This window comes from Frankia sp. CcI156 (genome assembly GCF_001983015.1).
In the GTDB taxonomy this organism is placed as follows: Bacteria; Actinomycetota; Actinomycetes; order Frankiales; family Frankiaceae; genus Frankia; species Frankia casuarinae.
The window spans coordinates 1-49,468 of sequence record NZ_MOMD01000052.1 but is presented as its reverse complement, the minus strand read 5'-3'; the positions used below and the strand labels follow the sequence as shown (position 1 = coordinate 49,468).

Genomic DNA, 49,468 nt, shown 5'->3' with positions numbered 1-49,468 from the left:
TTGATTATACCAGCGTGGCCGGTATAACCGTTGCGGTCCGTGCCGGATTCCCCTGTCGCCTGAAGGCGACAGTCCCCTCCGGAGGTCATTGATGGTTGCTCAGACTACCTACTCGCTGCGTCACGCCTGCCTGTCCGGCTGGCTGGCGGCGGGTGTCCCGCCGWCGCGGGTCGCTCAGTGGGCGGGCCACACGGTTCAGATGCTGCTGACGATCTACGCCCAGTGCATCGACGGGGACGAGGAGATTTGCCGGGCCCGTATCGCGGCTGCCCTGTCGGCCGACAGCGCATGATCCTTCGGGCACGTCTCAGACACAGACCGCCGCCGGTCACCGCCGCTGATCGCACGTCTTGAAAGGATGCGAAAATGCCCTCCCACCAGCGGAGACACGCCCTCACCAGCAATAAGTTTGCTATCCCAAAAAATCCTCGATCGCTTTATGCATTTCCCAGACCAGGATCTCAGYGGGAGCCGAGGCGCTGACCCGCTGACCGCCGGTTGCGGTGAACCGGACCGCGTCCCCGGCGCGCAGCACACCCGTCCCCTCCAGCGTCACCTCGCCCTGCGTCACGAACAGGTGCAGGTAGGRAGCCTCGGGAAGCGTGACGTCCCGACCAGGGCTGAGCCGGGCGGCGCACAGGGCCGCGAACCGGTTTCTGATCGTGATCGCGCTCTGCCCGCGGTGCCTGGCCATCCCGGACGCTACCGGTACCAGGCCGCCGCGTAGCAGCTCGTCGTCGATCTCCAGCTGCTCGTAGCCGGGGTCGATGCCCCGACGGTCCGGCGCGACCCACATCTGGACGAAATGCACCGGCTCGTCATGCGGCTCCCCGCCGCCGTCGAGACGCCAGGAGTCGTTCTTCTCCGAGTGCAGGATCCCGCGACCGGCGCTCATCCGCTGCGCGAGTCCCGGGTAGATGACGCCGGAGTGGCCGGTGGAGTCCTGGTGCACGAGCGATCCGCGCAGGACCCAGGTGACGATCTCCATGTCCCGGTGCGGATGGGTCTCGAACCCGGTCCCGGCAGCGACCGTGTCGTCGTTGTTCACCAGCAGCAGACCGTGGTGGGTGTTTGACGGATCGTAGTGATGGCCGAACGAGAAGGAGTGGTGGGAGTCGAGCCAGCCGACGTGCGTCGCCGCTCTGTCGTCCGCCCGGCGAATGTCGATCCGGGGCTGTGGGCGCAGGCCCGCGGAGGAGGGTGCGGCGGAAGACGGGCCCGCGGTAGAAAGGGTGGCGGCCGGTGGGACCGCGGCCGGTGGGGTGGACGACCCAGGGGAGGACGGCGTGGCGCTCATGGTGAACCCTCCTTCACGGTAGGCAGGACAATGCCTGCGCAGTCCAGCGTCGTCGGGGCCACGGACATTCCACGGCCCGCGTCCCGCCCAGGCAGATGACCCGCCGGCTAGAGCAACGGAATCACATAAATAGGCATATAATCTGTCGATTTTGGTGGCCGGATGGTGCGACCATGCGTTCCACGCTGCGGCGGATACCGCTGTCAGATCTTGCTAGCATGTTGCGCATGTCGCGCACGATCACGCTCCGGCTCTCGGACGAGGCCTACGAGGCGGTCAAGCGGTACGCCGAGGCCGAGCACACCTCGATGAACGCCTGGGTCGAGGGCGTGCTTGACGCCGAGGACATGCGTCGGCGCTGCGCCGCGCACGGGGCCTGGGTGCGGGCCGACCCGGCGGTGGCCGGCGCGGCCCTCGCCTTCGGGGAGGCCAACCAGCGGGCTCTCGCGGTGTCGGGGCTGCCCAATCTCGCCGACGCCGCCGGGTGAGGCCACCGCGGCGCGGTGAGATCTGGACCGCGGGCATCGGGCCGGCGCCGCAGGCGGTGCTGATCCTCAGCTCCACGGTCTACAACGAGATCGCCGACGAGCCGACCGTGCTGGTCGCCCTGGTCGTGGAGCACGCCACCGACGAGGGGTTCTGCGTCGACCTGGGGGAGGGGCAGTGGGCCGTGATGGGCCTGGTCACGTTCGTGGCCAAGGCCGCCCTGGGTGAATGCCTGCGCCGGGTCGACGCCCAGACGCTCACCACCGCCAACACCATGTTGTTCAAGATCTTGGCCACGCCCGAACGTTGACCTTACGGCAACGGCCCGAACTGGTCGAAGGCGAAAGCAGCGGTGGGGCAAGCGGCGGGTCACTTCCTCGATGCGCTCCAGCCCGGCGTCGGCGTCCGGCTTGGATGTCGGCCGACGTCATCGCCGCCGCGATCAATCCGTTCACGGCTACCATCCCCCAGGCGGAGGCGCAGTCTCCTYCCGGATGATTGCCTTCAGCGTCGCGTGGACGGCGGATGGATCGGTGAGGCGTGCGGCTAGCGTCTCGATCGCGAGTTCGAGGGGAATCGCCGCGGAGAACTTGAGCCCATCGGCAGCCTCGACATCGATGGCCGGAAGAGCGTCAACGAGGTCGTCACGTCGAACATCGAGCATTGTCCGTAGCGCGGCGGAGTTGACGTGCGGGCGAAGCCGCAGCCTGAGATCGCCGACCGGCGCGTCAGCGTCAACCAGCTCGCCGAGCCCCGAGGCGAGGGCCGAATTGGCCGCGAACCCGGCAAATGTCCACCAGATCGGCCGCTTCTCGGGGTCGCGGGTGAGGTAGGTGCGTTCGCCCGGCTCGTCACTGACACTGACACTGACAAAGGAATGCTGCGCGCGGAGCTTGTCCAACGCGTCGGCGGCCCGCCGGGATATCTCGATGCCGGCCGTTTGCCCGGCGAGGACGTCGAGGTGAGCCTGGGCGAGCGGATAGGACATGACCCGGGCCCCGCCGTTCCACCGGGACCAGCCTGGGTAGCGGCTCGGTTCRACCTGGACTCGTCTTCTCCGCCAGTCGACATGATTCACCTTCCAGGCACGACCGCCGAGAAGAACCACCCGCGGTCCGTGCTCCGGTCGAGCCGCGAGCGCGATCGGTGGCRGCTGGCCGAGCAGGCTACGTCCCCACCAGACCTGCACCATCGATTCGCCGGCGAAGGTTGACGTGAGGTCGAGGAAGTAGCGTCGCCCGTATTCCTTCTCCGCCCGCGGGCCGATCGATACCAGCCCGTCGGTGTGCACGACAAACCCGGAGCTGGCCAGATGCGCCAGTACGTCGACCGCGCCCGGAGTCCGGGCAAGCCCGCCGAGCCACTGCCAGACGTCGCGGTCGACGAGGCGGCCTTCCTGCAGGGCCAGTCCGAGGATCTGCTGGGCGACGATGTGACGGGGAAGCACGGGCGGGACGACCGGCTCGACGTATCCGCGTTGCCACAGCAGCGTGATAGCCGCCGCGAGCCACAGAGAGTTCTGCGACGTTGCCAGGAACAGCGTGTTGCGTCGGGTCCCGGGGCGCCGCCCGGTCCGCCCGAGGCGTTGCAGGAAGGAGATCACCGTGGCGGGGGCGCCGATCTGGATGACGCGGTCCAGGTCACCGACGTCGATCCCCAGCTCCAAGGTGGAAGTGGCGACGATGACGCAGTTGGTGGATGTCGCGAAGGCGGCCTCGGCCTGCCGCCGGTCATCCCGTGACAGGGACGAGTGGGATACATACGTCCGTACCCCGAGGTCACGCAGCGCAACCGTCAACTCCTCGACCTGGCTGCGGGAATCGCAGAAGACCAGCCTCTTCATCCCCTGATGAAGGCGGGCGACCACGAGGGCGGCGTTACGCAGGGAGCCCACGTAGTCGATCCCGACCTCCGTGGTGGCTGTCGCGTCCGTGGTGGCCGTCACGTCCGTGGTGGCCGTCACGTCCGTGGTGGCCGTCACGTCACTCGGCCGGACGACCGCGCGCGGCCGGGCGGATCCGTCCGCGAGCCAGTCGAGCAGTACGTCCGGGTTCCCGACAGTTGCGGACAAACCAATCCGCTGTACCGGCCGGTTGGCGAGCCCGCGTAACCGGGCCAACACCCCCAGCAGATGCCAACCGCGGTCGTCACCGGCGAAGGCGTGGACCTCGTCGACGACAACCGTCCGCAGGCCGGCGAAGAGCCATCGATGATCGACGCGCGCGGAGACGAGCATCGCCTCGATCGACTCCGGGGTGGTCAGCAGAAGATCCGGCGGATCCACGGCCAGCCGCCCGCGCACCGAGTCGGCGACATCTCCATGCCAGACGGCGGCCCGCCGGCCGAGCCATTCGCACATCGCGGCCAGCCGCGGTTCGAGGTTGTTCAGCAACGCCCGCAGCGGACACACATACAGCACCGACAGCCCGCRCCATTTCTCCCCGGCCATCCGGGACAGCAGGGGCAGCGCCACCGCCTCGGTTTTCCCACCGGCGGTCGGTGCCAGCAGCAGCACGTCATGCCCGTCGAGGACCGGACGTATCGCCGCCTCCTGCAACGGGCGCAGGGCAGGCCACCGCAGACTGTTGACGACGTGATACTGGACGGCCGGGTCGAGGGCGGCGAAGCCCGGGGCCCCGGAAGCCCCCGGGGCCCCGGAAGCCCCCGAGGCCCCGGAAGCCCCGGAAGCCCCCGAGGCCCCGGACGTCCGGGAGATCACAGCGGTAGGTCGATGTCGTCGACCGATGCCGCCGGGGGCGGTTGTGGCGGGCTGGGCATCGCCGCACGTTCGGTGTCGGTGAGCTCGGTGGCGGACAGCCGCGGGACGTACGCACGCCGGGGATCGAAGGCGGGATGCTGGTCGACGCGGTCGAGCACATCGACGAGTTTCTTCACGAAGATGCGGGGCGCGACGCCTACTCGCCCGCCGAACTGCCCGACCACGGCCTGCGCGAACTCGGCCAGGTAGCCTTCGTCCACTGCCGTGGCGAACCGCTCCGGATCACCATGGCCGGAGCTGTACAGCTCCCGGATCCGGCCGCCGAGCTCCAGCAGGGAATCCCGGTTGAACCCGGGCAGTCGCAGCTGCACCGCCCGAGGGTTATCGAAAGCTTGATCCGGGAGGAAGTCGACGTGGAGCCGCTGCGCGAGCGGGGCGAGCCGTTGCGCTCCCTGCGGTCCGTCGAAGAACGCGGGAGTGCCGGTGATGACGAGCATCAGCCCGGGGAATCGCCCAGCGTCCACGTCGTCGATGAGCTGGCGCAGCGCGTTGAGCGCCTTGTCACGCATGTCGCCCCGGACCCGCTGCAGCGTCTCGACCTCGTCGAGGACGACCACGAGACCGGCATGGCCGCTGTCGGTGAGCACCGCGAGCAGCCCCTGCAGGAAGCCGAGCGCTCCGTCGTGATCGAGGTCGCCCCGGACACCGCCGGCCCGTTTCACCGCCGCCGCCACGTGCGGTTGCCCGCCCAGCCAAGCGATCAGTCCCTCCGCGGCCGCGGTTTCGCCGGCCGCGGTCGCCCGCCGGTACGCCCGTAGGGCGGCTGAGAAGGACGGCGCGACCCGCCCGACGGCGGCCAGCCGCTGTTCCAGCAACTCGTCGACCCGGCGCGCCAGCTCATTCTCGACGACCTCGCCGCCGGCGAGAACGTCCTCCTCCAGCGCGAAGAACCAGGAATCGACGATGGGACGCAGCGCGCTCGGCGCGAATTCGGCGGTCGCGAGCCGTTCGGCGAGCCGGCGGTAGACCGTTTCGAGCCGGTGCAGCGGGGTCTCGTTCTCGGAGATCGCGATCTCGGCGGTGGCGAACCCCCGGGCCTTGGCCCGCTCGGCGAGCCAGCGGGTGAAGAACGTCTTTCCCGCGCCGTACTCGCCGCGGATCGCCCGGAACGTCGCCTGTCCGCCGGCGAGCCGGTCGAGATCCTCCTCGATCGCCGTGGTGAAGCGGTCAAGACCGACCGCGAGCACATCCAGGCCCTGCCGCGGCACGGTTCCGCGCCGAAGCGCGTCGATCACCTCCCGTCGGCGTTGTTCGGAGATGGTCACGTCAGACCGGCCTGCGTCGCCAGCAACGCGGCGTTCAGCCGCACGGTGTCACCATCGATCCGCAGCACCTCGTAGCCGTCGATGTTCAGCACCCGCTGCGCCGCGGCGAGGTGGCTGGCGATCCGCGCGTCCGGCACGTCGAGCGCGCGGGCGACCGTGGCCCGCGTGGCGGCGCCGCCACGGGCGTCGAGCGCCCGCAGGAGCAGCCCGAGCCGGTCCGCGGGCATGGCCCCGCGACGCATCCGGGCGAGCCGAGCCCGCATCACCTCGGTATCGAGCACGCGATCCACCCACGGTTGCGGCGTCACCTCGGACTCGTCGAACAGACCGAGGTCCGGCTGTGCGGCCGAGCCGGCACGTCCGGCCCGCGTGGTGCCCGTGGCCGGCGTGGTGCCCGTGGCCGGCGTGGTGCCCGTGGCCATCGGCTCCACCCACCAGGGAGGCGCGGCATGGTGCAAGGGAGTCCAACCGGGCAGGTCGAGGTCGACCCGACGCAGCAGCGCCAACGGGATCACGATCTCCTGGGCACTGGCGCCGCCGTGGTAGCCGTTGCGCAGGGCCGTATAACGTAGCCGTTCGTTCCAGGCGGCGACGATCCGGCCGCCGCCCAGCAGCACCCGCGGGCCGATGAGCGTGACCTCGTCCTCGTCGGGCGGGCGCGCCGAGGATCGCCACCGCGCGCCGCCGCTGTCGTCGGAAACCAGCCGGGAGCCGCGTTCATGGACGTGGCCGTGGTCGCTGACCAGCAGGACGGCCCGGCCCGATCCGTCCGCGGTGGCCAGCAGGTCGAGCAGYCGATCGACCGAGCCGGCGGTCCAGGGGGTGCGCCCACCCTTGTCCAGGGTGTCGTCGACGGTGTTCACAACGATGCCGACCACGGGGGCGTCGCCCCTGATCGCGTCCGCGACGCGCGGCTCAAGCACCTCGCCGRCACCGGCCGCGGCGAGGTCGCCCTTGTGGAACAGCGGCCAGCCCCGCTCGGCGAAGGATGCCTTCTCCTGGCTTTGCGTGCCGTCCACGAGCCGCCCGCACAGCAGGCTCGTCCGCGAGGTCCGGGTGACCGACGGCAGGGTGGCCAGCACCGGTCGGGCCGGGGTGAGGGTGTGTTCTACCCAGCCCCGGGTCGACAGGTCGGCGAGCAGCTCCCGCGCCACCCCGGTGGACATCCCGTCCAGTACGAGCAGCAGCAGCCGGCATCGGCCGGCCAGCGGCACCACGATCTGGTCGAGCACGTCCTCCACCGGCAGCAGCTCGCCCAGCGTCGACCCGGTGCGGGTGTGGTCGGCGAGCAGATTCGCGAACCGCCGTTCGTGTTCGCGGCGACGGGCGTCGACCGTCGTGCACAGTGTCCGGTAGGCGGCGGCGACCACCTGATCGACGTCGCCCTCCCACACCCGCGCCCGGGCCAGGTCGACCCATGCGTCCTGGTCCTGCTGCCGACGGGACGCCTCGGCAAGGCTCGGCGCCGGTGGTCGGGCGGACGCGGCCTCCTGGGCCAGCCAGCGCAGCAGCCGAACGGCCATCTCGGCGCGACTCACCCGCTCGGCATGGTCGGCGGCCAGCGCGTGCGCGTTCAGCCGCGCCACCTCATGTTCGACCGGCCCCAGATCCTCGGCGCGTGGCCGCCGCTTGCGCAGCACCGCGGCGACCTGCGAGCCAATGTGCCGCAGGCGCTGGGTGAGACCGGATTCGAGGACGGCGCTGGGATAAGACAGCTCAGCGGCGCCCTGCCCGGCCAGGATCTCCTCGGCGCGTCGCAGGATTCCGCCAGCCACGGCCCGCCCCTCCTGGCCGAGCAGCCGCTGAACCAGCCCTTCAGCCGCGCGTCCCCATTCCGCGGCGACGGACGGGGCGAGAGCRCCGTCGACCACCCGCGTCTCCAGCATGGTGCGCGGCACCTGCGCCGTGTCCCGGACCTCGGGATGGCTGAGAGCCGCGAGCACCAGTCCGACGGCGACGGCGTCGGGACCGTAGGGCCCGGCGAAGCACCGGAGAACGGCGRCCACCACGTCGCCTCGACCGCCGCGGCCGGCAAGCCATCCGCTCATGCCGGTACGCACCGCCGGGTCCAACGCGCGCCACCGCGCGAGGTGTTCGGCGTCGAGGCTCCATCGCAGCAGGCCCGCGAGGTCGAGGTCGAGCGGGGTGAGCCCGGCCTGGGTCTCGGCGAGTGTGGCCAATGCCGTGGCCCGGTCCAGGTAGCCGTTGCGCGCGGCGGGATACCCGTCCGGCGGGGGGGTGGCGAGCAGCGCGTTCACCGCCCACTGCTCGTCGACGAGGGCCGGATCGATGCCGTGTGCCCGAAACAGGCTGGTGAGCTGCTGCCAGCGATCAAGCGGCAGGATCTTCTGACCGGCGAGCCGGGCAGTGATGCTCGTCCCCAGCTCGCCGGTTTCGTACTCGGTGAGCAGGACGAGTACCTCCCCGGCAGGAAGATCGTCGACCTGTTGCAGCTCGTCGCGGATCGCGAGGGTGGACACGCATGGCCGGACCACCACGCCGCGGCCACCGGGCAGTTCCAGGCGTTCGTCGTGCGGCCACACCGGCGCCGCGGCCAGGGCGACGACGCGTGCCTTCTCGTCTCGGCGGAGCACCTCGGCCACCTTCGCCCGGACCAGGACCGGCGCGGCTACCACGGTCACCGCACGGCCTGCCAGGTGACTTTGATCCGCCAGCCCTGGGCGGTGAGCGCCGCGAGCGTGGACGTGAACTCGGCAACCGAGTCCTGATCGACCTCGCGGGCGCCGCTGGTTGCCACGCCGCCCGGTGCCGCCACGCCCGGTGCCGCCACGCYCGGCGGGTTGATGGTGCCGGTTCTGCTCGCTGGGCGGGAGACCCGTCGGCTCCATTCCAGCAGCAACCCGCGAGYCTTCCTGTCCGCCTTGGTGAGCGCCGGCTGGAGGTGCTGGACGTACTCGTTGGCCGCCCAGACCGCGGCGAGCTCGGTCACCAACGCGGCTGCCTCCGCGCCCCGCGGATGCTCGGGTCCCCAGTCGGCCACGGTGGTGAAGATGTTCCAGTCCACCTCCCGGATGGCCGCGTCGAGATCGGCGGCGGTGGTCAGGCTCCGACCGGTGTGCAGCGGGACCGCGGGGAGGTCGAAGGCGGCGAGCCGCTCGACCAGGGCCAGATTGTCGGTGATGGTCGCCAGGTCCGCACAGAGACGCAGCGCGCCCTGGGCGATCCGGACTCGTTCCGTCGCCGGGTCGGTGCCGTCCCGGAGCACGGTCGGTCCTCGGCGGATGAGGGCCGCGTGCAGCGCGCGAACCTTCGGAAGCCGGTCCGCGACGGCTGATCGTACCCGAGTGGCCAGCAAGGCGACGTTGCGCGCGGTACACAGTTCGGTGATGTCAGTGATCAGGAAGAGGGCGTGCGCCCGGCCGCGGGCCTCCTCCCAGGTGTCCCGATCGGGTAGCGGCTCGGCGACAACGCGCGCGTCCGCGGGCAGCGGGCGCGGGATGCTCACGTCGAGCGGCCGGCCGTGGAGGATGCCGCGGTTGGTCTGCTCGGCGAAGACCAGCACAACAAGGTCCGCGATCTCCTGGGGCAGACCCATCCGCTTCGGCTCGTCCAGCCAGGCACGCAGGTCTCCGACCGTGACCGGCCGGCCCGCCGCCTCGGCCTCGATGATCTTTCGGCCGAGGTGCCGTTCCCAGTGGTGGCCGAGGACGAAGTACTGGTCGCTCTGCTCGCCGAGCCCCAGCGGGTTGGCCACCTTCCGCATGACGGGCCGCTCGCTGGATTCGACCATGATCCGGTGCTCGGGATGTTCGATGGCCCGGCGCACCTGGGCGTGCACTTTTGCCAGGTCACCCRGGCGCACCTCGCCGTCGAAGTGGGGGTGGGCCGGGAACTCCCAGCTCAGTGCCTGGTCGAGCAGGTTTTCGAAGGCGGGGCGCAGGGCGGCACCGGCGGGGACCCGGGGCGTGAATCCCGGTTCGAGGCTGACGAACATGTCGATCCCGCCGTGCGCGGGATCGACGACCGTCTCGTCCGGGGTGACGAGGCCATAGGCTTGCAGCAGCGCGTTCGTCAGTTGGCTGCGCAGCTGGTCGAGCTGCGCGGTCAACTGYTGGTGGGCGATAGCCCGGTCATTGTCGGACAGGTGCCCGGCGAGTTGGTCGAAGCTCGGCCCGACGGCGTATTCCAGCCGCAGGTAGCGGCCCAGGCTCCATTGGGTGTGTGCGGTGAAGTGCCGCGGGACCCAGCAGAGGGTGCGCGCTGGGAGCGCGTCCCGCAGCCGCGAGACCCGGTCGAGGGCCTCGGCCGGGGAGTGGTCGTCCGGATCGAAGGGGACGTCGAGGGCGAGCCGCCAGCCGTTGTGGGTGGGCGTGAACATGCTGTCGCCCACGTCACCGGGGTCGCGAAGATAGCCGTAGATGAGCTCGACGTTGCGTTTGGTGCCGCGCCAGGTGGCGGTGACGATCGTCGCGCGGTCGATACCCTCCGGTTTCGTGGCGCCGAGCGCGTCGAACAGCAGCGTTCGCACGGTCAGCCGGCGGTCGCCGGGCGAGTCGGCCCCCTTGGCGTTCTCCAGAATGCCCTCGATGTCGACGCCTTCGAGCCGCACCGACAGGAGCGGGCTTGCGTCGTCCCCGCTGACCTGCACCGCGCCGAGCCGGGCCGCCCATTTGCGGACGACCTGGGTGACCGCGCCCGTCTCCTGACCCGGCACCATCGACCGGATGTACCCGTGGTTGAGGGCCACGATCCGGCGGGCGGTGAGATCCCGCATCGACGGGACCTCGGGGAGCAGGGCGGCGAGCACCAGGGTCTTGGCGATCCGGTCGTCCATGTACACGGCGTGTTTCGGGGCCACCCCGGTGACGGTTTCCTCGGTCAGCCCGTGGCTTTCCAGGATGAGCCGACGGATCTCGCCGTAGACCTTCTGCGCGTTGCGCCACAGCCCGCCGAGCTCGCCGCTGATCGGCGACGCATCCGTGATGAGCGCGTCGAACAGGTCGGAGACGGGGACGAGCTGGCCGAGCTGCAGGGTGTCCCGCTGGTCAACGAGTAGCTGCTGCATGACCCGCAGCGCGGTCCGCTCCCGCTGGAGGAACCCGGACAGCGCGACGAGCGTCTCGACGAATGCCGGGCTGAACGGATAGGTCAGCCGGAACGCGGCCCGGTCGGCGTGGGCGGTCATCAGCGCGGCCCGGATGTCCGCTCGGACCCGGTCCATCGCGGCGAACGAGGTGTCGATCTGTGCCCGGGTGGCATCGCTGCGCGGCCGCAGGACCCGCTTCGACATGATGAGCGGCAGGTTGTTGTCGGAGAGCTTGATCGAGCCGAACCGACCCTCCCACCACTTGAGACTGTCGGCGAAGGCAAGATGTTCGGTGCCGGGCAGGTTGGTGCCGACGAGCTCGCGCAGGTCCCGCTGGCGGGCGACGAAACTGATGATCGGCACCGGTCGGTCGGCGTTGGCCGCCTCGACGAGCTTGGCGACCTTGGGAGCCTCGTTCGCCACCCAGGCGTGATCGGCCATCCTGGTGGCGAACCACAGGATGAGCTCGTCGAGGAAGAGGATCAGCCCGTCGTAGCCGAGGCCGGCGGCATGCTGGCTGATCGCGGCCAGGCCGTCGTCGATGTTGACGTAGCCGGTGGCGGCGCCCCGGGCGAGCTCGGCGAACCCGACCAGCGCCTTCTCCAGGGTGCCGACCAGGTCGCGGCGCTCCTGCGCGGCGGGAGCGGCGGTCAGTGCCTGCTCGAACCGGTCGGCGTCCCAGGCCCCGTGGTTCAACGTGCCCCAGCGCGGGTCGGCAGCCGAGCTCCGGTCGCCGCCGCCGAGCAGGCCGAAGAACGCCTGGTCGCCGAGTTGGCCGCGCAACGCCACCGCGGTGTCGAGCAGCGGCTTGTCGATGAGGACGGCGGGCAGCGGCGCGTCCGGGTGCAGCGCGCGGACGTGCGCCAGGTAGCCGCCGAGGACCGCCTCCTCCAGCGACGTCTTGCCGACGAGGTGATACGGCACGACGAGGAACTGCTTGCCGATGACGTCACCGTCGAATGCGGTGATGACAGGGGCGAGCTCGCCGATCGCCCGGGCCCCGGGGTGGTTCCGCGCCAGCGCGCCGAGCACAGCCATGAAGTGGCTCTTGCCGGACCCGAACGAGCCGTCGAGGTAGGCGGCCTTGCTACTGCCGTCGGTGAGCGCGCTCTTGATCAGACCCAGCGCCTCCCCGAACCGGATGGCCAGCTCGGGGGTGACGACATACTCGCGCAGGGTGCGATCGATCTGGGTCACGCCGCGGGACAGGTCGAGGACGAAGTCCCCCGGGTACACGGCCTCGGGGATGTCGAGGAGTTCCGAGATCAGGGTCATGACCGGGCCGCCTTCGCCGGAGTCGTGGCGGGCTTATTCGCCGGCTTCTTCACCGGCTTCTTCACCGTGGTTCTCGTCTTCCTGGCCGCGGGGAGCCAGCCGGTGAGATCGTCACGGGTCAGCCCGAGCTGGCGCACCTGCTCGTCGAGGAAGCCGGTGTAGGCGTCCGCGGGCCGAATACCGAACTCCGGGTCCAGTTCCGAATGCCATTGCGCGACCCACGGCAGGAGTTCCAGCAGCCCGGCGAGCAACGGCTTGGTTTTCTCGGCGTCCCAGGCGTCGACCTCGCGCCGATCGGCGATATAGGTGGCCAGCGCCTGCGCCTGCTGGAGATGATCCCAGCCGGCCCAGCCCAGCAGCAGGGTCCCGTCCCGGGAAGCATCCGGGTACGAGATGAACCGCTCCTTGGGCACGTCCAGCTTCCCGCGGCTGCGCCAGTAGGACGTCTCGCGGAAGTCGGTCTGTTTGTACTTCGGCGGCACCTTGATGTCGATGATTTTACGCGGTGGGGCCGGTGGCAGCGGCTCGTCGGACTCCTTACGCCGCTCCTCCTCGGCCCGGATCCGCTCGTCCTCGGCATCCTGCTCCCGCTGGAGATCCCAGGTGCGTTCCCACTGCGCCCGGACCCGCAGCCCCATGTCGGTGTACCGCCAGGCGGCGAGGAACGGTACATGCTCGTCGCGCACGAGATCGGCGACCACGTCACCAAGAGCGGTGTCGCGGGCGTAGAGCCTGGCGACGGCGGTGAACTCGGCGTCGGTCCGCAGCTCGTCGGCGAGCTGGGCGACGGTGCGCGGGGTCGGTTCCGGTCGGTGCCACAGTTCGCGGGCCTCCAGCCGGTCGAGCAGCCAGTCGCGCAACGCCTCGGCCTCCATCTCCGCCCACGGCCGGCTCGCCCAGCGCCGCTTGCATTCCGGCCGCTCGATGAGGTGAAGGTACGGATCATCGTCGATCTTCGCCAGCCGCCGCTCGACGAGGGCCCGGTAGTCCTGCGGCCAGTGCGCGGGCAGCTGGATGATCGGCGTCGAGCGGTGCCGGGTGAACCATTCCGTCTCGGTCTCGCCGGCATCGTGCTGCCGCGCCAGCACGATCTCGAACGCCCGTTCGCCAAGCGCCAGCGGCGGCTTCGTCACACTCGAACCGATCAACCCGTCCGCGTCGTCGCCGAGCAGCCCGTAGAGACCGTAGACCTCCCAGTCCAGCTCCTCCTGCGCCGAGATCATCTCCGCCCGGATCCGCTCCCACTCCGCCCGCGCGTGCACGAGTGCCTCCCGGGTCGGAACAGCGTCCCTGGCCACCGCGGCCGGCGCGACCCGCTGGAGCTCCTGAGCCAACCCGTCCAGCCGCGTCGCCAACACCAGTGGCGCCCCGTCCGGCAGCGGAAACTCCTTCAGCTTGGTCCCGGTGAACTCGTAGCGGTTCTCCCATGCCTCGTCCTGGATACCGCGTCCGATCCCACTCCCGGACTTCGGCTGGCTCACCTGCTTGAGCCAGAAGCACGCCGCCGACGAGTTCAGCACCCCGACCAGCCGCAGATGTTTCTCCTCCGTGGCTCCCTCGGGCAGCTTGAGAACGGTTGCGGTACGATTGAATATCTTGCCGCCTCGGTCGAGTGTGAAGTGGTTGTGGGTCGAGACGAACGGAAAGGCGATCGCCAGCGGGGTGTGCAGTCGGTTTGCATATATTTCTAAATATGCATAMCATGGTCGATCGTTTTCGGCAAGACTTCTACCGAATATTGTGCGAGCAGACAGGATTGTTCGGTTTGGCCAGAGGAGATTTTGTACAACTTCCTGATCTTTTAAAAGGGGGATTCCTTTGGTTATGTCGGCATACGGATTAATTGCAATGGGAGGTTGTTCGATCGTGTAGTCACGTACTAGCTCGCCGAAAACATGGKGGACCATGTTGTCCTGAAACCTGGTCACCGCCGGAGAACTATGGGCAAGTATCCAAGCGTCATCTTCGCCGAGCTGGACGGTGCGTCCGATGTCAACTCCGAGATTATGTAGACGCGCGCTGGTTGTGTCTATCTGAGCTTGCAACTGAGCCGCTCCACCGCCAGCGAGTGACCAGGGATGCCTCGCAAGATCTATCCGCTTGATTCCGAGGGTGCTGATATACGCATCCGTGTGGTCAGCATTCGCGAAGTTCTCTACTATTCGTGTCCACACGAGGCCTTTGGCCGGGTCGGCCGGTGCGCTGGGCTCGCCCCTGACACCGAGTGCTGCCCGGACCTGTGCGCCGATGGGGCGGCGGTGGCGGCCGAAGATGAGGACGGTCGGGGTTCCGTGGCCGGGGATGTAGGCGCCGCTGGTGTCGACGAGCAGGGTGAGGTCGACGCTCGGGAAGAACTCCTCGATGAGTTTCTTGCCGAACTCGCGCTTCATGAAGGAGTTCGCGGTGATCTGGCCGGTGAAGCCGCCGTTGACCGCGAGTCGGAAGAACCGCTGCGCGAACGGCACGCTGAGCGCGTACTGGCGATGGCATGCGCTCCAGCGCACCCGATAGGCGTTGCTGGGGGCCCGGTCCTTGACCGTGATGTACGGCGGGTTGCCGACAACCGCGTGGTAGCGGGCTTCCAGGATCTCCTTCAGCTCGCGAGCGTCCTCGTACTCGTAGGTGAACTCACCCTCACCGGTGGAACCCGTCAGGGCGTGGGTGGCGACGCCGTCGAGTTCGTCCTGCTGATCCTCGGTGCCCCACAGCAGGGAGTCACCGATGGCGATGCGGATGCGCCAGACGGGGGCGTCGACGAGCCGGGTGATCCCGCAGACGRCCAGTGCGGCGATGACGAGGCGGAACCGGGCGATCGCCGCCGCGAACGGGTTGATGTCGACACCGTGGACCTGGCCGAGTACGCGCTCCACGTGGACCTTGACGTCAATCCCATGTTCCTGCTTCTGCCACCGGTCGAGCAGGAGGTCGAAGGCGCCGAGCAGGAAGTGCCCGGAGCCGCAGGCCGGGTCGATCATCCGAACCTCGGCGAGGCCGAACTCGTCGATCGCCGGGGCAAGGGTCCGGCCGAGGATGAACTCCTCGACGAACTCGGGGGTCTGGAGCAGCGCGTAGTCCTTACGTGCCTGTTCGGAAAGATCCTGGTACAGATCGCCGAGGAAGCGGGTGGAGGACGCCGGATCGGAGAAGTCGTGGACGAGAGCGCCGGTTTCCGGGTCGATCCRCCGCCAGAACTCCAGCAGGCCGGTCGCCGCGTCCGGTGAGATGTCCACCAGGTGCAGCGGGTTGTGCCGGTTGACCAGATCCCGGGTTGCGTCGTACGCCTCCAGCCGGGCGACCGCCGCCCGCAGGTAKTCCAGGTCGGAGTCATTCTTGTGGTCCTCCGCCTGGAAGTAGAAAGTCTGCCATTCCCGGGCCTCGGCCACCCCGTCGACCCGTTCCCTGGCCTCGCCTGTCTCGTCGGCCTCCTGCTCGGGGCGGACCGGGCCGRCCAGCATCGGACGTCCCAGCAGCGTGTTGTCCTCGCAGAATCGGGTGAACACGCAGGCCAGCACCCAACCGACCGCCACCTGGGTGAGCTGCTGGTCGAGCCACGTCTCGTAGCCGACGCCGGTGCGACAGCCGGTCTTCGCCTCCTGGTACCGCTTGTGCAGCCGATCGTCGACGTCCCGGTCCGACCGGGCCCGCGCGCGCAGGTCCGCCTCCAGGCCGCGGACCTGCCGCTGGAGATCGGCCAACAGGCGTCTCGCCTCGATCACGCTGCTCCTCCCTCAGCGCCGTCGGCGAGCCGAGACTCGTGCCGGACAATCCACTCCTCGGACAGCGCCAGGCCCTGGTTGCCGAACTGGGGCACGGGAGCGCCACCATCCAACAACGGTTGTTTGTCCACGTCGGCCCAGGGTACGAGCAGCCACACCGTACGCACCGGTGATGTCTCGGTCGCCATCCGCACCGATGCGCGCAGCTCATCCAGTACCACCAGCGCCGGATCGTACCGGGCGACCACCCCCGCATTCGTGATCAGCACCGCCGGCCCCGCGGCCTCGATCGAGGCCCGCACACCGGCGAGCCCGGCCTGCGCGACCCTTGAGAGGTTGGCCCAGTCGCGCGACGATCGGTCGGCGGCGTCGGCCGCCAGGACGATCGACCACTGCACCCGGTGCTGGGCGCAGAACTCCCGCATCCCCGCGAGCAGGGCTTGTTCCGCGTCGACAACGGTGACATCCTGCGCGGCCAGGCAGCGTTCGGCCCGGGCGAGTCGCCGCGGCGGCACCGACAGCACCAGCCAGCCGCCGTCCACCAGCGAACGGGTGAGCCGGTCATCCGCGGCCAGCACCTCGTCGGAGACCCGGCGCCATCCCATTGTCGTCCAGGCGGCGCCCGCGCCGGTGCTCCAGCGCGGCCTGGTTCCACGGGAGGTGACCAGGGAGGTGAGCCCGGTCACCTCGATGCGGCGGGTCACGTACCGCTTTTTCTCGTCGTCCCAGCACAGCGGCACCCCGGCCGCGTCGAGCAGGGCGTCCAGCTCGGGACGGCCGGGCAGCGCGCCCGCGTGCGGGAACCGCACGATGATCCGCTCGGCCACCTGCTCGGGGGTCAGCTCCGTGCGGCCGTACAGCGCCCCGGCGGCCAGCCGCAGCGCCCGTCCCGCGTCGAGGCCTCGCGGGTAGACCTCCAGGCGCGGCGTCACCGCGGCGTTCTCGGAGGCGATCATGGCGACGTCGAGGAGCCGTTCGGGGAAGATCAGGGAGGGGTCGGTGTCGCCGGGGGCGCGGACGGCGCGCAACGTCTCGATGACCCGAGCCGGAGCCGGCAGCGGGTCCGCGCCGGCGAGGTCGTCGGCCGCGCCGCCGAGCCGGGAGGCCCAGTCCAACCGATCGGCGGTGGAGGGCCCGTCCCCGGCGCGCGCGGGGCCGGCTGCGACGAGGATGCCGTTGGGCTCTCGGCTGTACACCAGCCGTGGATCGCCACCCATCTCGGAACCGCCGGAGGCGTCGTGGGTGGTGTCGTGGGTGGTGTCGTCGCGGGGGGAGTCGTCGGCCAGCTCGGCATCGATCGCCGCGCGTACGACGGCCTCGGCGAGCCGGGAGCGCAGCGGTTCCTCCACCGTGCTGCCCTGAAAGTCGAGCAGGGCCGCCGCGCAGTGCCGGGCGGAGGCGACCCCACCGACCGACTCGACGACCTTGACGATGGTGTCCCGCAACTCTCGCATCCCGTCGAGGGCCAGCCAATGCCGCTCGAACCTGGCTACCGCCTGCCGGACGGTACGTTGCTCGCGGTCAAGGGCCTTGGCCGCGTCGCGCACGCTCGTCCATGCGTTGCCGCCCTGCTCGCCGAGGCCGAGCAGGGCTTCGGCGACGGCCCGGTCGGTCGCGCGGGGGATGAGCCCGGCGGCGACGCGGTCGAGGAGCGTCGGCTCGGTGGGCCGCTCGGCCGGGGAGGAGGTGACCTGGCCGGCCAGCCGGTCCAGGTCCGCACGCAACTGCTGGCGGGTCTTCGTACCGATGCCGGGCAGCCAGACGACCTGGGCGGGCGACAGGTCGAGCGCGCCGCCCACCGTATCGATCGACAGCCGTTCGAACACCGACAGCACCGGGCGGGACAGACCGGCGGCGCCGATGGGCGTGTCCCGGCTGATGCGCGCGGAGGGCGGCTGCGGGACCACGCTGGCCGGTTCGGCCAGGATCGCGTTCCAGGCGCGGCGCATGTCCTCCGCKGTGTCGAAGCGCTGTCTGACGTCCCGGTGCAGCGCTCGGCGGAAGAACTCGGTGAGACCGGTCGCGTACGACCGGTCGAACAGCTCGGGTTCGATCGCCACGTCGGCGTCGACGAAACTCGGATGCCCGCCATGGGTTCCGTACTCGGGCCGGCGTGCGGTCGCCATCTCGTAGAGCGTCACCGCCGCGGCGTATCGCTCGGCAGCCTGATCCCATCGGCGGCGCTCGCCGCGGCCGAGGAACGGGTCGAGGTACGGGCGGGTGCCGGCTTCGATGGCCTCCAACGGCTCCTTCGCCAGGGAGAAGTCGAACAGGACGAGCTGCCGCTTCTTGCCCCTGCCGCCACGTTCGGCGACGCCGAGGTTGTCCGGCTTGATGTCGCGATGCGCCAGCCCGGCCCRCTGTAGGTGCTGGACGATCTCCAGCAGGTCGTCGCCCCACCCCTGGAGCCATTCCGGTTGTAGTCGGCCTCGCTCGCGCAGCTCCTGGGCGAGGGTGCGTTCCCCGGCTGAAGTGATCAACAGGGCCCGGCGTGGGCCGACGTCGATCACGCCGTCGCTCAGCAGCTGCACGACACCGGGATGCTCGCTGAGGGTGCGCAGCGTCTCGGCCTCGGCGACCAACCGCGGATCCCTGTCTCGGTCCAACGACACCTTGAGAACCGCGCGCCCGCCGTCCCGCTCGACGAGCAGAGCGAGCGCCGTCGAGCCGCGGCCCAGCCGGCCGAGGACCGAAAATCCGCCCTCCAGTTCGGCGCCGGCCTCGGCCTCCAGGGGATCAACGACAACCGGTGCCTCCTCCGCGATGGCGGCCAGCCGTTCCCGAACCAGGTCGAGATCGAGCAGGAACGCGGCCATGTCCCGGGTGCGTTGCTCCGGGTCGGCCTCGGTCGCCCGGGCGACGAGCTCGTTGAGCTCCTCGGAGACGGCATCAACCTGTTCGGCGAGTAACRGTCGGTTGTGTTCGGACAGACGTCGGCTGAGCTCCCCGGATGAGGCCGCGGGGGGTTTCCCGGTGAAGATCCGGTAGGCGATGGCGCCGACCCCGAAGACGTCGAGGGTGACCCCCTTCGCCGTGCCCCAGCTCCACTCGGGTGCGAAGTAGGCCGCGGCGGCGTCGTCGGCCAGTTCGACGTAGCCCCCCGTCGACGTGGCCGGGCCGGTGGTGCTCGGTATCCCTGACGTCGATTCGGAGCCGCGGGAGGCCGTCTGCCAGTCCGTGATCTGGAGGGCGAAGCGGTCGGACCGGCGCCGAACCCAGACGCATCGCGGGCTCAGGCCCCGGTGCGTCAGCACCCGCCGGTGGGCGTACGCCATGGTCTCGGCAAGGACGCGCAGCAGTGCCAACCGATCGTCGAAGGACAGCTCGCGTTCGTGTTCTTGGAGGAAATGGTCCAGCCGGATCAGCTCGGGATCGTGGGGAAAGACGAGCGCGGGGCCCAGATCGTGCTCGACGAAGTCGATCGGCGCCGCGATCCCCGGATAGTCGATGCCGCGTAGTGCGAGGTACTCCCGCTCGGCGGCCCGCACGAGCTGGTCACGCTGGTGCACCGACTCCACACCACTGGCCAGATAGATCCGCACCCGCCGCGGCCGGTCGTCGGGAAACCGCTGGTTGCGGGCGAGGAAGTCCTGCCAGCCGACGCCCTCCTGGAAGGCGGGCAGCTCCAGGCGAAGGCTGCCGACGGTCCGCGCCCGCTGGGACGGGCGGATTCCGGCCTGGTCGACGGCCCGGGCCAGGGCATTACTGAGCTCGCCGTCCACCCGGCCGGGCTGCCGCGCGAAGTCCAGGAAACTCGGCAGCTGGGTCTGGTCATGCCGTCCGAAGACGTGCGCCCGGCCTTCTGGGACAAGGCGGATCTCCAGCCGCGCGTCGCTCAGGAATACCGCGCCCTCCACCCATGGCACCCGTCGGCCCCGCATCGCCGGCCGGGAAACCAGCAGCGACTTCAGTTTGCGGGCCTTGCGGTTTGCTCCGATGACGGGGTTGTCGACCGGGGCGCGGTGGCTCTGACGCCAGGTGCCCGCGTCTCCCACGAGGACACMGGACCAGGACTTGATCTCCAGCACGACGATGCCCGCCGGCAGGACGAGAAGCAGGTCGACCTCGTTGACGGAACCGTCGGACCCGAGAAACTCGGCGTTCGCCCAAGCCCGGTAGGGATCCCCGGTTGGTAGCTGCGCCTTGAGATAGGACAGGGCCGCACGCTCCCAGGCGTACTCGGACGGTGTGCACTGCGTCCAGCGCTCATCGTCCAATGGGCCCTCCCCCGATGCGCGGCCGGGCCCGGAACCGGACCGGCACAGTCCAAAGATCTTGAATCGTATCTCTGTGGCTGCAGGTGCTTGCAACCAGTGCTGTGGGTAGGCCGTCCCGCGATGGGCTCCAGCGGTGTCGGGGCTGCCCAATCTCGCCGACGCCGCCGGGTGAGGCCACCGCGGCGCGGTGAGATCTGGACCGGCGGGCATCGGGGGCCAGCCGGGCAGCGGCTGGTCCTTTCCTACCGGGCTTCTGCCGGGGCGCGTTCCACCGGCGGCCGATCAGGCCCCGGAACCGGTGCTGATCCGTTCCCGGTACCGGCTCGCCCGGTAGACGCCGAGGATGCGGTGGTCGGCGTAGAAGGACAGCTCCTCGAAGGCGCGGGCGACGGCCGGCTCCTCCGGGCTGCCCTCGATGTCGGCGAGGAACTGGGTGGCGACGAAGCCCCCGCCCACCATGTAGCTTTCCAGGCGGGTCATGTTGACCCCGTTCGTGGCAAAGCCGCCGAGGGCCTTGTAGAGCGCGGCGGGCCGATTGTGCACCTTGAAGAAGAACGTCGTGACGATCGGGCCGACACCGGCGGCCGCGCGCAGGTTCTCGCCGGACAGAATGAGGAACCGCGTCGTGTTGTGCTCCGCGTCCTCGAGATCGGCCTGGAGGATCTGCAGCCCGTACGCCTCGGCGGCGAGCCGGGAGGCGATCGCGGCCCTGGCCGGATCGCCAGCCTCGGCGATCTCCCGGGCGGCCCCGGCGGTGTCGGCGTGGGCGACCGCCGTCAGACCCAGCGTGCGCAGCGCCTCCCGGCACTGGGCCAGCGCCTGGGGATGGCTGTGCACCGTCTTCACCTCGTCGAGGGTCACCCCGGGCAGGCCGAGCAGCTGGTGACGGATCGGCAGGAAGTACTCGCCGATGATGTGCACCCCGGGGCGGGGGAGYAGATGGTGGATGTCGGCGACCCGACCCGCGGTGGAGTTCTCCACCGGGATCATCGCCAGGTCCACCTCACCCTCCTCCAGCGCGGAGAAGCACTCGTCGAAGGTCTGGTAAGGGACCGCGTCGTAGTCCGGATAGACGTCCCGGCAGGCGATGTGGGAGTTGGCTCCCCGCTCGCCCTGGAACGCGATCCTCTGTCGGGCGGTCATCCATGTCCTCGAATCCGCTGGATCGGGTACCGGCTGGGTCCGTGCCGGCTGGGTCCGTGCCGGTGTTGACTCCTCGACCGTACAGTCCCCGGGCGAGGAGTCCCCCCGCGCCCGAGGAGCGGGCTCAACCGCCGGCGGCGAGCGCGCGCGGCAGTGTCCGTGGCTCCGTCTCGGGCGGGAGCAGGCGGATGCCGGCGTGCAGCAGCACGACGCCGCGGCGGCCGACAAGCACCGGATCGAGCAGGATCTCGGCGATGGCCGGCAGTTCCTCCCCGAGCCGGGCGACGCGGTGCAGCAGGTCGGCCAGGGCGTCGGTGTCGGCGGCGGGCGCCCCGGAGCCGCCGAGCAGCAGCACACTGCCGCGGATCTCCTGGATGAGCTCGGCCGCGTCCCGGTCGGTCAGCGGCAGCGTGCGGGAGAGCGGGTCGACGAGCAGGTCCGCGACGACCCCGCCCAGGCGCAGTGAGAGCAGCGGACCGACGATGGGATCCTGCCGCAGCCGCACCACGGTCGACACCCCGGCCGGGGCCATCGGCTGCACGAGCATGTCGCCCGGCCCGACGGCGGCGCGGATGGCCTGCCAGGCCTGCGTGAGCCCGGCCGCATCGTCGACTCCGAGCTGGACGGCGCCGACGTCGAGCCGGCTGCGGAACCGTTCGTCGGCGATCTTCAGCGCCACCGGCCACCCGAACGCCTCCGCCGCGGCGAGGGCCTCGGCCTGGTCGCCGACCCGCCGGCTCGGCCAGGCGCGCAGGCCGACCCCGGCCAGCAGGGTCGCGACGGCGGCATCGGGCAGCCACGCCCCGTCCTTCGGGTAGCGCTCGGCCTCGGCGCGGGCGCGGTCCAGGTCGATGCCGGCCAGCACGGGGACGCTGCCCTGGTCCCGGGCCCGCCAGGCGGCATGGTCGGCCGCGCGGGACAGCGCGAGCGCGGCCGACTCCGGCGAGGCGTAGGACGGCACCGACCCCGGGCCCGGGGTACCCGAGCCGTCCCGGACAGCCAGTTGGGCGGGGATCCCATCCTGCCCGAGAAAGGAGGCGAGCAGCGGCAGGCCGCTCTCGACGGCCACCGCGCGCACCGAGCTCGCCAGCCGGTCGACCTGCGCGTGCGGGGTGACCAGGGTGATGATCGCGTCGACGTCCCCGGAGGTCGCGACCGCGCGCAGCGCGGCGTCGAACCGGTCCGGATCGGCCAGCGGCCCGAGATCGACGGGGTTCGTGGCGTACCGATGGCCGACCAGCGTGGCGAGGCCGGCGCAGGTCGAGGCGGACAGCGCCGGCACGTCGAGCCCGTAGGTACGGCAGGCGTCGGCGGCGAGCGCCGCGAGCGCGCTGGAGGTCCCGACGATGCCGACCCGCCGGCCGGCCGGCAGCGGTTGGCAGGCCAGCAGCTGGGTCGTGTCGAACAGCTGGCTCAACGTGTCGACGCGGATCACCCCGGCGCTGCTGAACAGGGCGCCGATGTCGCTGTGGGCGGCCTCCCGCCCGCTCTTGAGCGCCACGACCGGCTTGTGCCGGCTGAGCTCGCGGGCGATCCGGGCGAACCGGCGTGGGTTGCCCAGGCTCTGCAGATGCAGCATGACCACGCCGGTTCGTGGATCGGAGCGCCAGTACCGCAGCAGGTCGTTGCAGGAGACGTCCGAGCGGTCCCCGATCGAGACGAACGTGGAGATGCCCAGCGCGCGCCGGGAGGCGTCGGTGAGGAACGTGCCCGCGAGCGCCCCGGACTGGGTGAACAGGCCGACCCGGCCGGGCGGGGGGTCGCCGACCGCGAAGGTGGCGTGCAGCCGGACCGTCGGGACGGTGTTGATGACGCCCATCGCGTTCGGCCCGATCAGTCGCATGCCGCCGTCACGGGCGATCCGGATAACGTCCGCKAGCCGGGCCCGTCCCTCGTCACCCCCGTCGGCGAAGCCGGCCGCGACCACGATGACGCCGCGTACCCCCTTCTCCGCGCAGGCCCGCATGACCTCGGCGACCCGTGGCGCCGGCACCGCGACGACCACGAGGTCGATCTCGACTGGGACGTCGCGCAGGTCTCGGTAGGCGTAGACGGACGCCACATGGGTTGCCGCGGCGTTGACCGGATAGACAGAGCCGGTGAACTCGCTGGCGAGCAGCCGACGGAAGATCTCGTGACCGATCGAGCCCGGCTCGCGGCTCGCCCCCACCACGGCGACCGTGCGCGGGTGGAGTAGCCGGGCGATGCTGCGCGACTCCGCCAGGTTCTCCCGCAACGGATGTCTCCTCGCTGGTTCGTCGCTGGTTCGTCGCTGGTTCCTCGCTGGTTCCCGCTGGCGGCGGGGAAGACCGCGACGCCGGCGCGACGCCGTCCGGAAGCGAGGTTTACTCGTGTCGTCGCGGGTAGGTCCGGGTACGCCCGGACAGCATCAGGTAGTCAGCGAGGTGACCATCATGACCGATCCCGGGACGTCGCGCCTCCCCCGGGACGACGCGAAGCAGCAGCAACTCGACGCCGTCCGAGTCGGCGACGACGGCGCCCGCATGACCACCGACCAGGGGATCGGTGTCGAACACACCGACGACTCGCTCGCGGCGGGGGAACGCGGTCCGACGCTGCTGGAGGACTTCCACTTCCGAGAGAAGCTCACTCGGTTCGATCACGAGCGCATCCCCGAGCGGGTCGTCCACGCCCGTGGTGCCGGTGCCTACGGGTACTTCGAGGCGTACGAGTCGCTCGCCGACGTGACCCGGGCGCACTTCCTGGGCGAGGACGGCCGGCGTACCCCGGTGTTCGTACGGTTCTCGACCGTCGGCGGTTCCCGCGGTTCCGCGGACACGGTCCGGGACGTACGCGGATTTGCCGTAAAATTTTATACCGAGGAGGGTAACTTCGATCTCGTCGGTAACAACATGCCGGTGTTCTTCATTCAGGACGGCATCAAGTTCCCCGACTTYGTCCATGCGGTGAAGCCGGAGCCGCACAACGAGATCCCGCAGGCATCMTCCGCGCACAACACCCTGTGGGACTTCGTCAGTCTCGTCCCCGAGTCGATGCACATGATGATGTGGCTGATGTCGGACCGGGCGCTGCCGCGCAGCTACCGGATGATGCAGGGCTTCGGCGTGCACACCTTCCGGTTCGTCGATGYCGCCGGGCAGGGGACCTTCGTCAAGTTCCACTGGCGGCCGAAGCTCGGCACGCACTCCCTGGTCTGGGACGAGACACAGAAGATCGCGGGCAAGGACCCCGACTTCAACCGGCGGGACCTGTGGGAGTCGATCGAGAACGGTACGTTCCCGGAGTGGGAACTCGGCGTGCAGCTCGTGCCGGAATCCGACGAGCACGCGTTCGACTTCGATCTTCTCGACGCGACGAAGATCATCCCTGAGGAGCGGGTGYCGGTGCGGCCGGTGGGACGGCTGGTGCTCAACCGCAACCCCGGCAATTTCTTCGCCGAGACCGAGCAGGTGGCGTTCTGCGTACAGAACGTCGTCCCCGGCATCGACTTCACGAACGACCCGCTGCTGCAGGCCCGGCTGTTCTCCTACCTGGACACCCAGCTGATCCGGCTCGGCGGCCCGAACTTCGCCCAGCTGCCGGTCAACCGGCCGGTCGCGGCGGTGCACAACAACTCCCGCGACGGTTACGGGCAGCATCGCATCCAGCAGAGCCAGACGTCGTACTTCCCGAACTCGATCAGCGGCGGTTRCCCGGTGCTCTCCGATCCGGYGCACGGCGGGTACGTGCACTACGCCGAGCGGGTCGACGGGAACACGATCCGTAAGCGGAGCGAGAGCTTCAAGGACTTCTACAGCCAGGCCACCCTGTTCTGGAACAGCATGTCCTCCTKGGAGCGGCGGCACATCGTCGACGCGTTCAGCTTTGAGCTCGGCAAGGTCGACTACACCCAGATCAAGGAGCGTGTCCTGGGACATCTCGCCCAGGTGGACCACGAACTCGCGGCCGGGGTCGCCGAGAACCTCGGACTGCCGGTGCCACCGGAGAGCACCCCGAACCACGGACGATCCTCACCCGCGCTGAGTCAGGCCGACYAGCCCAGCGGGGTGGCCACCCGCAGGATCGCGGTGCTCGCGGCGGACGGCGTGGACGAGGTGGCATTGCGTTCGGCCACCGCCGCGCTGCGCGAACAGGGCGCGATCCTGGAGGTTCTCGCGCCGCACGGAGGCATGCTCGCCACGGTGTCCGGCGACGCGTTGCCGGTGGACCGAACGCTGGTGACCATGTCCTCGGTCCTCTACGACGCGGTGTTCGTCGCCCCGGGCGAGCGCGGTGTCACCGCACTGACACACAACGGCGAGGCCGTGCACTACGTCGGCGAGGCGTACAAGCACGCGAAGCCGATCGGCGCGGTCGGCGCGGGGGTGTCGCTGCTCGAGATCGCATCCTTGCCGGGCGCGCGGGTCGCCGACCAGGGTGACGCGGTGGTGTCCGACCGGGGTGTCGTGACGGTCCGCGACCTTGCGGGGCCGTCCGTGCTCGGCGACTTCGGTTCCGCGTTCGCCACGGCCGTGGCCGCCCATCGGCACTTCGACCGCGCGCTGGAGGCCGTCGCCGCGTAGGGCCGGGTGCCGATGGTGCCGATGCGCCAGATCGTGACTGACGGTCAAGGCCTGTCAGGTCCTCGGGGAGGCCGGGTTCACGCGTGATCACGCCGCTCGCCGCCGGTGTCGTACCGGCGGCGAGCGGCGTGGACCTGGTGTGCCGAGACCGTGGCGAGTAGTTCCTGGTAGCCGGTTTCGGACCGGGTGAGATACGGGTCGGTAAAGCGTTCGGTGAGAAAGGTGCGCACGATCGAAGGCTGCGCGCGATGTGCCCCCGCCGATCACCCTGCCCCGCCGATCACCCGACGAGTGTCCCACCCGCACCCACCGCACCACACCATCCCGGTACGACGTAGGGCCGTATCCACATCCGCATCCCACTCCGCGTGCAGCCGGGATCGCTCAGGGAACGGCCTGGTGAACCATCTGCCAAGAGGCCGAGCAGCATCATCGGACCGCCGGGGAGGACGGACCGCCGGGGAGGTCAGTGCACGAGTGTCTTCATGGCGGCGGTGAGCGCGCTCAGGCCGRCTTTCGCGTCGTTGAAGAGCATTCCGGTCTTCGGGTCGGTGTACAGCTCGTTGTCGATGCCGGCGTAGCCGTGGCCCATGGAGCGTTTGATGACGATGACGCTCTTCGCCTGGTCGACGTCGAGGATCGGCATACCGGAGATCGCGTTGCCGGGACGGCGGGCCGCCGGGTTGGTCACGTCGTTGGCGCCGACGACCAGGGCGACATCGGCCTGCGCGAACTCGGGGTTGACCTCGGCCAGTTCCTTCATCTGCGGATAGGGGACGTGCGCCTCGGCCAGCAGCACGTTCATGTGGCCCGGCATTCTGCCGGCGACCGGGTGGATCGCGTAGCAGACGTCCACCCCGTGCTGCGTGAGCAGGTCGGCGAGCTCGACTACTTCATGCTGGGCCCGCGCCGCCGCAAGCCCGTAGCCGGGCACGATAATGACCTTCGACGCGTACGCCAGCTGCAGGGCCGCGTCGTCCGCCGCGACCGACCGCACTGGGGCCGAGGCCGCCGCGCCGGCGTTTCCGGTCGAGTCCGCGGTGCCGAAACCACCGACGATRATGGCCGGGATCGACCGGTTCATCGCCTCGGCCATCAGCACGGTGAGGATGGAGCCGGACGCCCCCACCAGCGCGCCCGCGATAACGAGAACGGTGCTGTCGAGCACGAAACCGGCCATCGCCACGGCCGTCCCRGTGAACGCGTTCAGCAGCGAGATCACCACCGGCATGTCCGCGCCGCCGATCGGCAGCACCATCGTCACGCCTAAGCCCAGCGCGGCGGCCGCGACGATCGACAGCGCGATCGTCCCACCGTGACCAGCGACGATCGCCGCCACGCCGGTCACGGCGACCGCGGCCAGCGCGGCGTTCAGTAGTCGGGCGCCGCGGAACAGCRCCGGCGCGCCACTGATCAGGCCCTGCAGCTTGCCGGCGGCCACCAGCGAGCCGGAGAAGGTCACCGCGCCGATGACGACGTCGAGGCCGAYGGTCACGGTGGTCTGACCGGAGGCCCCGGCCAGCCCGGCCGCGCCGCCCAACCGCGCCACCTCGGCGAACGCGACGAGCGCCGCCGCGCCGCCGCCGACCGCGTTGAACACGCTGACCAGCTGCGGCATCGCGGTCATCCGCACGGTCCGCGCCGCATACAGGCCCGCGCCGGATCCCAGGAGCACACCGGCGATCAGGACGATCAGGCCGGTAGCGGTGATGACGCCGTCCCGGGCCAGCAGCCCGACGGCGGTCCCGACGGCCGCCACCATCCCGGCCGCGGACAGCTGGTTGCCCCGGCGGGCGGTCGCGGGCGAGTTCATCAGGTGCAGGCCGAGGACGAAGCAGCTCGCCGCGGCCAGGAACAGCAGGCGGATCGCCGTGTCCGAGCCGCTCATGACCGCTCACTCCCCACTGCCGGCTGGTTCTGCCCTRCCGGCTGGTTCCGCCCTGCCGGCTGGTTCTGCCCTGCGAGCCGGCTTCGCTCCGCGGCCGGGCGCCGGTGGAACATCTCCAGCATCCGGTCCGTCACCACGTAGCCGCCCACCACGTTCATCGCGGCGAACGCGGCGGCGAAGAACACCAGGACGTAGCCCAGTGGGGTGTGCGCTGTCGCGGCGACCAGCATCGCGCCGACGACGACGATGCCGTGGATCGCGTTCGCGCCGGACATCAACGGTGTATGCAAGGTGGACGGCACCTTGCTGATGACCTCGAACCCGACCAGCAGGCTCAGGACGAGGACGGTCAGGTCGGTGACCAACGTCTCGGTCATGTCCTCACGCTCCAGACTGGCTTTCCGCGGAGCCGCCGGTCAGCAGGGCGGCGGTGGCGGGGTGGACGACCCGGCCGGCGTGGGTGATGACGACCCCGGCCTGAATCTCGTCGGYGGTGTCGATGGTGAGCGCGCCGTCGTGGACCAGATGGCCCAGCAACGCGGCAACGTTGCGGGCATAGGCGGCCGATGCCGCAGCCGGCATCAGGGCCGGCAGGTTGCCGGCGCCGATCACGGTGACGCCACCCGCGGTGACCACCGTCTCATCCGGCGCGGAGATCTCCACATTGCCCCCGAGGGGGCTCGCGGCGAGATCCACGACGACCGACCCGGGCCGCATCGTCTTGACCGCCTCCTCCGTCACCAGCAGCGGCGGCCGGCGGCCGGGAACCTGAGCGGTGGTGATGACGACGTCATGGCGGGCGACGGCGGCAGCCAGCGCCTCTTGCTGGCCCGCCAGTTCCTCGGCGGTCAACGCCCGGGCATAGCCACCCTGACCCGCTCCGCCGGCCACCCCGCCCAGGTCGGGCCCACCCAGGTCGAGGAAACTCGCACCGAGCGAGGTCACCTCGCCCCGCGCCTCCGGGCGGACGTCGTAACCGCGGACGACCGCGCCGAGCCGGTGGGCCGTGCCGATCGCGGCCAGCCCGGCCACGCCCGCGCCGAGCACCAGCACCTCGGCGGGCCGGGCCGTGCCGGCCGCCGTCATCAGCAGCGGGAAATAACGCGGGTAGGCGTCGGCGGCGACCAGCACCGCCTTGTACCCGGCCACATTCGCCTGGGAGGTCAGCGCGTCCATGGACTGGGCCCGACTCAGCGTCCGCGGCAGCCCGTCGAGGCTCACCGCGGTCACCCCCGCCTCGGCCAGCTGCGCCATCACCTGCGGCCGCGGCAACGGCGCCAGCAGCCCTACCAGGGTCTGCCCGCCGCGCAGCAACGCGCGCGTCCGCGGGTCCGGGAGGCTGACCGACACCACCACGTCTGCCCGCGCGAACAGGTCGAGCCGTGCGACGACGGTGGCGCCGGCCTCGGCATAGGCGCCGTCGGGAAACCATGCGCCACGTCCGGCTCCGGTCTCGACGAGCACGTCGAGACCGGAGCCGACCAATCGGCCCACGACCTGCGGAACCATGGCCACCCGACGCTCGCCGGGCGCGGTCTCCATGGCCACGCCCACGGTAAGCGGACTCATGGTCTTTCCCCCTTTCGGGATTCTCCTCGTGTTCCCTTCCCCGTTGGGGGGATGAGGACCGATGGCCGTGCGGGCAAGATCAAAGCAGACCAGGTCAGACCGGGTCAGACCAGATCAGACCGGGTCAGACCGGATCAGATCGCGTTAGATCGCGTTAGATCGGGTCAAATTTGATCAGGCCGGACCGGTCGGAATGGGCCAGATCAGAACTCGAACACCAGCCGGGCCGGGACCCTGCTGTCCAGGACCTCGTCCATGCAGGCGTTGACGTCGTCCAACTTCCGGCCGGAAGCGATCACCCTGGTCCGGCCGGCCGCGTGCAGCCGGAACACCTCGGCCAGATCGTTGCGGGTGCCGACGATCGATCCCTTGACCGTGATCCCCTTCAGGACCGTGTCGAAGATCGGGATGGACATCGTGCCATCCGCCGGCAGGGCCACGCAGACCAGCCGGCCGCCGCGCCGCAGCGAGGCGAACGCCTGCTCGAACGAACGGGGCGACGCGGCGAGCGCGACCGCCACGTCGGCGCCGCCCAGCCGCTGGATGGCCTCGACCGGGTCGGCGGTCCGCGCGTTCACCACGTGGTCGGCGCCCAGTTCGGTGGCCAGCTCCAGCTTGGCCTCGGTGACGTCGACCCCGACGGTGAAACCACCCGCGATGCGGGCGTACTGCAACGCCAGGTGGCCCAGCCCGCCGATGCCGAACACGGCCACCGTCTCGGCCGGGGTCACCCCGGCTACCTTGATGGCCTTGTAGGTGGTCACGCCGGCGCAGGTCAGCGGCGCGGCGTCGAACGACGGCACGTCACCGGGCACCGGCACCGTGTAGTCCGCGTCGGCCACCGCGTACTCGGCGAACGCACCGTCGATCGAGTAGCCGCTGTTGCGCTGGCTTTCGCACAGCGTCTCCCAGCCGCCGACGCAGTAGCGGCAGCGTCCGCAGGCGTGACCGAGCCACGGGATCGCGACCCGGTCGCCGATCGCGCGCCCGGTCACCCCGGCGCCCACGGCCTTGACCACGCCGACGCCCTCGTGACCAGGGACGAACGGGGGAGTCGGCTTCACCGGCCAGTCACCGTGCGCCGCGTGGATGTCGGTGTGGCACAGACCGCTGGCCTCCATCCGTACCAGGATCTGGCCCGGCCCCGGCACCGGGACGTCCCGGTCCTCGATACGCAACGGTGCCCGGAAATCGGTGACAACTGCTGCCTTCATAACATCCTCCAGTCAGGGGAATCGTCGATGGGAAATGCCAAAGGACTCCGGAACCCTGGACTCCGGAACCCTGGACTCCGAGACCCTAGAACAGGCCGAGCGCGTTCTCGTCGTAGCTGACCAGCATGTTCTTGGTCTGGCTGTAGTGCTCCAGCATCATCCGGTGGTTTTCGCGGYCGATGCCGGACACCTTGTATCCGCCGAATGCCGCGCCCGCCGGATACTGGTGGTAGCAGTTGACCCAGACCCGGCCGGCCTTGATGCCCCGGCCYATCCGGAACTGGCGGGCACCGTCCCGCGTCCACACACCGGCACCGAGCCCGTAAGGCGTGTCGTTGGCGATGGCCAACGCCTCGGCCTCGTCCTTGAAGGTGGTGACAGCCAGCACCGGGCCGAAGATTTCCTCCTGGAAGACCCGCATCTTGTTGTGGCCCTTCAGCAGCGTCGGCTCGAAGAAGTAGCCGTTCGCGAACTCTCCGGCCAGCCGCGTCCGGTGCCCACCGGCCAGCAGTTCGGCGCCCTCAGCCAGGCCGATGTCCACGTAGGAGCCGATCTTTGACAGCTGCTGCGCGGAGACCTGCGGGCCCAGCATTGTCGCCGGGTCCAACGGGTTGCCCTGCTGGATCCGGCCGACCCGTTCCAGCGCCCGCGCCATGAACTCGTCGTAGATCGACTCCTGGATCAGCGCCCGGGACGGGCAGGTGCACACCTCGCCCTTGTTGAACGCATACAGCACCAGCCCCTCGACCGCCTTGTTCAGATAGGCGTCGTCGGCGGCCAGGACGTCCTCGAAGAAGATGTTCGGGGACTTTCCGCCCAGCTCCAGGGTGACCGGGATGATGTTCTGCGCCGCGTACTGCATCATCAGCCGGCCGGTCGTGGTCTCACCGGTGAACCCGATCTTCGCGATCTTCGGGCTGGTGGCCAGGGCTCTGCCGACCTCGGCGCCGGGCCCRTTGACGATGTTGATGATGCCGGGYGGGATGACGTCCTGAATCACCTCGGCGAGCTTGAGGATCGACCACGGCGTCGGTGACGCCGGCTTGATCACCGAGCAGTTACCCGCGGCCAGCGCGGGCGCCAGCTTCCACGCCGCCATCAGCAACGGGAAGTTGAAGGGGATGATCTGCCCGACCACCCCGAGCGGCTCGTGGAAGTGATAGGCGTAGGTCCTGCCGTCAATCTCGGAGATCGACCCCTCCAGGGTGCGCGCCGCCGCGGCGAAGTACCGGAAGTGGTCGGCGGCCAGCGGGATGTCGGCAGCCAGCGTCTCCCGCACCGGCTTGCCGTTCTCCCAGCTCTCCGTGACCGCGAGCATCTCCCGGTTGGCGTCGATCGCATCCGCCACCGCGGTCAGCACCTCGGCCCGCTCCGCCGGGGACGCGGCGGCCCAGGAGCCGGCGGCGGCGTGCGCCGCGTCCAGGGCGTCCTCGACATCCTCCGCCGCCGACCGCGGTATTTCACAGATCGGCTGCGCCGTGGCCGGGCTGAGGTTGGTCGAATACTTACCGGCCCGCGGCGGCAGCCACTTTCCACCGATGAAGTTCTCGTACCGGTCCGTAACATGGACGATACTGCCTGGCTTTCCAGGTGGGACGTACGTCATGACAGCCTCCCGATCTCCACAGGGCGGGCACACCTTCCGGCGTGCCCCGACCGGCACGTATGTTTCTCTGCCGAGGCCAAGCACCCCATATCGCGCCAGTCCTGAGACCATGTGCGGAAGGTCCCGACCCCCGATGCCGAACGGGCCGTTCCCGGACCAGTGCCGGGCAGCCTAAGTTGATCATGCTGTTGTGTTGGGTTTTCGGGGTGCGGCGCGGTGTGGCTCGATGACCGGCGACGGCAAAGAGGGAACTGCCCGCGCCAGGGCGGCGCGGGCAGGCCACGGGCCGAGGCCTCACCGGCAGGCCTCACCGGCAGGCCTCACCGGCAGGCCTCACCGGCAGGCCTCACCGGCAGGCCTCAGGCGGCGAGGTCGATCACCACGCGCGACGGGTTCGACAGTTCGAGCACCCGAAAGCCGACCCGATCGTCAACCCCCAGGCCGAAATGGACGTATCCCTCGTAGTCGCCGGTCATCCGATACTGGACGAGCGCGGGAAGYCCGCCGCCGGCCCGCGGTGTGCGCAGCGTCGACCTACCGGTCTCATCGTGGGCCACGGCCGGGAACAACACCACCTCCAGGAACGCCTGCCCCCGCAGCGGGACCGCAACGCCCTCGCCCGGCGACAGCACCTCGGCCACGTAACGCACCTCGTAGCCAGGGAGCTGCCCTTGGAACTCGATCGTCAGCCGATCGAAAGCCATCCCGCCGGCGACGTTGTGCGCGCCGCGCACCGCGACGACCGTCGCGTTACCGTACAGCTGATGCTCGACGCGGCGCGGTTCGCTCGACCAGACCGGCTCCCGCGGCGTCGCGGTCGTGGAAGGCGACGTCACCACCGGTCCATCCGGCGAGCGGGAGGACACGGACGGAGAAGGCACCGGCGTGGTGCCGGACACCGATGGCTTCGGCGTGGTGACGTCGGTGGAGCCGCCGCCACCGGCACCGCCGCCACATCCCAGCGGCACGAGCAGCGCGCCCGCYAGCAGCGCCACCGCCCCGATCCATCGCCGGCCCGTTGTTGTCCGCACCTTCATGCAACTCACCTCGCAGCCCAGCTCACCTCGCCGCCCCGGGTGGCCGAAAGGGACCTTCGGTAGGGGGACGGTCAGGTTAACGTCCCCCGACCAGGTGAGCCGGAAGCACCACGGAGCACCGGCGCAGCTCGAACCGATGGGAGATCTGATGTGCGTGAGCTCAGCTCCCGGGGTAGCGGGTGGACCAGGCCGGGGTGGCCGCGCCGAAGGCGTCGGAGACGGTCGCGGTGTTCTCGATCTCGGTTACCAGATCGTCCGCGACCTGCCCGACCAGCTCATAGCCCGCCAGCTCCTTCAGCCAGGCTGCCGGCAGCGCCGGCTCACCCAGAGCGGCGCCAACGAGGTTCCCGCAGATCGCGCCGGTCGAGTCGCTGTCGCCGGAGTGGTTGACTGCCGCGAGCAGCGCCGTCTGCGGATCGTCGGGCGCCGCCACCGCGCAGTACACCGCGATCGCTAGCGCCTCCTCGGCGACCCAGCCGGCGCCCAGCGATTCCACGCGTTCCGCCGTGGGCGCACCGTCCGCTGCCGTTCCGAGCGCCGCCCGCAGAGCTCTGGCTACTTCCTTGCCGTCGCGTTCGGCCGACAGGCGGCCGAGGGCCGATGCGGTGGCCTGGGTGATGCCAGCGCCGTCTACCATCGCGGCGACGATCCATGCGAACGCGCCCGCGGCGAGGTACCCGGAGGGATGACCGTGGGTGAACACGGCGCATGCGACCGCATGGTCGAAGGAGGTTTCCGGGCCCCGCCGGAGCAGCCCGAACGGGGCCGAGCRCATCACCGCCCCGCATCCCTTGCTGTCGGGGTTCGCCGGCCGCGCGAGCGTGCCCATCTCGGGGCGCCCCAGCCCGGACAGGCAGGCGTTCCCCGGAGCGCGCCGGGCATACATCAGCTGCTGCGCCGCCAACCAGCCGTCCACCTCCCCGGCGGCCGGACCGGTCCGCCGCTGCGTCGTGAGCCAACGCTGGTAGGCGCGCCACAGCACCGCGGGCGGATCGGCGATGCCCCGGGAACGGCTGCGGACCGAGGCCCGGATCAGACCCTCCACGGTAAAGAGCGTCATCTGAGTGTCATCTGTAAACGGAGCGTGTACCCCGTAGGCGGCCGTGAGGCCGATGACCCCCGCCGTCCCGTACTCCCGTCGGATCTCGTCAAGCGACTGGAATTCGATTGCCGCACCGAGCGCGTCTCCCAACGCCCCGCCCAGCAGGCAGCCCCGGACCCGGTCCCGGTAGGAGAGGCCGGAGTTCGCATCGTCCGTGGGCGCCGCCGCGCGCCGCTCTGATGGCCACAGGCTGACCGCGAGCCCCACGGCGGACCGGGCGGCCGGGGCGGCCCACAGACGTTCCTTGGTTCCGGCGGCGCCCTGGCTCTCTTCCGGGGTTTCGAGATCGGCGGCGGCGGCGAGTTCGGCGGCGGTCATGCGTTGGCGGGCCAGTGCCCGGCCCGACCTGCTGAGAATGACACCCTCGGCGGTCAGGATCTCCCGTGGATCGTCGGTGCGTTCCGGATCGGGCCAGCGGAAGTCCGGGGAGACGGAACCGTTCAGGAGCAGGACGCGGTGGGCGTTGGAGATCCGGGCACTGGCCAGCTTGGCTCCCACCGCGACGGCGTGGGACCCGATCACCTCCGCGACGTCGGAGTAACTGGTCCAGCGGCCGGGTGGGATCGCGGCCAGTACCCGGCTCATCAGGGTCCATCGCTGGTCCTGGGGCGGCGGTACTACGGACTCGTCCGGGCCGGGCCAGATCTTCACGATCCRCTCGGCGAGCGCCCGGCCACGATTCTGGATCTCCTCCCGGCCCCATCTGTCCTGACCGGCGATTTCTCGGTTCATCGCCAGCCCGCTGTCGGCCAGCAGCTTCTTCTTCTCGGTGAACTCGTGATCGGCGAGTTTCGGATTATAGGCGGTGAGCGTCAGATTGCCCAGAGTATGGACGAGCCTGCGGTGCAGCTCGTCGCGCGTCTCACCCTCGTGGGCATCGGCGTCGAGAACCGCTTTCCATCCCGGTCTCGACAATGACTGGGGGAGRATGTGTTCAACCGTCAGCTTCACGCCCCAGTCGACTGGTTCGAGATGCTCGTAATCCTCTTCCAGGCTGCGCAACACATAGGTGCGCTGAGGGCCGCGTCCGGTCCAGTAGAAGGGATTGAGCAGGACGGCTTCCTTCACAGGCTGATCGGTCGGGAACTTCTTACGCGGGCCGGAGAGAACCCGCGTGACCGCGGCGGCGGTCGGTGTCTGGTCGCCGAGCTCCTTGACGAGCGACATGAGGATGCGGTTGCTGTTGGCGCTCGCGATGCCGACCAGCATCCGCCGCACCAGGTAGCTCTCCACCACCCGGAGTGCCGCGGCGGTCTCGGTGGCGTCGAGACGGTCATTCGCATGCGCGATCAGCATGTGTAGGACGATCGGCCGGACGACGTCCGCCCCCCACCGGCGCAGCCGGTGCAGGGCCTGCCGCAGGACCGGGTCCTCCTCCCGGTCCGGATCGAGGATCYGGCTGAACAGCAGGGCCTTTGCATGCAGCTCGGAGATCCACTGCTCGATGGCGTCCTCGTCCGGCAGCGTCTGGAGATACTGCCGCTGCGACTGGTACACGGTCTCCTTGGTGGCACGGTCGTCGCCGCGGAGCACGAGGTCGAGCCAGACCAGATCCTCCAGTCTGTCACCGAGCAGTTCCTGGAGTGGGAACCACCGCCAGTCGTACACCCGGTCCGCTCGGGTGGGTAGCCGCATGAACAGGTAGTTGCGCAGCAGGTCCGCCTGGGTGAGCCGGCGGCCGGTGTGGTTGAGCGATTCGAAGATGCGGTAGACGTCGTCGTCGACATGCGCGGCGATCTCCACGATTGCGAGCTGACCGACCACGGCCTGCTCGATCAGTGCTGCGTCCAGCGGGTCGTCGGCGTCGCGCAACGCGGCGAGTTCCTTGCGGAAGAACTGGTATGCGTCGCCGATCCCCGCCCGGCCTCCTGCCTCCGGCGACCGCTCGACGAGAGCGGTCCAGGCGGTCCGGTCGGCTCGCGTCGGTAACAGGGTGTAACGTTCGGTTCCGGCCGCGTACCTGTTCATGAGGTACAGATCGTCGATTTTCGCCGCGAGCATCTGATCGTCATCTCGGACATGATCGCGGATCGCGCAGAGCAGGATGCTCAGCGCCGTCAGCCGTTGCTGACCATCTACCACCAGCCAGATCGCCACTCCGGCCGGCGTGGTTGACGGGCTCGGCGCGAGAACCAGCGAACCCAGGAAGTGTGTTGCCGCTGGACCGGCGGCGGCCACGCTCGTGATGTCGGCCCAGAGTTGCCGCAGGTTGGCGCGTTCCCAGCTGTAGGGGCGTTGATACAACGGGACGACGTACTGACACTGACCCTGGAGGAGTTCACCCAGAGTAGTTTCGTTCGCCTTCACTGCTGCTCTCCGCCCTGCCTGGGTAGCCGAATCCGAACCGTTTTGCCACTTACCGGTGGAAAAGACTATCGGAGGCGGCGGATCCGCCCACCGGGTCCGTGCCCGGCCGTCGCCGCGGGCCGGTATGACAAACTGGCGGCAGCGGACGAGTCCCCATACCCCACCTCAGCGCGGTGCCTGTTCCCCTTGTGGCGCGCCCGATCCCGGCCGGGTCCGGCGAGGACCGGCCAGGTGCGCCACGGCGTGCCGAGCGGTGTTGATCGGCCCCGGACCGATCCGGTTGAGGATGGTCCGGTCGAGGCATGACCGGGACGGGACCGGTTCGGCGTGCTGGAGGGGGGTGGCATGGCAGCGGGTTCTGGAAGTCCCGGMGTGWCCGGAGGCAATGGCACCGTCAACGTTCATGGTGCCCTCGATGGGCATGGCACCGTCAACGTTCATGGTGCCMTCAGCGGGCATGGYGCTGTCAACGGTCAGGGCGGCTCGGGAGGTTCGGGCGCCTTCGGTGGTCTCGGTGGTTCGGGTGGTTCCGACTCGTCGGGTCACGTCATTGTCTGCGGGCTGAGCAACCTGGGGCTCCGGCTGGCCGAACAGCTCCGGGCGTCGGGTGTGACGGTGGTGGCCATCGACGATCGGGTCGCCCCCGCCACCCGGCGCAGGGTGGAGCGGTGGGGCGTGCGGGTCCTGGTGGAGAGTACCCGTGGCGCCGGGGCGCTGCGCGAGGCCGGCATCGCCGCGGCGCTCGCGGTCGTGTCCTGTCACGAGACGGACCTCGACAACCTGGGCACGGCGCTGGTCGCGGCCGAGACGGCCCCCGGTGTCCGGCTCGTCGTGGCCATCAGTAACCGCCAGCTCGGCGACCAGCTCGCGGACGCGCTCAGCCAGGTCCGGGTGCTGAACCGGGCCGAGCTCGCGGGGCCGAGCTTCGTCGAGGCGTGCCTCCGCTCGGACGTGACGCACGCCTTCCCGATGGACGAACGGTCCGATGCCGAGGTCTTCGCGGTGATCGAGGAGTCGATCATAGGCCGGCATGCCTTCCGGGCCCGCTATGGCGATCTGACCCCGATCTCGCTGCGCCGCGCGGGGGAGCGCCTCCCCGAGCTCTGCCCGCCCCGCGACGTCTCGCTGCGCCCCGGCGACCGGCTGACGCTCCTCGGGCGGCTGTCGGAGTTCCACGAGCGGGGCATGACGGTCGCGGGCCTGCACGACGCGCGGCTGTTCGCCGCGCTGGCCGGCGGCTCGGCCGAGCATGGCGATCCCGGCGATCCCCGCGAGCCCGGAGGGGTCCGGGGGGTCTGGCGGGCCACGGTGGCCAGGTTCCGGGAGATCGTCTCGATGATCCGTGGGGAGCTCGACCCCCCCTTCCGGTTCGCACTCGCCGCCGTAGTAACGATCATGATGGTCGGTACGGTCGTGCTGTGGTTGACCTACGCCAACCACAACGAGGCCGCACCCGCCGAGTTCGGCCCGCTGGACGCGCTTTACCTCACGGTCGCGACGATGGCCACGGTCGGCTACGGCGACTTCAACTTCGGCGCCGCCGACGAGTGGCTACAGGTGTTTGGCATCGGACTGATGCTGCTCGGCGCCCTGTCGATCGCCGTCGTCTATGCGTTCATTACCAACATCATCATCAGCCGTCGGTTGGAGCGGGTGATGGGACGCGGGCGGGCCGGGGCGGTGCGTGGCCACGTCATTCTATGCGGGCTCGGCTCGGTGGGGGTCGCCACGATGAACGGCCTGGTGCGCGCGGGCCGGCATGTGGTGGTGATCGAGCGTGACGAGAACAACCGGTACCTGCCCGTCGCCCGTGAACGTGGGGTGCCCGTGATCATCGGGGACGCCACCGTCCGCTCGACGCTGCTGGAGGCCGGCCTCGCCCATGCCGCCACGATCGCGGTGCTCACCAGCGACGACGTCGCGAACCTGGAGGCCGTGCTGTCGGCCCGGGAAGCGCACGAGGAGTTGCGGGGGGCGTGGGCGGCCCGCCGCCCCGCCCGGCGGGCCGCCCGGCGGGGCGGCGGGTGGTCCCGCGGCCGGATGCGGGAGTCCGACCCGGACACGCACCACCCCGACCTGCGAGTAGTGCTGCGGATCTTCGACACCACGATGGCCGACGAGGTCGAGCGGCGCTTCGGCATCCATACGGCACGCAGCGCGTCCGCCCTGGCCACGCCGTATTTCGTCGGCGCGGCGCTCGGTTACGACGTCATCAGTACCTTCTACGTGCAGCGCACGCCGTTCCTGGTGGCCAGGATGACCATCCACGCCGGCGGCGGGCTGGTCGGCCCGACCCTGCGGGAGCTGTCCACCGGGACCCGGGTGCTCGCCGTGATCACCGCGGCCGCGAACGCGGACACCGGCGGAGACGTGAATCTGGACAGCGGCGTGAATCTGGACAGCGGCGCGGACACCGACGGCGGCGTGGAGCGGGACGGCCAGGGGGCTCCCGGTGGCGGGCCGGACTACCGGCCGGGACGCCACACCCGGCTCCGGCCCGGGGACGAGCTGTTCGTGGTGGGACCGGTGAACCGGATCGTCGACATGGTGCGGCGCAACCAGCAGGTCGACATCACCACGGCGGGAACTGCGTAACACCATCACCGTGACGGTGCGCTACCTGGACGAGTGGCCGCGCGRCACACAGTCATGCCCGGACCACAAAACCATGTGAATATTTACCGCCTATTTGGATGAAAGGGAACAAGTGGACATCTACCTGGAGGGGATGAACCGCCTCACGGTCGATAGTCCGCAGCCGTCCGTCACGCCCGAGCCGCTCGGCCGGATCATCAACGACCTGGGCCTGTGACCGGCTCGGTAGAGAGCCGCCTCGTTTCCCTATGACCCGGAACTTTCGGTAATTCTGGACGCGGTTCGTGAACCAGCCTTCGGGTAGCCGTCGTCTGCGGTATGAATGCCTTAGCCCCACAGTCGCCCGGGGGCGAGCCCGGGTCTCTGCTCGTCACCTGTATGTCCCCAACATGCACAGGACGGAGAGCTGAAGCGGATGGTCTCGGCGCTGGTCGTGATCTCTCTCGTATTGACCGGGCTGGTGGCGGGCACGTTGACGGTCGGCCTGGTCGCCGTACGGCCCGCGATGCATTCACTGCCGCCCACTCCCTACGTAATGGTCAAGCAGGCGTTCGACATCAGCTACCCGCGGATGATGAAGCTGCTGCAGATTACAAATCTGATCGCTACGATCGCCCTGGCGGTCGCGGCCGGCGTCACCGGTGCGACGGCCTGCGCGGTGCTGGCCGGCATCGTGGCGGCCTGCGTCCTCACCAACATCCTGGTCACCGTGCGCGGCGACCTTCCGATCAACAACGCCATGGCCACCTGGCAGCCGGAGTCTCCGCCGGCCGACTGGCGCGAGCAGCGGGCGCGCTGGGACTTCTTCAACAGCATCCGCACGACCGCCGCGGTGATCGCGCTGGTTCTGCTGGCCCTGGCCGCGACCACCCAGTACTAACGCGGCTTCGCCCGCCCAGGCCTTCCAGCGGAAGCYACCGGCTTTGAACTTCGGCGAATTCAGCAAGGTTAAGGTCATCTCTTATCGTCCAGTACACGTCCAGTACACGTCCAGTACAGGAGTATCGATCTCCGTAAGAGGCGGAGAATGTCGGGGGCAGCAGCTCGTCCGGTCAGCGCATTGGTTGCTCGATGACCAAGGAGAAGTGTCGTTTTACTGGTCGGCGGGGGACCAGTCCTCGGTGAGGGTCTCCATCTGGGCGAGGACGAGGTCGATCGCCGCCTTCGGGTAGCTCCAGCGGGATGTGTGCCGGTTCAGAGCAGCGCGTGCTCGGCGGTCGCCAGGAGCCGGGCCGCGACCTCGTCGACCGACAGCCGGCGGCCGGTGTAGAGCAGGTCGAACGCGTCGAAGCTGGTAAGCAGCCAGAGGACGTCGACCGCGGCGGCCACCGGCACGCGCAGGAGGCCGTGGGCGGCCAGGCGTTCGGCGAGATGTTCCATCCCGCCGAGACGGTCCTGCTCGGCCCGTTGCAGCGCGCCATCGAGCGCCTGTTCCATCGAGCGCAGGGCCCACAGGGCGTCGCGCTGCCCGGCGTACACCCGCACGCTTGCGGTGATCCCGCCGCGCAGGTGAACGAGTGGGTCCGGATCCTGCACGGCCCGCACCAGGTCCGCGAAACCGCCCCRGTCGAGCACGTCCTGGGTGAGGGCATCGAACAGCCCCGCTCGGGAGCCGAACACCAGGTAGACCGTCGACCGGGCCACGCCCGCCTGCCGCGCGACCGCCTCCACGCTCGCGAGCCGGGGCAGCTGTTCGTACATCGCGTCGAGGATCCGGCGGCGGGTCTGGTCCGCACCAGCCGTGCGCAGCCGTTGCTCGTAGCGACGGGGAGACATGACTGCACCCTACGTGCGATGGACAGGCTGTCTTCGAGACGAAGACAAGCCGTCTGTCAACCGTGGTGAACCGGACGGTCGGGGCTGCCCGGTGGGAAGCGAGAATCACGGTGGGGAGCGGCTGCTTCGAACAAGTTCGAACAAGAGGGATGGCGAACAAGAACAAGAGGGATGGCGAACAAGAGGGATGGCGACAGTTAGCGGAACCGCGACGAGCACCCCGTCACGGTGCGGTTCCCGTCACCGGGCGCCCGTGCCGCTCCGGCCGAGGACGAGGTCGATCCACTCGGCCACGTGGCGTGCTATGACAGCGGGTTCCTTCATCCAGTCGAAGTGACCGAGGTGGGTGGATCCACTCGTGCGGTCCAGGTGGACGCGATGGACCTCCGAGCCCGTCAACCGCCTGGTGAAATAGTCGACCGCCCGGCGCGGCGCGAGATGGTCGGCGTCCAGGGAGATGGCCAGTACCGGCAGGGTCACCGCGCCGAGAAGACCGAGGAGGTCGGGCTCCGACCTGGCCAGCCGGTAACGGCCGGTGCGGGCACTTCTGGCCCAGTCCAGCATCAGCGCCCTGGGCTGCCGCCCGCCGAAGCCGAACCGGTGCCCGGGCCAGTAGYCCAGCAGCTGCGACACCCCCGCGACGAACGTGGAACCGCCCAGGACCCACGCTGAACGAAGGGGCCTGAAGACGCGCCAGTACGAGGTGCCCGCGCCGATGACGGCCAGGCCGCTCAGCCCGCCGCTGTCGGGGGCCTCCCGCGCGGCACGCAGGATCGAGAGTTGTCCGCCGAGACTGTGACCCACGACGAACAGCGGCGCCCCGGGGAATCGTTCCCGCGTCGCCGCCGTGATCGTCGGCAGGTCGTCCTCGACGCCCTCCTGGTAGCTGCCCCGGCTGCCGGCCGAGCGCCGGAGCGCCGCGGCTCCGTGGTGATGCCAGCGCAGATCGGTTGTCACGACCGAGTACCCCAGCGACCGCAGTGCCTCGGCGAAGGGGGTGTAGTACTTTGTCCGAACCCCCATCGCCGGAAGCAGGAGAATCACCGGCGCGGACTCGTCGGCCTGCGGAAGAACACGCAGGCCGAATCGCGTCCCGGCAGTGGTGGCGACCTCGAGTTCCGTCTCGCTTTCCGCCGCGGGTTCGGTCTCACCGGCGGCCGCCGACGGGGGAGGAACAAGAGCATCTGCGGACACGTGCCGCTCCTTCCATCCGGATCGCCGATCGTCTGATCGGTATTTCCGACAGCGGGTCCGATAAAGGTTGGTGAGCGCAGCCGGAAAGCCGGGCATGATGGTGAGCGTAGTAACGTCTGTGGACTTCTTCCAGTGAAGTCGCGGAGGACGCCCGGGCCGGGATGCCCGGCCCGGGCGAGGGAGAGCCGTGGTTACGGGCTTTACCTGCGGGCAGGGCCCTCCTGCTGCCGGCGGCGCCTTGCCTGCAGGTATCTTTCCTGCAGGTGTCTTGTCAGGAGGCGTCGAACCAGGCGCGGTAGTCGAACTCCGCCTTGGCGACGAGGGCRCCGGCGTCGTCGTAGAGCAGCGAGCCCCCGCGGATCTCGAAGCGTTCTTCGGCGGTCCGCTCCGCTGCCGGGTGCGCCACCTCGATGTCCACTGAACCGTGGGCCCGGATCCGACCGACCGCCGGCCGCAGGTACATGATCCGGCAGTCGCGCAGCACGAAGCTGCGGAGGCTGAAGATCCTCGGTGCCAGGGCGCCCGAGAACGCCGCGGCTCCGGAGACCTCGGCGGCGAGGAACTGCGCCGCCGCATGCACGGTGCCCATGTGGTTCTGGAGGTCGGGTCGGTTGGGGAGCTCCGCCACGCCGCCGTCCCGGCGCAGCTCGACGACCCGCACCCCGGTCAGGTTGCAGAATGGCACCATCGTGTCGATGACGGAACGGAGTTGTTCGAGATTTGGTGGCGCGTCACCGTTCGCCTGAAAGTGCGCCTCGCGAACCATCTCCAGTGGGGATCGTATCTCCGACTGAGCAGACATGTTACTGAGCATCCGCTGGAAAGGTTTCTTCGGGATGAATTCGAGGCGACTTTACGAACCCTTTGCCATTGGTGATTCCTATCGTGCGATTACATCACCTTGTGACGCCTTGCAGGTATATAGGGGAGCCTAGGAGGATGCCCAGGAGGATAACGACAACACATCCGCCGGGGACCCGTCGTGCCAGTGTAACGATCGGTTGACCGGCATACTTCAGGGAGTCTCCGACCATGTACGACGTGATTGTCGTGGGAGCGCGCTGCGCCGGCTCACCTGTGGCGATGTTGCTTGCCCGGCGCGGTCACYGGGTGCTGCTCGTCGACCGCGTGTCCTTTCCCAGCGACACGATCTCCACCCACTATCTTCAGCAGGCCGCACTGCTCCGTCTGCGGGAGTGGGGGCTGCTCGACGCACTCACGGCGACCAACTGCCGGCCGATCACCGACATGACGGTGTCCCACCTCGGTGTGGTCATCCGCGGGTTCGCCGATCCGGTCGACGGGCTGGCGTTCTCGATGGCGCCGCGCCGCATCGTGCTGGACAAGCTCCTGCTCGACGGCGCGGTCGCGGCGGGTGTCGAAGTCCGGGAGGGCTTCTCGGTCCGAGATCTGATCCGTCACGACGACGGCACGGTCGCGGGGATCGTGGGCCGGGACGCCACGGGAGCCGTCGTCGAGGAGCGGGCCACTCTCGTCGTGGGCGCCGACGGCCGCAACTCCGTCGTGGCCGACCTGGTGGGAGCCGACTTCTACAAGGTCGTGCCGGCGGCCAGCTTCATCTACTACTCCTATTTCAGTGGGCTGGACTGGCAGTTCCACAGCCGGTTCGGTGACCACGAGCAGTGCGCCGGCTGGCCCACCCATGACGGGCTCACCCTCGTCACCGCGATGCGCAACCTCGAGGATTTCGAGGAGTTCCGCGCCGATATCGACGGGAGCCTGCGCCGGACCTTCCGCAGCGTCGCGCCCGAGCTCGCCGAGGATCTYGACAGCCATGGCGTCCAGGAGGACCGTTACTACGGAATCCGTTATCCGGACAACTACTACCGCACGTCCTATGGTCCGGGTTGGGCGCTGACCGGAGACGCTGGTTACCACAAGGACCCGGTGACCGGTCTGGGCATCACCGACGCCTTCCGCTGCGCGGACCTGTTGACCGAGCACGTGGACCAGGCGCTGCGTGGCGACCGGCCCATGGACGAGGCCCTCGCCGAGTATCAGCGGTTGCGCGACGAGGAATCGGCCGGTGCGTTCAATTTCACCACGACGCTGGGCGAGCTGAACTTCCCGCCGCACCTCGTGGCGCTGTGGCGGGCCTTGCCGAACAACGAGACGGCGCGGGCGCAGTTCTTCGGAATGATCGCGGGTGTCGTGCCGTCGTCGGTCTTTCTCGCGCCGGAGAACGTCGAGTCCATCATGTTGGCCGCGGCGGCCGTGTAATGGACAGTCGACCGATCATCGGCGGTCCGACGCCGTCGCCGATGCTCACCGTGGTCGGCGACAGCTTCGCCGAGGGCCGCGGTGACCCGGCTCCCGACGGCGCCTGGATCGGCTGGGCGCCCAGAATGGCCGCGGCTCTGGGTATTCCGCGCAGTCGCGTTCTCAACCTGGGGCGGAACGGCGCGACGACGCAGGATGTCATCGACACGCAGCTCGACGTCGCCGCCTCCGCCCCGGCGGCCCTCGTCGGGATCGCCGCGGGCAGCAACGACCTGCTCGCGGACTACTCGCAGGACAGGTTCGAAAAAAACTTCACCCACCTAGTCGCGACTCTCGCGGTCCCGGGAACCACCGCGTTCACCTTCACCTTTCCGGACCTCACCACCAGGCTCTCGGCGCCGCCGGCGATCCTGGACGTACTCCGCTCCAGGATCGAGCGGGCGAACGACCATGTCCGCTCGACCGCGGCGAACCACGGAATTCTCCTCGTCGATTTCGATCACGTCGACCGCGCCCACGACTCTCAACTGTGGAATCCCGGGGACTATCATCCCAACGCGGCCGGATACGAATTCGTCGCCAGTCTCCTTGCGGATCTGGTGCGCGAAGTCCTGTCGCGCCCGRCTCCCCGGATTCCGGTTCCGGTTCCATCCTGACCCTGTTCGGTTGACCGGCCTCTCGACGTATTCTGACCCGACGTCGAGTGGATCGGGAGTGAAGCATCTCACGACGCACCGTCGCGGCGATTGCCTCGGCCGATCGAGTGTTCGGCAGGTTGTTCTTGCGGAACAACAGGACGTCGATGACACTGGTTCCAGGATGCCCGCGCGGATCGGATACGAGTAAACTGTCGCCAGGCCTCGCGGTTCGCTGTCACGGCCACGAAGACCTGCGGCAGTGCTTCGGAACAACGTTGTTCCGGGACAACGTTGTTCCGGAACAACCCGCCGGCCGTCTGGCTCTCCGGCGGACCGGCCGGTCCGCTCCGGTGAACCGGTTCCCAATACCTCACACCTGAATACCTCCGCCGGATACATCACGCCCGACATATCAGGGCACCACGCCCGACATATCAGGGTCCCGCCGCACGCGGTGGTGACCTGCCGGCCAGTAAAGGGGAGAAGCACGTGGACGAGTCCGACCGCCCTGACGACCGACGACTCGCGAACAACCCGATCGCGATCGTCGGGCTCGCCGGACTGTTCCCGATGGCGCGCGACGTGCGGGAGTACTGKAGCAACGTCATCGACGCCGTCGACTGCGTCACCGAGGTGCCGTCGACGCACTGGCGCCCGGAGGACTACTACGACCCGGATGCGACGGTGCCCGACCGTACCTACGCGCGCCGGGGCGGCTTCCTCCCCGAGGTCGCGTTCAGCCCGGTGGAGTTCGGCTTTCCGCCCAACCTGCTGGACRTGACCGCGGTCGTGCAGCTGCTCAGTCTGATCGTCGCGCGGGATGTGCTCGTCGACGCGGGCGCACCGGGATCGGCGTGGTACGACTCCGAGCGCACCGGGGWCATCCTGGGCATGGCCGGCCCCACCACGATGGCCCACCCGCTGGCGGCCCGGCTGGAGACGCCGGTCCTGCGCGAGGTCGTGCGCGCCGCGGGACTCGACGAGGCCGAAACCGCCGCGGTCTCGGAGGCCTTCTCGCTCGCGTTCCCGCCGTGGGAGGAGAACTCGTTCCCCGGGCTGCTCGGCAACGTCGTCTCCGGCCGGATCACCAACCGGCTCGACCTCGGAGGCACGAACTACACGGTCGACTCCGCGTGCGCGAGTGGGCTCACGGCCGTCCGCGGGGCCATCGCCGAACTCATCGACCACCGTGCCGATCTCATGATCACCGGTGGTTGTGACACCGAGAACTCGATCTTCAGTTACATGTGCTTCTCGAAGACGCAGGCGCTGTCCAAGTCCGACCGCATCCAGCCGTTCGCCGCCGGCGCCGACGGCACCCTGGTCGGCGAGGGCATCGGGATGCTGGSGCTCAAGCGGCTGGCCGACGCCGAGCGCGACGGGGACCGGATCTACGCGGTCATCCGGGGTCTCGGGTCGTCCAGCGACGGTCGGTTCAAGAGCGTCTACGCGCCGCGCGCGGAGGGCCAGGTCCGCGCGCTGCGCCGGGCCTACGCGGACGCCGGGGTGAGCCCGGCGTCCGTCGAGCTGTTCGAGGCGCACGCCACCGGTACCGCCGTCGGTGACGCCACCGAGCTGTCCGCGCTCGGGGCCGTCCTGGCCGAGGCCGGGGCACGCCCGGGCCGGGCGGCGATCGGCAGTGTGAAGTCGCAGATCGGGCACACCAAGGGCGCTGCCGGCGCGGCCAGCCTGATCAAGCTGTCGCTGTCGCTGTACAACCGGGTGCTGCCGCCCACGATCAACGTCCGCGAACCGAATCCGGCGCTCGCCCAGGAGGGCTCGCCCTTCTACCTCAGCACCCGCACCCGGCCCTGGGTGCTCGACCCGGACGTGGGGCGGCGCCGGGCGGCCGCCTCCGCCATGGGGTTCGGCGGTACCAACTTCCACGTCGTCCTGGAGGAGACCCCCGACACGGCACGCCCGGACGCCGATAAGCGTGCCGCCCGGGCGACGCACCGTGCCGTCCGCGCCCACCTGTGGCATGCCGCGACGCCCGCGGAGCTCCTCGACCTGGTGCGCGGACAGGCCGAACCGAACGGTGACACGGGCATCCCGGGCAGCGCCGCGCGGGTCGGGTTCGTCGCGCGCACCGGCGCCGAGGCGGAGCGCCTGCGCGCGATCGCGATCGAGCAGCTCGCGGCGCGAGCCGACGCCGCCGAATGGTCGCATCCCGCCGGGGTGCACTACCGCCGGCAGGCGGCCGAGCAGCCCCGCGTCGGCGTCGTCTTCGCCGGCCAGGGCAGCCAGTACGTCGACATGGGGCTCACCGCCGCCGTCGAGATCCCGCCGGTGCGGGAGGCCTTCGACGCGGCGAACGCCACCTTCGCCGGGGCCGAGCTCACGCTCGCCCGTGCGGTGTTCCCGCCGCCGAGCTTCGATCCGGGCGACCGTGCCGACCACGAGATGAACCTGACGCGCACCGAGTACGCGCAGCCCGCGATCGGTGCGCTCTCCGTCGGCCAGTTCCGGTTCCTGCGGGAGCTGGGACTGCGCCCGGTGAGCCTGCTCGGCCACAGCTTCGGGGAGCTGACCGCCCTGTGGGCCGCCGGTTCCCTCGCCGACGCCGACTTCTTCCGGCTCGCCCGGCGTCGCGGCCAGGCCATGGCCCCGCCGGACGAACCCGGCTTCGACCCCGGCACCATGGCCGCCGTCCGCGCCGACCGCGACGCGGTCGCCGAGCTGCTGACCGCGCACCCGGACGTGGTCGTGTGTAACCACAACGCCCCCGACCAGGTCGTCGTTGGTGGTCCGACGCCCGCCGTCGAGGAGTTCGTCACCGCCGCCACCGCGAACGGGCTCGACGCCCGGCGCATCTCCGTGGCCGCGGCGTTCCACACCTCGCTCGTCGGGCACGCGGTGGACGACTTCGCCGCCGCGGTGGACGTCACCGAAATCGGATCGCCGGCCGTGCCGGTGCACGCCAACACCGCCGGCGCCCGGTACGGCGACGACCCCGCCGAGAACCGCCGGGTCCTCACCCGGCAGCTGGGCAACCCCGTCGAGTTCGTCGCCGGGCTGCAGGCCCTGCACGCGGACGGCGCGACGGTGGTTGTCGAGATCGGGCCGAGCCAGGTGCTGACCGGTCTGGTCCGGCGCACCCTCGGCGACGATGTCGTGGCGATCCCCACCGACGCCGGTCGCGACGGCGACGGCGCGGTGGCTCTGATGACCGCGGCCGTGCGCCTCGCGGTGCTCGGCGTCGAGCTCAGCGGGCTCAACCGCTATACGGCCCCGCTGCCGCAGCAGGTGCAGCCGACCGGGATGACGGTTGCGCTGACCGGGGCGGACTACGTCTCGGAGCCTCGCCGTCGCGCCTACGCCGACGCGCTGGTCACGCTCGCGGCCGCCGCGGCCGTCCGGCCGCGGGAGTCGGCCGCCGCGGCGCTCGAAAACGTCCCGACCGCCACCGAGCGGCGCGTCCCCGAAGCGGCACCGGCGCCCACCCGGCCAGTACCCACCCAGCCGGCACCGGCGCCCACCCGGCCAGTACCCACCCAGCCGGCACCGGCGCCCACCCGGCCAGTACCCACCCAGCCGGCACCGGCGCCCACCCGGGCGGTACCCGTCCCGACGGCCATCGCTCCGGTAGCGCCTGCTCCGGCGGCAGCCACCCTGGCGGCCCCGGCCCCGAGCGCCGGTGAGGTCGCCGGCATCAGCGAGGTCGCCCGCGACCATCTGGCCCTGCACTCCCAGTTCCTCGACACCCAGCTCCGGGTCGCCGAGGGCCTCGTGCAGGTCCTTCGCGCGGCCCCCGCGGACAATGGGGCGGGTCAGGAGATCCGGGCCGCTGCCGACGCTGTGACCCGGCAGAGCCTGGCCGTGGGTGAGGCCCATATCCGGGTCAACGAGATCCTGGCGTCCCTGACCGACCTGGAGTACGGCAACGGCGTCGGCGGCCAGGGCAACGGCGTCGGCGGCCACGGCGTCGGCGGCCACGGCGCCGGCGGGCTCGCGGCCGGCGGGGCGCCGGGCGGCGCGCTCACCACCGGTACGGAACCGACGGACCTGTACGGACGGGGAACGGCGGGCGATCTGCGTACGCCGGGAATCCCGGCGCCCGGGCTGCCGGCCGTCCCGCTTCCGATCCCCAGCACCGGGAACAGTAACGGGCGTCCGGCGGGTGCGATCGCGGCTGCCCCGCCCGTGCCTCCGGTGACCGTCCCATCCGTCCCATCCGTCCCATCCGTGCCTCCGGTGACCGTCCCATCCGCGGCCCCGGCGACCGTGGGGTCGCAGCCGGCCACCGCTGGGATTGCCCAGCCGGCGACGGCCGAGCCGCCGGCGGGCGTCGACGTGTCGGTTATTGAGTCGGCGGTGGCGGAGGTGGTGGCGGAGAAGACGGGTTATCCGGTGGATGTGCTGGAGCCGTCGATGGCGTTGGAGTCGGATCTGGGGGTTGATTCGATTAAGCGGGTGCAGATTCTGGGGTCGTTGCAGGAGCGGTTCCCGGGTGTTCCTGCGGTGGGTCCGGAGCGGGCGGCGGAGATGCGGACGCTGGCGGATGTGGCCTCGTTCCTGCGTGATGGCCTGGG

Annotated in this window: 29 protein-coding genes; 9 read left to right on the top strand and 20 right to left on the bottom strand. The window is 70.0% G+C overall.

The window, feature by feature from the left end:
• The first annotated feature begins 91 nt into the window (after positions 1-91).
• On the top strand, positions 92-292 hold the full coding sequence (locus tag CcI156_RS18005; RefSeq protein WP_076807005.1) for an integrase: 201 nt from the start codon (positions 92-94) through the stop codon (positions 290-292).
• A 120-nt stretch (positions 293-412) separates the two neighbouring features.
• On the opposite strand, the gene CcI156_RS18000 is transcribed toward CcI156_RS18005, so the two are convergent.
• Positions 413-1,297: a pirin-like bicupin family protein gene (locus CcI156_RS18000; RefSeq protein WP_254847497.1), complete on the bottom strand. Its 885-nt coding sequence runs from the start codon at positions 1,295-1,297 to the stop codon at positions 413-415.
• Between the two features lie 227 nt (positions 1,298-1,524).
• Between CcI156_RS18000 and CcI156_RS17995 the strand changes: the two genes are divergently transcribed.
• Positions 1,525-1,785 carry a toxin-antitoxin system HicB family antitoxin gene (locus CcI156_RS17995; protein ID WP_035911300.1) on the top strand — a complete coding sequence of 87 codons (261 nt, stop codon included), beginning with the start codon at positions 1,525-1,527 and terminating at the stop codon, positions 1,783-1,785.
• On the top strand, positions 1,782-2,093 hold the full coding sequence (locus tag CcI156_RS17990) for a MazF family transcriptional regulator (RefSeq protein WP_011437344.1): 312 nt from the start codon (positions 1,782-1,784) through the stop codon (positions 2,091-2,093). Before CcI156_RS17995 ends, CcI156_RS17990 begins: the two co-directional genes overlap by 4 nt.
• A gap of 147 nt (positions 2,094-2,240) precedes the next feature.
• On the opposite strand, the gene CcI156_RS17985 is transcribed toward CcI156_RS17990, so the two are convergent.
• The 8 genes from CcI156_RS17985 to CcI156_RS17950 all read right to left on the bottom strand — a co-directional run bounded on the left by CcI156_RS17985 (position 2,241) and on the right by CcI156_RS17950 (position 23,461).
• A complete protein-coding gene (locus CcI156_RS17985; RefSeq protein ID WP_305775225.1) occupies positions 2,241-4,502 on the bottom strand; it encodes a DEAD/DEAH box helicase in 2,262 nt (753 codons plus the stop codon).
• Positions 4,499-5,827, bottom strand: a complete 1,329-nt coding sequence (brxD, locus tag CcI156_RS17980) for a BREX system ATP-binding protein BrxD (protein WP_023841470.1) — start codon at positions 5,825-5,827, stop codon at positions 4,499-4,501. The genes CcI156_RS17985 and brxD overlap by 4 nt, the downstream gene beginning before the upstream one ends.
• Positions 5,824-8,469 (bottom strand): BREX-2 system phosphatase PglZ, encoded by a 2,646-nt coding sequence (gene pglZ, locus CcI156_RS17975; RefSeq protein WP_076807003.1) that lies wholly within the window; start codon positions 8,467-8,469, stop codon positions 5,824-5,826. Before pglZ ends, brxD begins: the two co-directional genes overlap by 4 nt.
• Positions 8,466-12,149 (bottom strand): hypothetical protein, encoded by a 3,684-nt coding sequence (locus tag CcI156_RS25830; protein ID WP_076807001.1) that lies wholly within the window; start codon positions 12,147-12,149, stop codon positions 8,466-8,468. Before CcI156_RS25830 ends, pglZ begins: the two co-directional genes overlap by 4 nt.
• Positions 12,146-15,865: a BREX-2 system adenine-specific DNA-methyltransferase PglX gene (gene pglX, locus CcI156_RS17965; RefSeq protein WP_076806999.1), complete on the bottom strand. Its 3,720-nt coding sequence runs from the start codon at positions 15,863-15,865 to the stop codon at positions 12,146-12,148. The genes CcI156_RS25830 and pglX overlap by 4 nt, the downstream gene beginning before the upstream one ends.
• On the bottom strand, positions 15,862-20,082 hold the full coding sequence (gene pglW, locus CcI156_RS17960) for a BREX system serine/threonine kinase PglW (RefSeq protein WP_076806997.1): 4,221 nt from the start codon (positions 20,080-20,082) through the stop codon (positions 15,862-15,864). Before pglW ends, pglX begins: the two co-directional genes overlap by 4 nt.
• Before the next feature lie 282 nt (positions 20,083-20,364).
• Positions 20,365-21,225, bottom strand: coding sequence for a prephenate dehydratase (locus tag CcI156_RS17955; RefSeq protein WP_011437337.1), 861 nt, complete (start codon positions 21,223-21,225; stop codon positions 20,365-20,367).
• Positions 21,226-21,349: 124 nt separating this feature from the next.
• The gene (locus tag CcI156_RS17950) at positions 21,350-23,461 is read right to left on the bottom strand and encodes an acetate--CoA ligase family protein (protein ID WP_023841475.1); all 2,112 of its coding nucleotides are present in this window, start codon (positions 23,459-23,461) and stop codon (positions 21,350-21,352) included.
• A gap of 178 nt (positions 23,462-23,639) precedes the next feature.
• Between CcI156_RS17950 and CcI156_RS17945 the strand changes: the two genes are divergently transcribed.
• A complete protein-coding gene (locus CcI156_RS17945; protein WP_076807011.1) occupies positions 23,640-25,769 on the top strand; it encodes a catalase in 2,130 nt (709 codons plus the stop codon).
• Between the two features lie 77 nt (positions 25,770-25,846).
• Here the strand turns inward: CcI156_RS17945 and CcI156_RS25825 are convergent, their stop codons facing one another.
• The 8 genes from CcI156_RS25825 to CcI156_RS25085 form a co-directional block, all read right to left on the bottom strand.
• On the bottom strand, positions 25,847-25,999 hold the full coding sequence (locus CcI156_RS25825; protein ID WP_157493469.1) for a hypothetical protein: 153 nt from the start codon (positions 25,997-25,999) through the stop codon (positions 25,847-25,849).
• 236 nt (positions 26,000-26,235) lie between these two features.
• Positions 26,236-27,657, bottom strand: a complete 1,422-nt coding sequence (locus tag CcI156_RS17940) for an NAD(P)(+) transhydrogenase (Re/Si-specific) subunit beta (protein ID WP_076806995.1) — start codon at positions 27,655-27,657, stop codon at positions 26,236-26,238.
• Positions 27,654-28,034, bottom strand: coding sequence for an NAD(P) transhydrogenase subunit alpha (locus tag CcI156_RS17935; protein WP_076806993.1), 381 nt, complete (start codon positions 28,032-28,034; stop codon positions 27,654-27,656). Before CcI156_RS17935 ends, CcI156_RS17940 begins: the two co-directional genes overlap by 4 nt.
• Before the next feature lie 4 nt (positions 28,035-28,038).
• The gene (locus CcI156_RS17930) at positions 28,039-29,226 is read right to left on the bottom strand and encodes an NAD(P) transhydrogenase subunit alpha (protein ID WP_076806991.1); all 1,188 of its coding nucleotides are present in this window, start codon (positions 29,224-29,226) and stop codon (positions 28,039-28,041) included.
• Between the two features lie 203 nt (positions 29,227-29,429).
• Entirely contained in the window at positions 29,430-30,440 is a 1,011-nt protein-coding gene (locus tag CcI156_RS17925; RefSeq protein WP_011437331.1) for a zinc-dependent alcohol dehydrogenase, read from the bottom strand.
• Between the two features lie 85 nt (positions 30,441-30,525).
• Positions 30,526-32,046, bottom strand: a complete 1,521-nt coding sequence (locus tag CcI156_RS17920; protein WP_076806989.1) for an aldehyde dehydrogenase family protein — start codon at positions 32,044-32,046, stop codon at positions 30,526-30,528.
• 359 nt (positions 32,047-32,405) lie between these two features.
• Positions 32,406-33,083, bottom strand: coding sequence for a hypothetical protein (locus tag CcI156_RS17915; protein WP_011437329.1), 678 nt, complete (start codon positions 33,081-33,083; stop codon positions 32,406-32,408).
• A 160-nt stretch (positions 33,084-33,243) separates the two neighbouring features.
• Complete coding sequence (locus CcI156_RS25085; RefSeq protein ID WP_139341532.1) at positions 33,244-36,492, bottom strand: ADP-ribosylglycohydrolase family protein; 3,249 nt, start codon at positions 36,490-36,492, stop codon at positions 33,244-33,246.
• Positions 36,493-36,837: 345 nt separating this feature from the next.
• On the opposite strand from CcI156_RS25085, the gene CcI156_RS17890 reads away from it, so the two are divergent.
• Together CcI156_RS17890 and CcI156_RS17885 are read left to right on the top strand one after the other, a co-directional pair.
• Positions 36,838-39,087: an NAD-binding protein gene (locus tag CcI156_RS17890; protein ID WP_076807007.1), complete on the top strand. Its 2,250-nt coding sequence runs from the start codon at positions 36,838-36,840 to the stop codon at positions 39,085-39,087.
• A 415-nt stretch (positions 39,088-39,502) separates the two neighbouring features.
• Positions 39,503-39,967: a DUF1772 domain-containing protein gene (locus CcI156_RS17885; RefSeq protein ID WP_023841481.1), complete on the top strand. Its 465-nt coding sequence runs from the start codon at positions 39,503-39,505 to the stop codon at positions 39,965-39,967.
• A gap of 314 nt (positions 39,968-40,281) precedes the next feature.
• Here the strand turns inward: CcI156_RS17885 and CcI156_RS17880 are convergent, their stop codons facing one another.
• From CcI156_RS17880 to CcI156_RS17870, 3 genes are all read right to left on the bottom strand, one after another.
• Positions 40,282-40,863: a TetR/AcrR family transcriptional regulator gene (locus CcI156_RS17880; protein ID WP_076806987.1), complete on the bottom strand. Its 582-nt coding sequence runs from the start codon at positions 40,861-40,863 to the stop codon at positions 40,282-40,284.
• Positions 40,864-41,103: 240 nt separating this feature from the next.
• Positions 41,104-42,057, bottom strand: coding sequence for an alpha/beta fold hydrolase (locus CcI156_RS17875; RefSeq protein ID WP_076806985.1), 954 nt, complete (start codon positions 42,055-42,057; stop codon positions 41,104-41,106).
• 271 nt (positions 42,058-42,328) lie between these two features.
• Positions 42,329-42,859 carry a PaaI family thioesterase gene (locus tag CcI156_RS17870; protein WP_023841482.1) on the bottom strand — a complete coding sequence of 177 codons (531 nt, stop codon included), beginning with the start codon at positions 42,857-42,859 and terminating at the stop codon, positions 42,329-42,331.
• 230 nt (positions 42,860-43,089) lie between these two features.
• On the opposite strand from CcI156_RS17870, the gene CcI156_RS17865 reads away from it, so the two are divergent.
• From CcI156_RS17865 to CcI156_RS25820, 3 genes are all read left to right on the top strand, one after another.
• Complete coding sequence (locus tag CcI156_RS17865; protein WP_076806983.1) at positions 43,090-44,298, top strand: NAD(P)/FAD-dependent oxidoreductase; 1,209 nt, start codon at positions 43,090-43,092, stop codon at positions 44,296-44,298.
• Positions 44,298-44,954, top strand: a complete 657-nt coding sequence (locus tag CcI156_RS17860; protein ID WP_076806981.1) for an SGNH/GDSL hydrolase family protein — start codon at positions 44,298-44,300, stop codon at positions 44,952-44,954. The genes CcI156_RS17865 and CcI156_RS17860 overlap by 1 nt, the downstream gene beginning before the upstream one ends.
• A 471-nt stretch (positions 44,955-45,425) precedes the next feature.
• Positions 45,426-49,468: type I polyketide synthase (locus CcI156_RS25820; RefSeq protein WP_175637616.1), on the top strand; the 4,043-nt coding region annotated here is incomplete at its 3' end.

Excerpts from the sequence above, each read along its gene's own strand:
- CcI156_RS17995 (WP_035911300.1), top strand. The coding sequence starts at position 1,525 with ATGTCGCGCACGATCACGCTCCGGCTCTCGGACGAGGCCTACGAGGCG.
- CcI156_RS17885 (WP_023841481.1), top strand. The coding sequence starts at position 39,503 with ATGGTCTCGGCGCTGGTCGTGATCTCTCTCGTATTGACCGGGCTGGTG.
- CcI156_RS17925 (WP_011437331.1), bottom strand. The coding sequence starts at position 30,440 with ATGAAGGCAGCAGTTGTCACCGATTTCCGGGCACCGTTGCGTATCGAG.